This window comes from Streptomyces sp. NPDC050418 (genome assembly GCF_044458745.1).
In the GTDB taxonomy this organism is placed as follows: Bacteria; Actinomycetota; Actinomycetes; order Streptomycetales; family Streptomycetaceae; genus Streptomyces.
This window is the reverse complement of the sequence record NZ_JBITIG010000018.1, coordinates 1-56,400: the sequence shown is the minus strand read 5'-3', so window position 1 is coordinate 56,400 and position 56,400 is coordinate 1. Positions and strand designations below refer to the sequence as shown.

Genomic DNA, 56,400 nt, shown 5'->3' with positions numbered 1-56,400 from the left:
GCCTCGTCCTCACCCTCACCGCAGCCCTCACCGCCACCGCCTTCTGGCTCCTGAGGCGCCGTACGCCCTAGGAGGGGGAGCGCGTACGGCACCGGCGGCCCCGGGGGAAAGCGAACCCCCGGGGTCGCCCCACGATGTCCTGCACGTCATGTCGCCGTAACCAACGATTCAGACTGCCTTGCGACGCTCGGGAAATGCAGGCCCCGTCCGAGAGCCCGACCACCTCCCCCAGACCGCGTGGCGCGGCGTCCGTAATCGCCGTGCCCTCGGCGACGCGGAACAATGAGTCCATGAACACGCCCCAGGTGCCCGTGCACGCACAGCCCTCCGTCGGTTCCATAGCCGCGCACCGGCCGCACACCGTGGCGGCCGCGGTCTCCGACCTGGAACCGGACCTCGACGCCGACCTCGACGCGTACGAGGAGGACGGCGAGGGTGCCGAGCTGCCGCAGGGGCGGTTCCTGGACCGTGAGCGCAGCTGGCTGGCGTTCAACGAGCGGGTCCTCGAGCTCGCCGAGGACCCGAACACCCCGCTCCTGGAGCGCGCCAATTTCCTCGCCATCTTCGCGAGCAATCTGGACGAGTTCTTCATGGTCCGCGTGGCCGGCCTGAAGCGCCGTATCGCCACCGGTGTCGCCACCCGTTCCGCGAGCGGTCTGCAGCCCCGCGAGGTCCTGGACCTGATCTGGAACCGGACGCGCGAGCTGATGGCCCGGCACGCCGCCTGCTTCCAGGAGGACGTCGGCCCGGCGCTCGCCGACGAGGGCATCGGGATCGTCCGCTGGGGCGATCTCACCGAGAAGGAGCAGGCCCGGCTCTTCACTCTCTTCCGGCAGCGGATCTTCCCGGTCCTGACGCCCCTGGCCGTCGACCCGGCCCACCCCTTCCCGTACATCTCGGGGCTCTCGCTGAATCTCGCGGTCGTCGTCCGCAACCCCGTCAGCGGCCACAACCACTTCGCGCGGGTCAAGGTGCCGCCGCTGCTCAACCGCTTCCTGGAGGCCTCGCCCGGACGGTACGTCCCCATCGAGGACGTGATCTCGGCGCCCGCGCACCTCAAGGAGCTGTTCCCCGGCATGGAGGTGCGCGCGCACCACATGTTCAGGGTCACGCGCAACGAAGACCTCGAAGTGGAAGAGGACGACGCCGAGAACCTGCTGCAGGCCCTGGAGAAGGAGCTCATGCGGCGCCGCTTCGGGCCGCCGGTGCGGCTTGAGGTCGAGGAGTCCATCGACCGGTACGTCCTCGATCTGCTGATCCGTGAACTGAAGATCAGCGAGGCGGAGGTCTATCCGCTGCCGGGGCCGCTCGACCTCACCGGACTCTTCAACGTCTCCTCGCTCGACCGCCCCGAGCTCAAGTACCAGAAGTTCGTGGCCGGTACGCACCGCGACCTCGCGGAGGTCGAGTCGGCGTCCGCGCCCGACATCTTCGCCGCGCTGCGCGAGCGGGACGTCCTCCTGCACCACCCGTACGACAGCTTCTCCACGTCCGTGCAGGCCTTCCTGGAGCAGGCGGCCGCCGACCCGGACGTACTCGCCATCAAGCAGACGCTGTACCGGACTTCGGGCGACTCGCCGATAGTGGACGCCCTCATCGACGCCGCCGAGTCCGGCAAGCAGGTCCTCGTCCTCGTCGAGATCAAGGCGCGCTTCGACGAGCAGGCCAACATCAAGTGGGCCCGCAAGCTGGAGGAGGCCGGCTGCCATGTCGTATACGGCCTGGTGGGGTTGAAGACCCACTGCAAGCTGTCGCTCGTCGTACGGCAGGAGGGCGACACCCTGCGCCGCTACTCGCACGTGGGCACGGGCAACTACCACCCCAAGACGGCCCGCCTGTACGAGGACCTGGGGCTGCTCACCGCCGACTCACAGGTCGGCGCGGACCTGTCGGACCTCTTCAACCGGCTGTCCGGGTACTCGCGCCGCGAGACCTACCGCCGTCTCCTCGTCGCACCCAAGTCCCTGCGGGACGGCCTGATCTCGCGGATCAACGACGAGGTCAGGCACCACAGGGCCGGACGGCCCGCGTACGTCCGGATCAAGGTCAACTCGATCGTCGACGAGGCCCTCATCGACGCGCTGTACCGCGCCTCGCAGGCCGGTGTGCCCATCGACGTGTGGGTCCGCGGGATCTGCGCGATCCGGCCGGGCGTCGAGGGCCTTTCCGAGAACATCCGCGTACGGTCCGTCCTCGGCCGCTTCCTGGAGCACTCCCGGATCTTCGCCTTCGGCAACGGCGGCGAGCCCGAGGTGTGGATCGGCAGCGCCGACATGATGCACCGCAACCTCGACCGCCGTATCGAGGCACTCGTCCGGGTCGTCGACCCGGCCCACCGGGCAGCACTCAACCGGCTCCTGGAGACCGGCATGTCCGACACCACCTCGTCCTGGCACCTGGGCCCCGACGGCGACTGGACCCGGCACGCCCTGGATTCCGAAGGACAGCCCCTGCGCAATGTGCAGGAGATGCTCATCGACGCGCGGAGGCGCCGGCGTGGCTCAGCGAAACCCTGACCGCAGCGAGTCCCTGGCGGGGGGCGGGTCCGTGGCGGGCGGTCGGTCCGTGGCGGGCGGCAGGTCCGCGGCCGGGGGGCGGGGTGCGTCCCTTCGCGGGGGTGCGGCCGCGTCCGCCGGGGTGCCCGCGGGCTCGTCGGCGGGTGGCGCACCGGCCGCGGGTGGCGCACCGGTCACCGGAGGCGGCAGCTCGGACGACCTCGCGCGCTATCTGCGCGAGCAGGCCACGGAATTCCTGCGCGCCCTGCGCCAGCACCGCGAGGGCGGCATCGAGGACGCCTCGTCCTCCGCGCTCGCGCTGCGCCGCGCCGCCCGCCGGATCAGCGGCACCCTGCACACGTTCCGGCCGCTGCTCGACGCGACCTGGTCGGACGAGCTGCGCACCGAACTCGCCTGGCTCTCCGGCACGTTGGCCCGCGAGCACGCGTACGCGGCCCGTCTCGAACGGCTCCTGACCGCGCTCCAGCGCCTGGCCGGCACCACCGCGCCCATCCCGGCGCAGAGCCCGCCGCCCGCGGGCCAGCTCACGGTGGGCGCCGCGAAGGCGGGCGCGCTGCTCGACCGCCAGCTGACGCTGGCCCGCACCCGCGCCCACTCCACCGCGCTGCAGGCGCTCGGCTCGTCCCGCTTCCACGCGGTCGCGGACGGCGTCGCGGTCCTCGCCAGCGACGTACCGCTGCGCCGGGACGCGGCCGCGCACCGCCTCGCGCCGTTCGCGGCGGACGTCGAGGCCCGCCTCACCGACGCGGTCAAAGCCCTCCCCCTCGTACGGGCCGGACATCCGTACAACGCCGAGGCACTGGTGCACGGCCTCTCCTCGGAGTCCGCACCCGACACCCAGGACGCGCCGTGGCACCAGGTCCGCCTCCTCCTGCGACTGCACCGCTACGCCCAGGAGGCCCTGCGCGTACGTGACTTCGCCCCGCTCCTGCTCGCCGCGAGCCACACCCTGGACCGCCACCGCGACGCCGCCGAGGCGGCCGCCGCCGCGGCCTCGGCGGCCCGCACCCCCCGGATCGCCCCGGCGACCGCGTACGCCTTGGGCGTCCTGCACGCCGACCAGCGGCACGAGGTCGAGGCGGCACGTTTCTCCTTCAAGGGGGCGTGGCAGCGGGTCTCCTCGGGGGCGGCGGTGAGTGCGCCATGAGCGGCGGCCAGGACGGCTCACCCGCCGTGGAGCTGATCCGCGCGGCGGGCTGCGTCCTGTGGCGCACCTCTCCGGTGGACGGCTCCCTGGAGATCTGTCTCGTACACCGGCCGAAGTACGGCGACTGGTCCCATCCCAAGGGCAAGCTGAAGCGCGGCGAGGACGCACTCGCCGGTGCGCTGCGCGAGGTGGCGGAGGAGACCGGCCACACCTGCACGGTGGGCCCTCGCCTCACCTCGGTCAGCTACTTCACGGGCGGCCGCCCGAAGGTCGTCCACTACTGGGCGGCCGAGGCGACCGGCGGCCGGTTCGCGGCCAACCGCGAGGTCGACCGCATCCTGTGGCTCTCGCCCGCCGCGGCCCGCGCCCGCGTGACCCAGCCCCGCGACCGCACCCTGATCGACGAGCTCCTCACGTTCGGCGCGGTCCGCCCGTCGGCATGAGCCGCCCGTCGGCGTGAGCCACCCGTCGGCGTGAGCCGCCTCGCCTCAACGGACGCTCCGGTCGCTTTCAGCCCTTCCGCTGTGACCTGTCACACCCCTTGCCCCCATCCGGGCGTAATCCGGCCGTGACCTAACCACACGGACCGCGTAGGTTCACCTGTCGTTCACTCTCGGCCATGGGCCGCTTCACCTGTCCTGCCTAATTTCGGCATTACGCGGTGCGTGTCGCTGACAACGGCAGCCGACACCCCGCCCTGATGACCTCATCGCACGCCGCTCCGACGACGGCGGCTCCTGGAAGGAACTCCCGAAAGTGAAGCTTCAGCGCATGAACCGGCGGGCCCTCACCCTCGGTGCTCTCGCCGTCTCCGGCGCCCTGGCCCTCACGGCGTGCGGCTCCGACGACACCAGCGGCGGCGGCAGCGGCGGTACGAACACGCAGGGTGCCGACACCTCGAAGATCAAGTGCGACGACGCCAAGGGCCAGCTCCTGGCCAACGGCTCGTCCGCGCAGGCCAACGCGATCCAGACCTGGATCAAGGCGTACACCGCGGCCTGCAAGGACGTGCAGATCAACTACAAGCCCGAGGGTTCGGGCGCGGGTGTCACCGCGTTCCTGCAGGGCCAGACCGCGTTCGCCGGTTCCGACTCGGCGCTCAAGCCCGAGGAGCTCACCGAGTCCGCGAAGGTCTGCAAGGACAGCTCGGCCATCGACCTGCCGATGGTCGGCGGCCCGATCGCGGTCGGTTACAACGTCCCGGGTGTCGACAAGCTGGTCCTGGACGCCAAGACCCTCGCCGACATCTTCAACAACAAGATCAAGAACTGGGACGACGAGGCGATCAAGAAGCTCAACCCCGACGCCAAGCTCCCCGACACCAAGATCCAGGCCTTCCACCGCTCGGACGAGTCCGGCACCACGGACAACCTGACCAAGTACCTGAAGGCCGCCGCGCCCGACGCCTGGCCGTACGAGCCGGGCAAGGCCTGGGAGCCCAAGGGCGGCCAGTCCGCTCAGGGTTCCTCCGGTGTCGCCCAGCAGGTGAAGCAGACCGCCGGCTCGATCTCCTACATGGAGCTCAGCTACGCGAAGGACGGCATCAAGACCGTCGCGATCGACACCGGCGCCTCCGCCCCGGTCGAGGCCAACGTCGACAACGCCACCAAGGCGATCGCCGACGCCAAGGTCGTCGGCAAGGGCAAGGACCTCGCGCTTGAGCTGAACTACGCCACGAAGGCCGACGGCGCGTACCCGATCACCCTGGTCACGTACGAGATCGTCTGCGAGAAGGGCAACAAGGCCGAGACGCTGGCCGCCACGAAGTCCTTCCTCGGCTACGCCGCCTCCGAAGAGGGCCAGGCCACGCTGAAGGACCAGGGCTACGCCCCGATCCCGGCCGAGATCAACGCCAAGGTGCGCGAGACCGTCGCCGCCCTGAGCTAATGGAACCGAGTGCGGCCCGGCGGTCGCGGCGCGATCCGCGCCCATGACCGCCGGCCGCACCGTCCGGTGCACCGCCGCCTGGAGCAGCCACCGCAGCGCGCTCCGCAGACCGGAGAATCCCCATGGACATATCACCTTCCACCACCGCACCTCCCCCACCGCAGGACGCGCGCCCGGCGCCCGTCTCCCACAAGGCAGCCGCGCGCGGCTCCGCCGGCCGCGCCGGTGACCGGATCTTCCTCGGTCTCTCCCGCGGCTCCGGCATCCTGCTGCTGCTGATCATGGCCGCCATCGCGGCCTTCCTGACCTACCGCGCGTCGATCGTCCTCGCGGAGAACGAGGGCAACTTCCTCACCACCTTCGAGTGGGACGCGAACGCCACCCCGCCGGTCTTCGGCATCGCGGTCCTGGCCTTCGGCACGGTGATCTCGTCGGTCATCGCGATGGTCATCGCCGTCCCCGTCGCCGTCGGCATCGCGCTCTTCATCACGCACTACGCGCCGCGCAAGCTGAGCGGTCCCATCGCCTACGTGGTGGACCTGCTCGCCGCGGTGCCCTCCATCGTGTACGGCCTGTGGGGCGCCCTCTTCCTGGTGCCGCACCTGACGGGCACGTTCAGCTGGCTCGACCAGTACTTCGGCTGGACCGGGATCTTCGAGTGGCAGGGCGGCGCCCCGCGCTCGCTGCTCACCGTGGGCATCCTGCTCGCGATCATGATCCTGCCGATCATCACCAACGTCAGCCGTGAGGTCTTCCGGCAGGCGCCCCAGATGCACCAGGAGGCGGCGCTCGCGCTCGGCGCGACCCGCTGGGAGGTCATCCGGATGTCGGTGCTGCCCTTCGGCCGCTCCGGCATCATCTCCGCCTCGATGCTGGGCCTCGGCCGCGCGCTCGGCGAGACGATGGCCGTCGCCACGGTGCTCTCCCCGAGCTTCCTGATCGAGACGAGCATCCTCGACCCGGGCGGCGGCACCTTCGCCCAGAACATCGCCAGCAAGTTCTCCGAGGCGTCCGAGCAGGGCCGGGACGCGCTGATCGCGTCCGGTCTGGTGCTCTTCGTCATCACGCTGCTGGTCAACGGCGCGGCCCGCGCGATCATCGCCCGCCGCAAGGAGTACTCGGGGGCCAACGCATGAGCCACGCAGTCGACACCAAGCCCATCGCCTCGACGCTGCGCGGAGCGCGTCTGCCGAAGTGGGCCCCGTATGTCATCGCGGCCGGCTCGATCGCCGCGGGCGTGGGCATCGGTCTCGTGGGCAGCCTCGACAGCCGGATCCAGTGGGGTCTGATCGCCGCGCTGCTGTTCGTCCTCGTGACGTACGTCCTGGCCGCGAAGGTCGAGGGCGGCCGCCAGGCCAAGGACCGGATCGCCACCAGCGTCGTCTGGGTCGCGTTCCTTCTCGCCGTCATCCCGCTGGTCTCCCTGATCTGGGAGACGGTGGCCCGCGGCATCAAGGTCCTCGACGGCTACTTCCTGACCACCTCCATGGGCGTCCTCGCGGACACCGACGTCGGCGGCGGTATCTACCACGCGCTGATCGGCACCCTGGAGCAGGTCGGCATCGCCACCCTGATCGCCGTGCCGATCGGCATCCTGACCGCGATCTACCTGGTCGAGTACGGCCGCGGGAAGCTCGCCGCCGCGGTGACCTTCTTCGTCGACGTCATGACGGGCATCCCGTCGATCGTCGCGGGCCTGTTCATCCTCAGCTTCTGGATCCTGATCCTGGACATGGGCTACTCCGGCTTCGCCGGCGCCATGGCCCTCGCGATCCTGATGATGCCGGTGGTCGTCCGCTCCACGGAGGAGATGCTCAAGCTCGTCCCGAACGAGCTGCGCGAGGCCTCCCTCGCCCTGGGCGTCCCGAAGTGGCGCACGATCCTGAAGGTCGTGCTCCCCACGTCCCTCGGCGGCATCACGACCGGTGTGATGCTGGCGGTCGCGCGTATCGCCGGTGAGACGGCCCCCGTGCTGCTCCTGGTCTGGGGCAACCCGCTGATCAACACCAACCCGTTCGACGGCCCGCAGGCCTCGCTGCCGCTGTACATCTACCAGCAGTACGCGAACAGCGCCGGCTCCCCCGCGGCGTACGACCGGGCGTGGGCGGCGGCTCTCACCCTGATCCTCCTGATCATGATCCTCAACCTGGTGGCCCGCGGCATCGCCCGCTGGAAGGCCCCCAAGACGGGCCGCTGACGCGGCCATCTCAGCGACCCTCCCCGCACTTCCCCGAAAGCAGTGATTGTTATGGCCAAGCGAATCGACGTCGGCGGACTGACCGCCTACTACGGATCCCACAAGGCGATCGAAGACATCTCGATGACGGTCGAGCCCCGCTCGGTGACGGCCTTCATCGGCCCCTCCGGCTGCGGCAAGTCGACCTTCCTGCGGACCCTGAACCGTATGCACGAGGTCACCCCCGGCGGCCGCGTCGAGGGCAAGGTGCTCCTGGACGGCGAGGACCTGTACGCCTCCGCCGTGGACCCGGTGAACGTGCGCCGCACGATCGGCATGGTCTTCCAGCGCCCGAACCCCTTCCCCACGATGTCGATCTTCGACAACGTGGCGGCGGGCCTGAAGCTCAACGGCAAGTTCAAGAAGTCGGAACTCGCCGACGTGGTGGAGAAGTCCCTGCGCGGCGCGAACCTCTGGAACGAGGTCAAGGACCGCCTCAACAAGCCCGGCTCGGGCCTCTCCGGCGGTCAGCAGCAGCGTCTGTGCATCGCGCGCGCCATCGCGGTGGAGCCGCAGGTCCTGCTCATGGACGAGCCCTGCTCGGCCCTTGACCCCATCTCCACCCTCGCGATCGAGGACCTGATCGGTGAGCTCAAGGAGCGCTTCACGATCGTCATCGTGACGCACAACATGCAGCAGGCCGCCCGTGTCTCCGACCGCACGGCCTTCTTCAACCTGGCCGCCGTCGGCCAGCCCGGCCGCCTCATCGAGATCGACGAGACGGAGCGGATCTTCTCCAACCCGTCGGTCCAGGCCACGGAGGACTACATCTCCGGCCGCTTCGGCTAGGCCTCCCGCGATCTGCCGCACGGTGCTGCATGGCGGTGCCACCGTTGCGGCCTCGGGCCCGCCCCCGTTCTCGGGGGCGGGCCCTTTTGCCTATTCAGCAGGCGTTACAGGAACGCCAGGTTCACCAGCCAGAAGCTCAGCGCAGCGACCAGCGCCGCCGCCGGCATCGTGATGAACCACCCCAGGATGATGTTCTTCGCGACACCCCAGCGCACCGCGTTGACCCGCTTCGTCGCGCCGACACCCATGATCGCCGACGTGATGACATGCGTCGTCGAGATCGGCGCGTGGAAGATGAACGCGGTCGTGAACATGATGCCCGCGCCCGTGGTCTCGGCCGCGAAGCCCTGCGGCGGGTCCAGCTCGATGATCTTCCGGCCGAGCGTGCGCATGATGCGCCAGCCGCCCGCGTACGTACCGAGGGACAGCATGACCGCGCAGGCGATCTTCACCCAGACGGGGATCGGGTCACCGGGCTTCTCGACATCGGCGATGACCAGGGCCATCACGACGATGCCCATGGTCTTCTGCGCGTCCTGCAGACCGTGGCCGAGGGCCATACCGGCCGCCGAGACCGTCTGCGCGATACGGAAGCCGCGCTTGGCCTTGTGCGGGTTGGCCCGGCGGAACATCCACATGATCGCGACCATCACGAGATAGCCCGCGATCAGGCCGACGACCGGCGAGATGAACATCGGGATGACGATCTTCTCGATCACCCCGGACCAGATGACCCCGATCCCACCGGCGATCGCCGCTCCCACGAGCCCGCCGAACAGGGCGTGCGAGGACGACGAGGGCAGGCCGAAGTACCAGGTGATGAGGTTCCAGACGATCGCACCGACCAGGCCGGCGAACAGGATCCACATGCCCCTGTTGCCGTGCGGCGTCTCGATGATGCCCTCGGAGACGGTCTTCGCGATCCCGCTGCCCAGGAAGGCACCGGCCAGGTTCATCACCGCGGCCATCGCGAGCGCCGCACGAGGCGTCAGGGCACGCGTGGAGACCGACGTGGCGATGGCGTTCGCGGAGTCGTGGAAGCCGTTCGTATACGTGAAGAAGAGGGCGACACCGATGGTGACGACCAGAGCGAAGGTGTCCACGAAGCCTCAGGACTCCTTGACCGCGATGGTCTCCACGGTGTTGGCGACGTGCTCGAACGCGTCGGCCGCCTCCTCGAGCACATCGACGATCTGCTTCAGCTTCAGCACCTCGATGGCGTCGTACTTGCCGTTGAAGAGCTGCGCCAGGAGCTTGCGGTGGATCTGGTCGGCCTGGTTCTCCAGACGGTTGACCTCGATCCAGTACTCCGTGAGGTTGTCCATGGTCCGCAGGTGCGGCATGGCCTCGGCGGTCAGCTCCGCGGCACGCGAGAGCACCTCGATCTGCTGCTCGACGCCCTTCGGCAGTTCCTCGACGTTGTAGAGGACGACCAGGTCGACGGCCTCTTCCATGAAGTCCATGATGTCGTCGAGGCTCGACGCGAGGTTGTAGATGTCCTCGCGGTCGAAGGGCGTGATGAAGGAGGAGTTCAGCTGATGGAAGATCGCATGCGTGGCGTCGTCTCCCGCGTGCTCCGCGGCCCGCATACGCTCTGCGATCTCGGCCCGGGCGGAGGAATCCGCCCCGAGCAGTTCCATGAGGAGCTTCGAGCCTGTGACGATGTTGTCCGCGGACGCGGCGAACATGTCGTAGAAGCTCGTCTCCCTGGGGGTCAGACGAAAACGCACGTGGGGTCCTCGGGGTGCTTCGGATTCGGTGAGGCTGATGCTAGGCGCATCAACCGGCCACGGCTAACCGGCCGCCACCCAGTGTCGCCCATCGGGGACCGTGATCAGCACGGGCCCTCCCCCGAGGAGGCCAGAGCGCTGCTCAAATTGGGCGTGTCGGGTACCATATACCCACCAGGGGTATCCGGGCGGGGTCCGGATACGCGATGAGGAGGACGGGATGACCACCACCGAGGCCGGTGCGACCACGCCGGAGACCGCACCTGTGGTGACGGACCACGACCGCGGGATCCACGGCTACCACAAGCAGAAGGACGAGCACCTCAAGCGGCTGCGCCGGATCGAGGGCCAGATCCGCGGCCTGCAGCGCCTCGTCGACGAGGACGTCTACTGCATCGACATACTCACCCAGGTCTCGGCCTCCACCAAGGCCCTCCAGTCCTTCGCGCTCCAGCTCCTGGAGGAGCACCTGCGCCACTGCGTCGCCGATGCGGCGGTCAAGGGCGGCGGGGAGATCGACGCGAAGGTCGAAGAGGCGACGAAGGCCATCGCGCGGCTGCTGCGGACCTGAGGTACGCGGGGACGGACCCGCCCTCCGGGGCCGGTCCGGAGGGCGGACCCTCAGCCCTCGTCCCCCGCCTCTCTCATTGCGCCGATCCGCCCGAAGAGCACCTCGTCGATACGGTCCGGGCTGAGCCGCTCCTCGTCCGCGGCGGAGGCCGCGATCATCAGGTCGCCGCACAGCTCGATCTCGGCGAGGGCGACGTGGTCCTGTACCGCTCCCCTGCTCTGGGCCGCCACGTGCATCACCTCTCCTCCCGAGTCCCGACTTCCTAGAGTAGGGAGCGGCCTACGGAACGCGCATGGCACGTAAGGACCATTTCGGGTCCTGAAATCGGCCCGGGTGGAGGCGAGTTCCCCGCGCTCAGCTCTCCGCGATCTTCCCGGCGAAGATGTCCCCGGCCTCGGGCAGCTCCGCCGCCGCCTTCGTCCCGAACGCGTCGAGCCAGGTCGTGGAGAGCACCGCGACGCCCTTCGCCCCGCGAGGCGCCTTCCCGCCGCCCGCCTGCCCGTTGGCGAAGCTGAACTCCTGGCGCAGCTTGCGCAGCCGGCCCTGATCGTCGAGGTACGCGTCGAAGGGCACGGAGTCCTTGCTGAACCCTTTCGCCGCCGCCTTCAGCACCGCCCGGTTCTCCTTGGACGCCAGCTTCGCCGCCCGCGACAGATCGGCCACGCCCCGGAAGTGCCGCACCACCGTGCCGTCCACCTCGGCCGGCCCCACGTACTCCACCGACTGCGCTCCCCGCAGCAGTTCGGCCGCGGTGAGCGGGTCGGTGGCACCGCCCGTGACGAGGTTGCCGTCGGAGAGGGTCGTGATGTCGATCCGGACCCACTTGTCGGCGGGCACCCCCGCGCCCCGGTTCTTCATGTAGAGCGCGCCGGGCGCCAGCATCTCGGTGATCGGGCCCTGCTGCTCGGCGCCCGAGGGGTCCTGCGGCAGCTGCACCTTCAGCTCGCCGACGCGGCGTACGAAGTCGTAGGTGCCGGCGCCGCGGATCGTCACGCGGGTGCCGCCCGAGGCCATCTCCATCGAGGTGCGGGCCCGCGCGGTACCGGCCTCGACCAGCGCGGCGGCCGCGCTCCGCAGCACCTCGCGCGGATCGCCGCCCGCATCGTCGGCGGCGGCGCCACCGGGCGAACAGCCCGTCGTGGCCAGGACCAGCGAGGCGAGGCCCGCCCCCACCACCGGAGCGGCGACGAGACGCCGGCTCCTGCCGCCCCGGCGCTCCTCGTGTTCCTGCACCACCATCGCCTGCCTACCCCCAACACTGGCGTCCGTACGCGGGCCCCCTCTGTGTTCCGCTTAACGACCGGTGGCTGTAGCCGTCACGGGCCTTGAGCACGGCCCCTGGACGGTTACGGTTGAAACGTGCAACAAAACCCCCCACCCCCTGGCGAAACGGCCTCCGCCGCGGCGCACCACACCAGCACCGTCGAGCAGGGCAAGTTCTGTATCGCGCACTGCACCTGCGGGTGGCGCGGCCCGGCACGCAGGGCGCGGTCGAAGGCGAGATCGGACGCGTCGGAGCACGCGACGCTCGCCTGAGCCGTCCAACTACCCATTTCCTACGAGCCGTTGGCCGCGCGGAACCCTTCGCCTCCCGCGCTCGTCCGTACCTGCGACGGGCACGTCCGCGGGCGGAGGGACGGGGACATGGGGCACATGGACCGGCGGACGGCGCTCCTCGGCGGGGCGTCCCTCGCCGGCGGGGCGGCGCTCGCGTTCGCGGCGACGGGGTGCGGCGGGCCGGGCGACGACGGTCCCGGCGGTGGCTCCGGTACCTCCCGTACGCCGCGCGAACCGTCCGGTGACGACAAGCCCGCCCCTTCCCGTACGAAAGGCGGCGGTGACTGGCCGGCGCTCGCACGGGACCTCGACGGTGAGCTGGTCCGGCCCGGTGACGGCACGTGGGACACGGCGCGGCAGCTCTTCAACACCCGCTTCGACGGGCTGCGGCCCGCGGCCGTCGCGTACGTCGCGGGCGCCGACGACCTCCGTACGGCGCTCGCCTTCGCCCGCCGCACCGGCACCCCGGTCGCCGTGCGCGGCGGCGGTCACTCGTACGCGGGCTGGTCCTCGGGGAACGGGCGGCTGATCCTCGACACCTCGCGGCTCTCCGCGGTCCGCGCGGGCGCCACCGCGACGGTCGGGGCGGGCGCGCGGCTCATCGACGTGTACCGCGGGCTCGCCGCGAAGGGCGTGACCGTGCCCGCGGGCTCCTGCCCGAGCGTCGGGATCGCCGGGCTCGCGCTCGGCGGCGGGCACGGCGTGACCTCCCGCGCGTACGGCCTGACCTGCGACAGCCTGAGCTCCGTCACGCTGGTCACGGCGGACGGCCGCGAGCTGCGCTGCTCGTCCTCCGAACACCCCGATCTCTTCTGGGCGTTGCGGGGCGCGGGCGGCGGACAGTTCGGCGTCGTCACCGAACTCGGCTTCCGTACGCATCCGGCGCCGCAGGCCGTGGCCTGCATGATGCGCTGGCCCTGGGGGAAGGCCGCCGCGGTGGTCGAGGCCTGGCAGCGCTGGGGGCCGGACCAGCCGGACGAGATCTGGTCGTCGTGCGCCCTCGCCGTCGAGAACGGCGGACCGCCGCTGGTGCGCGTCTCGGCCTTCTCGCTCGGCACGTACGGCGCCCTGCAGAACGCCGTCGACCGCCTCGCCGACGCGGTCGGCGGTTCCGCCTCGTCCGTCTACCTGGAGCGCAAGTCGTACGAGGAGGCGATGGAGATCTACGCGGGGTGCGCGGCGTACTCCTCCGACGAGCAGTGCCATCTGCCGGGCGACGTCCCGGGGCGCGTGGCGGCGGGGGCGCTCGCGCGGATCGGGTACGTGGCGCGCTCCGACTTCTTCGCGCGCGAGCTGTCGGCCGCCGGGATCGCGGCGGCGGTCGGCGCGGTGCGCCGCAGTGCCGACGCACGGTACGCGTCGCTCTCGCTCGTCGCGCTCGGCGGCGCGGTCAACCGGGTCGCCCCGGGCGCGACGGCCTTCGTCCACCGCGGGCAGCGGATGCTCGCGCAGTACGAGGCGGGCGTACGGAGCGGGGCCTCGGATGCGGGGGCGGCGCGGTGGGTGGATGCCACGCATGCGGCGATGCGGCCGTACGCGTCCGGGTCGGCGTATCAGAACTACGTGGACCCGAAGCTGAAGAACTGGCGCGAGGCGTATTACGGGTCCGCGGCAGGGCGGTTGGTGCGGGTGAAGCGGCGCTACGACCCGGACGGGATGTTCACGTTCCCGCAGGCGCTCACCTAGCGCGGGGCTTCGCGGGCCACCCCATACGGCCGTATCCGCCCCTCGTACGGCGCACTCCGCACGCCCTCGACTGGCCCACTCCCCGCGCCGGGGTTGCCCTGGATGCACTGCGAGACACTGCAACCCGAGGGCAGGTCACCATGAAGAGCACCCGAAGGACCCGTACCCGAATAGCGCCCCTCGGCTCCATGGCCGCCGCGGCCATGCTGCTGGCGGCCGGCGCGAGCCCCGCTGCCGCCGCCTCCGGCACCGGCGAGTTCGCCGCCGCGCACCCCGAGGCCGGACCGCTCGCCCTCGCCTCGGCCGCGGTGGCCGCGGCCGCGGGGGGCTACGGGCTGAAGCTGATGCGCCGACGGCAGGCGGAACAGGTCGCGGCTGAGCAGGGGGCGGCAGAGTCCGTGGCCGAGGATGCAGCCGAGGCCGCTGCGGCCGCCGAACAGTCCGCTCCCGAACGTCACTTGACCGCCGAACCGGCCAACTCCGCGAGCTGAACCAGCCCGTTCACCGGCCGCTCCGCAAGGAGCCGGCCCGGCCCTCAGGCCGCCAGATCGTTCCGCCCCGACCCCGACCCGGCGGCATCGTCCGCCACCCGCGGCTCCGGCAGGTCCACGGTGTCGTGGGGGCGCGGTGCCCGCCGGGCCCGGACGAGGAACGAGACGCGGGAGCGGCCGATCGCCGTGACGACCGGGGTCAGCAGGGCCATCGCCAGCGGCGCGAGCAGCAGGGTCGTGGCCGTGCCGAGCGCGAAGCCGCCGACGACGTCGGTCGGGTAGTGCACGCCCATGAAGACCCGGCAGAAGCCCTCGGCCAGCGCGAGCCCGATGCCGATGAGGCCGAACTTGCGGTTGGCCACGAAGAGCCCGACGCCGAGCGCCATCGCGAGCGTGGCGTGGTCGCTGACGAACGAGTAGTCCGTCTTGCCGGTCACGAGCAGCTCCAGGCCGCTGTGGTCGACGAAGGGTCGGGGGCGCTCGACGAAGCCGCGGATCGGGATGTTGATGACCACGGCGAGCGCCGCGGCGAGCGGGGCCCAGACGAGCCCGGCGACCGCTGTCTCCGGCTCGGGCCTGCGGCGCACGGAGGTCCAGCACCACAGCACGAGGACGATGAGGGCGACGAGCAGCCCGTACTCGCCGACGAAGCCGATCGCGCTGTCGAGCCATGCGGGGGTGGACTTGGTGAGCCCGTTGATGTCGTAGAGCAGGTCGACATCGGGGTTCGACGCGCCGTCGACGGCGATCTCCGGTCCGGCCATGGTGCTCTGGCCCCTTGTCTCGTCGTGGGCGCACCTTGCGCACGCCCGTTTCTCAACCCCCGTGCTTCAGCCTGGTCAGTGCGTCTGCTCGTGTCGGAACCAGTGTCGCGGTCCCTCGCCGGAAGAACGTTCACTTCTCCTGGTTACGTTCCACTCTCCACCGAAAGATCACTCGGACGTTATCGAAGAGTGACTCGTCTCCGCAGCTCAGAGCCCGTTCCGGACATCGGCTTTCAGCCAGATCACGCTTCGGACGCGGCCTCCGCAATTCCCTCGCGCGCCTTTTCCAGAGCCTGTGCGCCGTCCTGCGTGACGCGGGTCGCACCGAAGTAGTCCGGGGTGTCGACCGGGGCGAACCGGATCACGGCCCCCGGCCGCGGAGCGTCGATCATGTAGCCGCCGCCGACGTAGATGCCGACGTGCCGGATCGCCCGCGAATTGGTCAGGTCGTCCGAGAAGAACACCAGGTCACCGGGGAGAAGTTCACTCCGCTTGGGATGCGGCCCCGCGTTGTACTGGTCGTTGGCCACGCGCGGCAGCGTGACACCCACGGTCTCGTACGCGGCCTTCGTCAGCCCCGAGCAGTCGAACCGCCCGTCGTCCTCCGCGGTCCCGTCACCGCCCCACAGATACTCGGTCCCGAGCTGTTCCTGCGCGAAGGAGATCGCTCCCGCGGCCTGCCGCGACGGACTGACTCGGCCAACCGGGCGCGCGAAACTCTTCTCCAGGGTCGTGATGGTCTTCACATAGTTCTGGGTCTCGCGATACGGAGGTACACCGCCGTACTTGATGACGGCATACGCCCCCGCGTTGTACGCCGCGAGCATGTTGTGCGTCGCATTCCCGGGCGCGTCCTTCACATACCCGGCGAGTTTGCAGTCGTACGAGGCCGCGGACGGAATCGCGTCCGCGGGATCCCACACATCCCGGTCCCCGTCCTTGTCCCCGTCGATTCCGTGGGTGGCCCAGGTGCCGGGGATGAATTGCGCTATCCCCTGGGCGGCGGCGTGGCTCTGCGCCTTCGGGTTCCAGCCGCTCTCCTGGTACAACTGCGCGGCGAGCAGCGCCGGATTGATGGCCGGGCAGAGATTGCCCCACTTCTGCACGAGCGGCTGGTAGGCCGCCGGCACGGCGCCCTTCGCGAGGCCCACCGCGCCCTTGCCCACCCCGTTCGACAGATTGCCCGCGACCATGAAGGTGCCGACGACGAGCAGGAGCACGAAGCCGAGCCCGCCGCTCAGCGCAACGGCCGTGACCAGCCAGGCCTTACGCATCGTCCACCGCCCTTCACGCACAGGAAGTCCGCCGCGCCCAAGTCTATGGGCGGGCGGACTTCTGTATCGGACCCTGTGGACAACTCCTTCTCGTGCCCTGTGGACAACCGGGGGAATCAGCCAACTCTCGCTTCCGGACGGCTCTTTCAGGCCGTCACCGCCATCTCACGCCGCCGCGGCCACCGCGTCCACCGCCGGTGTCCGCAGTCCTCGCCACGCCGTCCCCACGCTCGTGCCGATCGTGACGGTGGCCGCGACGGCGGCGACCGCGAGCCAGATGCCGGGGCCCTGGCCGGGCAGGAGTGCGTCGGTGCGGACCGCGGTGAAGGCCGTGATGCCCGCGAAGCCCGTGAGGGTGCCGAGGGCGATGCCCGTCAGCGTCAGGACCGTGCTCTCGGCGGCGACCATGCCGAGGACCTGCCCCGGGGTGGCGCCGGCGAGGCGCTGCTGGCCGAACTCGCGGACGCGGTACGAGGTCGCCGCGTACAGGCTGTTGATCAGCATGATGCAGCAGAAGGCGACGATGATGCCGACGACCGCGAAGTTCACCGTGGCGAGCGTCTCGGCGTCGGCGGTACTGACCAGACCCGACTCCTTCGCCGCGTCGTTCTCGACGGCCTGCATATAGAGGACGGCGACCGCCACGCCGGTGAAGAGGATCAACGGCATGAGGACGTTGGACAGTTCGGCGGCGCGCTGCCGCATGTTGCGTACCGTCAGATAACCGCTCGCGCCGGTCAGCGCGGTCAGCGGGCCTTCCAGGACGCCGAGCACGCCCGGCAGGATGCGCGGCGCGAGCAGGGCGCAGCCGACCGACAGCAGGATCGCGCCGTACGCGGGGGCACCCATCAGGGCCTCGAAGTCCGCGTCGAAGGAGAACGTCGCGGCGATCGCGACGGCTCCGGCCACCAGGGCCGCGTATCCGAAGAAGGTCTTCTTTCCGCCGGTGCGCTTCGCACCGGACCGGCCCGCCCGCCGTACCGCGAGGAACGCGGCGCCGACCGAGGCGAGCAGCGTGATGTCGAAGCCGGTGCTGAGGGCGATCGCCCCGAAGGAGTGCTCCACGGAGTCCGCCACCGAGCCGCTGTCCTGGAACAGGCCGAGGAGCAGCTGCCCGCCGAACATCGCGGGGACGACCGCCAGCGCGGCGCCGATCAGTGCGACGACGAAGGCCTCACCGACGACCATCCGCTTGATCTGCGCGGGGGTCGCGCCGGTGGTGCGCAGGAGCTCGATCTCCTCGCTGCGCTGCCGTACGGCGACGGTCAGCGTCGAGGCGACGGCGAAGAAGACGAGCAGGGTGCCGTAGCCGCCGACGACGCTCGCCGCGATCGTCAGCGTCTCCGCGCTCGCGTCGTCGACCCCGGCGCCCGCGGCCGTGTCGTGCATCGAGTTGAAGGTCATGATGATCAGCGCGCCGAGGAAGGAACTGAACAGCGTGGCGGCGAAGCGTCCCGGCCGCTGCCTGATCGACCGCATGGCGAGAGCGAACATGGCTCTCACACCCCCAGCTGTGCCGCGTAGTCGGAACCGTTGATGTCGTCACCGAGGTGCGCGAGCCGCTCCGCGACAGCGTCCACGGTCGGCCGCTCCATGTGCCCGGCGAGCCTCCCGTCGGCGAGGAAGACCACGGAGTCGGCGTACGAGGCCGCCACCGGGTCGTGCGTCACCATCACGACCGTGCGGCCATGGAGCCGTACCGCCTCCTGCAGGAGCCTCAGCACATCGCGTGCGCTGCGGATGTCCAGCGCGCCGGTCGGCTCGTCCGCGAACACCACGGCCGGCTCGGTGACAAGGGCCCGCGCGATGGCGACGCGCTGGCGCTGCCCGCCGGACAGTTCGTCGGGCCGGTGGCCCAGACGCTCGCCGAGGCCGACCTGCTCCAGGACGGAACGGGCCTTCGCCCGGTCGACCCGGCGCCGTGCGAGCTTCAGCGGCAGGACGGTGTTCTGCGCGACGGTGAGGGTCGGCAGCAGGTTGTACTGCTGGAACACGAACCCGATCCGCCGCCGCCGGAACTTCGTCAGCTCCGCCTCGCTGCCCTTGCTCATCTCCTCGCCGGCCACCATCACGATCCCGCTCTCGGGCCGCTCCAGACCCGCCGCGCACTGCAGCAGCGTGGTCTTGCCGGAGCCGGACGGCCCCATCACGGCGGTGAACGTGCCGCGTGCCAGCGACAGGCTCACCCCGTCGAGCGCCTTCACGGCGCTCTCGCCTTCCCCGTAGCTCTTGCTGACCTTGACGAGCCGCAGCGCCTCGTCGGTCTGCCGCGCGGCGGTCCTCTCCGGCTTGCTTCCGCGTCCAAACATCTCAGCCCCTTCGCCGTGGGTTTCCCCTGTTCGACGGCCCGTCTTCCTGCCGTACTCCGAAGGTAGGGACGGGGGCGGGGCGGCACATTGGGCGTGGAACCCGGATCGGGGTGTTGACAGATACACCCCTTCCTGTGCGGATACGGGAACCAGGGCGCCCTAATCGGTGACGGGAACCAGCGCCCCCCGCTCCACCAGTCGCGCCACCTCCGGCAGCGCGGCAAGGACGAGGCGGCTGCGGTCGGTGCCCTCCGCTTCCGCGAGGCGGCCGAGGTGGTCGCCGAGGGTCTCGTCGTCGCGGCCGCTCGCGCCGATCAGGGCGACCGCGAGCGGCGTGGTGCGGTCGCTCCAGTGCAGCCCGTCGGCCGGCGTCTTGAGCAGCTGCTGCTTGAGCTGCCAGCCGCGCGCGGACGCCTCCGGGTTGAGCGACGCCTCCTGCCACAGCCGCACCCCGGCGCCCGGCCGGAAGCGGGCGGTCAGCGGGTCGTGGTCGCGCAGCCAGTCCTGGCGCGTGAACCAGTCGGCGACCTGCGCCCCGGTCAGCTCCGCCGCCTCCGCAGACAGCTCCTCGATCCGTACCACCGGGTCGTGCCGGTCCGTGCGCCGCAGCACGACCGTGCCGGTCCCCACGCCCGTGATCTTCCGTTCCTCGAACCACCGCAGCCAGGTCTCACGCTGCCCCAAATGCTCCTCGCCACCGCTCTGTTCGAGCCAGTGGTCCACGTAGGCGCGGGCGTCGCTCACGCCGCGCTGGACGATCCATGCGTCGAGCCCGGACCCTTCGGGGATCCACTGCGCGACGCGTTCGCGCCAGTCCTCGCCGGCGACCTGGGCCCAGTTCGCACGGAACTGGAGGTGCCCGCCCTCGGTCAGCAAGTCCGGCGCCGCCGCGACGAGTTCCGCGCACAGCGTGTCCCCCGGCCGCCCCGAGTCCCGGTACACACAGTGCACGGTGCCGGGCCCCACCGCGTACGGCGGGTTGGAGACGACGAGATCGAACCGGCGCCCCGCGACGGGCTGCACCAGATCGCCCTCGAGGACCTCCCAGTCGAGGCCGTTGAGCGCGGCCGTCGTCGCGGCGAAACGCGCGGCGCGGTGCGAGAGGTCGGTGGCGACGACGGAGTCGGCCTGGTCGGACAGATGCAGCGCCTGCACGCCGCACCCCGTCCCCAGGTCGAGTGCCGTGCCGACGCGGTGGCTCAGCGTGGCCCGGCGCAGAAGGGTCGCGGTCGGGCCGATCGGCAGGACGCGGTCGGCCCTGCGCTCGTGCGGCTCGGGCCGCAGGAACAGCGGGAAGTCCGAGACCGCCCACCACTTCTCGTACGGATGCAGATAGACGGCGGACCGCACCTGCCCGCCCTCACCGGCCTGTTCGAGCAGCGGTACGAGAGCTTCGTCGACCCGGACGATCGGGACGCTGCGGCCGCACATGAACAGCCGGATGAGCACGCCCAACGGGTCGTCCTCGCCGAGCAGTTGCAGCGCGGGTTCCGGGTCGTAGCGATTGAGGGCGTGCGCCGCCTCGAGGCCGATCCGCGTGACGATCCCGTCCCGCGTGTAGCCGTACCGCAGTAGTGCTTCGCGCAGGGCCGCGGTGGCCTGCGGCGTGAGCAGTGGCTCTGTGCTGGTCGTCATATGAGGGTATTCGGCGGCCTGTCCGCGCGGCTTGACTCCTGCTCCATGCGGTTAACGCCTTCGAGCGAACGGCTGAACTGACCTTGCCCACCGGCGAGTTGAGATCAACAGCCCGATTCGCCCTGCTATGGAGACCCCATGGAATCCAGCACCATCCCGCACACCCGGCGCTTGCGCACCGGCCTCGCAGGCGGCCTGATCTGCGTCGGCTCCCTCCTCGCCATCCCGTACGCGGCAGCGGACCCCTCCGCCCACGAGATCATCGCCCCGGCTCAAGGGCCGGAGCCGGGGGCGGCAACGATGCGCCCGGCGGATTCGGAGCCGGATGCGGGGTTCGGGCCGCTCGGCGCCACGCTCTGACTCCGCCGCGAGGCAGCCCGGATCCTACGGCCGCGCCGTCACCGTGATCAGCACGGGCGCCCCGGCCCCCTGCCGCCGTACGACGAAGGTGCGCCGGACGCCGTCGAACTCGTCCGCGTACGTCACCTCGTCCGGACCGGTCTTCCGGGGCGGGCCCTCGATGTCGTACGTGGCGACGAAGTCCTCCACCGACGAGTCGCCGACGCCCTCGATCTCGTAGCGGAGGACGACGTCACCGTCGTCCTCGGTCTCGGCGCCGACGGGCAGGTAGTAGCGCCCGCCCCCGTGCTGCGAGTGGTGCATGGCGGCCCGGCGCTCCTCGTCCTCCTCGGGCCGGTCGGCGGTCCAGTCCCGGAAGAGCGCCACGAGCAGGGCGCCGAGCACCAGTACGGCCCCGGCGCTCAGCCCGGCCCACAGCACCGCTGCCCGTCGCATGGATCCTCCCCCGCCGCCGGTCCGGTCTCCAGCGTGCACCATCGGGGCCGGGGATCAGTCCTCCAGCGCCTGGTACACCGTCGTCCAGAAGTCGTGCATCAGGTGCATCGAGTTGGCCGCGGACGAACCGACCTGGGTGAGGACCAGGCCCACCAGGCCGTTCACCGGGTCCGCGTAGGACGACGTGCCGCTGCCGCCGTCCCAGCCGAACTGGCCCACCGGCGCGTAGTCGCCGACGTACGTGCGGACCGCCATGCCGAAGCCCCAGCCGCCGTGCTGGCCTTGGCCGAAGGAGATGTGGACGTTGTCCGTGGCCAGCTTGGTGCGGGCCGCCAGCTGGGTGGGGTTGAGGCGGTTGGTCGTCATCAGGTGGACGGCCTGGCGGGACAGGATGCGTTCGCCGTCGTGCACGCCGCCGTTCAGGAGCATGCGGAAGTACGCGTGGTAGTCGTCGGCGGTGGACACCAGGCCGCCGCCTCCGCCCTGGAACGGGGGCGGTGAGCTCCAGCGGCCGCCCGCGGCTTCGTCCCAGACGTGGAACTCGCCGGTCTGCGGATCCGGCGCGTACAGGTCGGGCAGCCGGTGGATGCGGTCGGCGGGGACGTGGAAGGCCGTGTCCTTCATGCCGAGGGGCGCGAAGATGCGCTCCCGCAGGAAGTCCTCGTACGACTGTCCGGAGACGCGCGAGACGAGCACGCCCACCACGTCGTGGCTGATCTGGTACTGCCACTGCTCGCCCGGCTGGTACATCAGCGGAAGCGCGCCGAGGCGGCGCATGAACTCGTCCGGTTCCGGCATCGGAGTCGGCAGGTTGGGGGTCAGGCCCTGGGCGAAGACCTCGTTCATGACCGGGGTGCCGATCGAGGTCATATCCATGCCGAGACCGAAGGTCGAGGTCAGGAGGTCCCGAACGGTGATCGGGCGGCGGGCCGGCTCGGTCTCGTCCAGCGGGCCGTCGAACCGCTTGAGCACCTCACGGTCGGCGAGTTCGGGCAGCCACTCGTCGACGGCGTCGTCGAGACGGATCCGGCACTCGTCGAGGAGGACCATCGCGCCCGCCATGGCGACCGGCTTCGTCGTGGACGCCATCCGGAAGACGGTGTCGCGGCTCATCGGCGCACCACCGTCGTGCTTCGTCGTGCCGAGCACCTCGACGTGGGTCTCGTCGCCGCGGCTCACGAGGGCGACGAGTCCGGGGATCTTCTTGGACTCGACATGCCCTTCCAGCACGTCGTGCAGCCTGCTCAGACCTTGGGAGGTGAAGCCGCCGGTGCCCGTCTGACCCATGACGAATCTCCTTGTGTACGGCGCGAGTTGCGGCCGTGCCCGCGACGGCCCGCCTCCTTGATCCTCTCCGCGGCCGCGCACCATGCGCCAGACTCCCGCGGGCCCCGCGGGACCGCCCGCATCAAGAACGCGTCAAGGAAGGGCACATTCCGCCCATACGCCGACAGCGTCCGCGGGCGGTCGCGGGCGGTCGCGGAGGGGGACCGCCCGAAGGGCCGGGCCGCGTGTCGGTCACGCTACCGCCGTCGCTGTTATGAAACCTGGGCTCTCCACACCGCGATACGTCTCGGCGACACGGGCCGCACCACAGCGGACCGCCTCACCGCCCTGGCCCGGCAACTCGACAGCCCAGCGTCCCGAGACGCCGCCGACCACGCCTCGGCTTTGCGTTCCGACGACGGCGAAGCCCTGCGCAAAGTTGCCGCACTTCACCTTCGCAACGGCTCACCGGCCGCCGCGGCCGACGCCCACGGCGCCACCACCTGCCAGGGCTTGCGCACCCCGGCCCTGACCGCCTTCGCCCGCCCCCTCCCCCTCACCCGCCGCGAACGCGAAATAGCCCACCTGGCCGCCGCGGGCCTCACCAACCAACAGATCGCCACGCGCCTCACGCTCTCGATCCGCACGGTGGAGGGCCACTTGTACCGCCTCTGCGCCAAACTGGGCATCACCAGCCGCACGGAACTGAACGCCGCACTGTCGCCACAGCGCGCTCGTCCGGAGCCTGACCTGCCCTGACATCGGTCTCACCCTGCATGGTTCCAGCTCGCCCCCCAATCGCCGCTGCAACTGAGCAGCCGACTATGATCGTCTACTCACGTTGCGTGAGTGACTCATGCGCAGCGTGCGAGCGGCGAGACCGTTGAGGCTCGTCGGACGTGAACGAGATCCACGGGGGTGGGTGCACGTATGAAGTTCGATATGGGCGCGTCGGTGCTGTCGGGTCTGCGGTCGCAGTCGCAGACGTCGAGTGATGATCTGGGGTCGTTGATCCGTCAGTTGATCGCTGCCGCGCAGCCGCTTGAGGGCAAGTTCAACGGGTCGGGTAAGGCGGCTTTTGACTCGTTCAAGCGGAATTCGGATGAGATCACGGCGGCGTTGAACGGGTCGCTGTCGGCGATCCTGGGCGGCCAGACCGGGATGGATTCGGCGTTCGGGACGGGTGATCAGGAGTCCGCGGACAACGCGCGCTCGACGATGGCTGCCGCGAATTTTGATGCTGCTCGCTTCGGCGGACGCTGAGACACGGGGGTTTTGGATCATGGCTTCGAATGGTGACCGTCGCTCGTATGACCTGTCCGCTTCGTCGGATGCGCAGGGCAACATCCAGGGTGTGATCGCGCGTCTGGAGCAGGTGATCACGGACCGGGATCGTCAGGTGAAGGCGGCGATGGCCGACTTCCAGGCCGACGGTGTCTCGGACACGTATCACGACAAGGAGCAGCGCTGGAACCGTGCGTCGGGTGAAGTCCGCACGATCATCCAGTTGCTGAAGTCGACGCTGGAGAAGAACGACGGCACCGCGCAGCAGACCCTGTCGCGCGCGAAGGCCGCTGTCGATTCCATCGGCTGACGGCGTACGGGGGTAGCTGGTGTCGAAGTGGGATATCAAGCCGCAGGGTGTGCAGGGTCAGCTGACCATGACGGGCGAGGCCGCGAAGGAGTTGGCGAGCGCGGCGAAGTCGATGGTCGAGGATCTGATGAGTGCGGCGTCCTCGGCAGGGACGGCGGTGCCGGGCAGTCAGTACAGCGGGCCCATGATCGGACCCGTGCCGGCAGGTACGCCGCGTAACCCGGTGGGCAAGGTGGCCGAGGCACTCAGCACCTACATGGAGGAGCGGCAGAACAAACTCAAGTCCATGGCCGAACGGACCGGGAACTCGATGACCGGGGCGGCTGAGGCCACCAACGCGTATGTCGAGGGGGACTTGGACATGGCGGCGGAGGCACAGGGCAAGGCGCTGAAGACGCCGAAGGTCGATCTTCCGGGGGCGGGCAAGTGAGCGAGACGGCGCTGAACCCGGAGGAGATACCGGAGTTCACCGGCAATCTGGAGCAGTTGGATAAGGACGCGACTGCGGTCTCGCTCGACGGGACGTCGATCGCGGAAGCCGCCTCGAAGGTCGATTCGACGTTTCAGGGGCTGTCTGCGTACTACGAGGCGCCGGAGGCCGAGAAGCTGTTCGCCTCGACGAAGCCGGTCGCCACGGGTGGTGGGGTCTTCGAGGACGATCTGACCACGATCGGCAGCGCGCTGGCCGCGTATGCCACCGAGATCCGACCGATCGTCGACCGCTTCAAGCAGCTGCGCGCCGAGGCCGAGGCGTTCCGTACGTCGATCGCGGATGACGACACGTGGCGCGAGGACGGCGATCTGGTCGAGGAGAACAACAACCGGCGCAGCGCGGTCAACAAAGCCTTCGCCGATTTTCAGGCGGCTGAGCGCACCTGTCACAACAAGATCGTGGCGCTGGTCGGTGGCACGCCGCTGAAGGTCACCGACGGCTCGAAGTCGAAGAACCAGTACGGCTTCCGTGCCGAGGATCTCGATGGTGCGAAGGATCTGCCGTGGGGTGATCCGGTCGAGGAGTCCACGCGCTGGTACCAGATCCACGAGCATGCCTGGGACTTCGGCAAGGGTCTTGTCGTCGACGGTGTCTGGGGCACGCTCAAGGGTCTGTGGACACTGGTCAACGTCACCGACTGGGATTCGTTCTCGCAGGCCTGGACGGGCCTGGCCAAGCTCGCCACCGGCATCGTCATCACCGCCACCCCCTTCGGCACGGCGTACTGGATGGCGCCCGAGGACAAGCTGCCGTCGTGGCTGCGTGATTCACGTACGGCGGTGAAGGAGACCGGGAAGGCGCTGGTGGCCTGGGACCAGTGGGGGTCGAATCCGGCGCGGGCCGCCGGGGCGACCACCTTCAACGTGGTGACGACCGTGTTCACCGCCGGAGCGGGCGCGGGCGTCTCCGGCGCCGGCAAGGCGGGCGCGATCTCGAAGGCCATCTCCGCGGCGGGCAAGGCGGGTCGCGTCATCGACCCGATGACGTACGTTTTCAAGGCCGGTGCCGCGACGGGGCTCAAGGTCAAGGACGTGTTCGCGAGCCTGCGGATGGTCTCCGACGGCACGTACGTCCGTCTCGCGGATTCGACCTTCGAAATCGTCGACCGGCCTGCCAAGTTCGACGAGATCCCTGCGAGCAGCGGGATCACGCGGGAGAACTCGCAGATCCTGCGCGACCCGGAGACCGGGGAACTCGTCGTCTTCAACGCCGAGACCCTGAAGATCCATCACCTCGACGGCTCGGTCAAGGTCGACGATGTCGTACCGCGCGAGGCCTCAGCGGCCGAGCGGGCGGCTGAGGCCGGGGCTCGGCAGCCGGGGCTCGTATCGGTGGGAGCACGTGGTGGGGACCTCACGGCCCAGGCCGGGGACGGACTCGTGCGGACGGGGGACGGCGTCTTCGGTAGTGGCGCTCGCATGGACCTTGAAGGCAACGGAGCCTCAAGGGGCACAGACACCGGATCCACCGGCGGAGCTGTCGACAACGCAGCCGGTGGCGGCGCCCGCGCGGTCGACGGCCTGCCCGGCGGCAGCGTGCCGGACGACCTGGCGCGCGCAGCCGACAACGCGGCCGCCCAGGGATCCGACGGGCTCCCGCCTGGTGGTGACGGCACCCCCGGACCGCACGGTGGGGTCCCGGGAGACCGCTCGCCGCTGGAGCGGCCCGAGCACATGCGTGACGGAAGTAATCCATACGGTCCGGGTGGATCACTCACGCAGCAACAGATCGAGGATATTCAGGTCTATCGCGCGAATACCGAGCCGGGCTATTTCGAGGACTTCTACCGAAGTAACGGAACCCGTAAGGATCTGGGCCTTTACGACGAAAGTGGGCTGACCCCGCCACAGCTCGTCCAATTGACCGACGGCGGGCCATGGGTCCGCGCTCATGATGTACCGGCACCTCCCAAGCCCCGATATCTGGATGCCGGATATCTCCGCTCGGGAGCTGACAATGTGGTAAGCCGCGCCAAGGCAAAGATTCTGCAGCTGGCGGCCGAGGCCCGCCATCACGCCGTCAAGTGGGACAACCTCATGGCGGATATGAAGGCCGAGACGGGCGCTGCGCACGACCTGGCCCGTACGCACGAGTCGGCCGGACTCTGGGCCGAGGCACGGGGCGGTTACAAGGAGTCTCACGCCCAAATGGCCAGCAAGTCGGAAGAGTTCGGCGAGACCGCGGCCGAACACGGCTACATGGCCGAGCATCGCCCGGGCTTCACCCGGGAGCCGCTCCTCGGTCCGAAGAACGGCAACGACCAGTTCGATCAGGTCTGGCGGCACGAGGACGGCCGCGTGGTCGTCATCGAGGCGAAGGGGAGTCCTGATGCGGATTTGGGGAGTCGGCGGCTGCCGGATGGCCCACGCGTTTCCCAGGGAAGCCGAGAGTACTTCCTGGACATTGTGAGGGTCATGGAACGGCGAGGCGAGACCAAGCTTGCATCCGCTCTTCGTAGCGCCATGGATCATGGGAAGTTGGAATACACGGTGGTTCGCGGCGAGCGAAATGCCGGAACGTACACTGGTTACCAATACCGTCGGTTCGATATCAGCAAGGGGACCCTTCCGTGACCGTACACATCGAGCGGCATGATCTGTCCGGTGACATGCCTGAACCTGGTGAGCTCGCCGTGCGGCTGGATGAGTCAGTCGCCGAAGGGCTCGAACTCTCGGCCGAGATGCTTCCTTCCACGTTCGGCACGAGCACACTCGCGTATGAGGCGCGCTGCGTCGTGGATCCTGTGGCAGCGAAGGCCGAGACGTGGGATGCCGTCGTCACGTCGATGCAGATCGGTTCCGCGATGTTCGCGGTCACGCAGCAAGGCGAGGGCACCGTCGAGTGTCGGATCGCCGGGAAGATGCGGACGCTTGAAGCCCTCGGACCGCGTACCTTCGCGCACTCGGGCAGCTGGCTCAGTGCGTTCTACCTCGCCGCGATCTGCCGCGAGCAAGACCGCATGACCCAGCTCTGCCACGTCCCGATCGAGGGGATGCGGGCCCTTCCCAGCGAGACCGACGAGGTTACCTACCTCTGGATCGACACCCTCCAGACGTACTGGCTCCAGCGCCCCGGTCTGGTGGAAAAGCTCACGGCCACGTTCGAGGCATCCACCCCAACAGCCGCCCACACGCTCCCCCGCGACCTCCTCCAGGGCATCATCTATCCGCCGATCAACCTCTTCTACCGGCTGATCACCCGCGACCACGCCGCTTTCAACACCGGCCTCGAAGAGGCGCTGAGGCTCCACAAGACGTACTGGACCCTCACCGACGACCGCCGCCAGGACATCGACGGCGCCATCGCCCTCGCCCCACTCGCCATGGCCGGCTGGGCCTTCGACGGCGACTTCCCTCTCAAGGTCGAATCCGAGTACCTCCCCAAGCACCTCCTCCAGCACAGTTGGCTGGGCGAATATCCCACGTGAGCTCGCCCCAGGCAGCGGGATTGGCTGGGAGAGCTCCCTACCTGAGGCAGCACGGCACGAGTCGGAACTCACCCCCGGAGTGCGTGTGAGGATCGCAGGCTTCTACCAGGAATTCTGGTCTCCGGCCTTCGGTGTGCCGACGGGAGCGGTGACGGAATTCCTTGCCGCATCGCCCTACCAGGACGCAGACAGGATCACGGCATACCTCCGCTCCGGTTACGAGATGATCAGCGCGATGGGCATCACACGCGATCTGCTCGGCTCAGGTGAACAGTTCGCCGGTGGCGACTCCCTCTTCACCGACGGCGAGTGGCTGTGGCGTGGTGACACCTGGCACTACGTGTGTCTCCATCACATGCGGCTCCCGGAAGAGTTCCTTGCCCGCGTCCGGGACGACGACTACGTGATTCCGGCGGTGGAGTAGCCACGGCTTCTCGAGGTCTCCTCCTACCTTCAGAAGCGGTGGTAGCAAGACTCCATGAGCGACCTCTATGAGCTCCAACTTTCCCTGGACCTTCCCGCAGATCTGAGCGACGACGAACTCTCGTCATTGCGCCGGCACTTGGGCGTCGAGGGCCACGGCCCCTCCGTCGACATGGACGACCCGGACAACTGGCCCCTGTTCTCCGAGCGCGGTCCCGCGTCACGCATCGGCGGCATCCTCACCGGTGATCTGCAGCAAAGTCCGCGCGGATGGTCTCTCACCGTTCGGCAGGAAATCCATCCCGACGGGTTCTCGCCGCTGGACTCCCTGCTGACGTGGCTAGGTTCTCGGACCACCACCATCGGGACCGTGGGGTCCCTCCGCTTCCTGGAGGAGGACGTCCCCGATCTCTTCGTCGCCGAGGCCGGTTCCCTCACGCGGGTCACGCTGAAGCAGCAGCACGCCGAATCCACTTTGCTGCCCTACGAGTAGGTGTACGTCACGGGGCGCACTCCGCCCACAGGTACTTGCCGGGGTGGCGGAGGGTGTACGCGCCGTACCGGTCGGCGCAGGCCTCCACGAGGAGGAGGCCCCGGCCCGATTCGGCACCCCCGGCCGGCGGGTTCGGGTCCGCACCCGTGAACGGGGGCGGGACCTGCGGGTTCGCGTCCCATACGCCGACGCGGAGGCGGCCGTCGGGGCGGGCGCCGATACGGAGGCCGTACGGGCCGTCCGCCCCGTGCAGGTGCGCGTTCGTGACGAGTTCGCTCGTCAGGAGTTCCGCGGTGGGGGTCAGGTCGTCGAGCCCGTACGTGCGGAGGATGGCGCGGAGGGTGGCTCGGGCGATACCTGGGGCTCGGGGGTCGTGGGGTAGTTGGAGGGTGTACGCCCACCCCTGTGCCGTTACGGTTGACATCAACATCTCCGATCTCGTGGGGAGTTGGCATCCGGTGGCACTGCCGCGGCGTCCCGCGGTGCACTTCCGGGTGGTAGGCCTGGCAGTAAGCTAGCGGCTGGTCTATAGATTTAGACCGCAGCGCCGCGGTGACCACTCATGTGGGTGACGAGGAGTACCAGCGTGGGCATGAGGAGCAACCCGACGGGCCGCCAACTCCGCCTGGGGCGAGAACTACGGAAGCTTCGTGAGCGATCTGGCCTTACGGCCACCGATGCCGCCGAGCTGATCGGCATCAAGGCGAATCAGGTCAGCAACATTGAGGCCGGCCGTCACGGCGTGAGCGCCGATCGCGTACGGGCGATGGCCTGCCATTACGCCTGCCCCGACAAGGACTTGATCGAGGCCCTGGCCGCAATGACGACCGAGCGCAGGCGGCAGTGGTGGGAGGAGTACCGCGAATCGCTGTCCGCAGGTCTGCTCGACCTCGCAGAGATGGAGGTCTACGGGTACGGCTTCCGCACCGCGCACACCTCAGGGATCCCGGGCCTGCTGCAGACAGCCGAACACGCACGGGAAGTGTTCCTCCAGGTAGTGCCGGAACTGTCTCCCAAGGAGATCGAGCAGCGCGCGTCGTTCCGGCTCAAGCGCCAGGCCGTGCTCTTCCACGGCAACTCGCCCCACTATCAGGCGATCATCCACGAAGCCGCCCTGCACATGCGCTTCGGCGGACGTGACGTCGCCCGCCAGCAGCTCAAGCACCTGCTGAAGATGGGCGAGCACCCCAACATCTCCATCCAGGTGCTCCCGTTCGACGCGGGCGGCTACCCAGGGGCGGGCCAGCCCGTGTACTACGTGCAGGGCCCCGTTCCCCAACTGGACACGGTCCAGCTGGACCAGTCCCACGGGGTCACGCTCCTTGACGCCGAGGCCCAACTGATCAAGTACCGCACGGTGCTTGACCGTCTGGCCGCCCTGAGCCTCATCGAGCTGGAATCACGCGCGCTCATCCAGCGCATCATCCGCGAACTCTGAGGGGATACGCATGAACTGGCAGAAGTCCTCGTATTGCGGCGAAGGCGAGTCCTGCGTGCACGTAGCACGCGAGGGCGCAGTCGTCCTGCTCACCGAGAGCGCCGACCCGAGCGGGGCCGTGCACCGCATACCGCCCCATGAGTTCGCGAGACTCGTCGCCGACATAAAGTCCGGGGCGAACCAACCGCTCCCCACCCGCGAGGGAACGGTTCACCTCGGCCCAGTCACCACTACTGCCCCCAAATGGCACGCCTTCCAACAGGGCGTCCTGAACAGCGAGTTCGACCACCTCACACACCCCGCGTAGAGGTCAGATTTGTCCAAGCAGCGTTGGCCGTACACCGGTTAAAGTCCCCTCTTCCCGTCCCAAGCGGGACGCGTACTGGGGAGGGCAGCGCATGTCACAGAACATTCCGGCCGCCACCGTCGCCGCCGCGGAGCAGCGGAATCTCGGCGCGCACAAAGCCACCCACCTGCCCGAGAGGCCGGCGGGCGACGCGCGACGGCTCGATGAGTTCGAGCGGGGCATCGTCGCCGAGTTGAACAACGGCGATCTGTTCGCCGCCTCGTGGGGCAAGCTGCACGTGTATCAGCTGACAGACGGCCGTAACCTGCCCCGCTCCCATGTCTTCTGGCTCCACGAGGCCGGCGGCGGCAGGGTCCACCTCGGCGACTGGCCGGGCGACGTCCGCAGCCTCATCCTGCAGGGCGTATGGCAAGTGTGGGTGCCCTGGATCGTCAACCAGGCTCTGGAGGGCAAGCCGTACGAATTCATCGTGGATGCACGCAAACCCAAGAACAATCTCGGCGTACGGGCCGAAGGTCTGCACATCAAGGGACGGGTCTGGCCCTGGACAACGATCCGCAGCATCGAGTTCACCGCCGGGATGTTCTACGTGAAGGTGAACGGCAAGCTGAGCCCGCTCGCCTACAACATCGGCGGCGTCCCCAATGCCCACGTACTGCTCGCCGCCTCACAGGCACTGCACGCACAGGCCTCCTGACCTCCGCAGGGCCCCACCCCTGCCCCGGAGTTGACGGGACGCCCTCGTAGGACACAATCTCCCCGTCCGCATGCCGCACCCGGGGGGAAGCCATGGCCATGAAGCAGATCCCGCTCACCGTCACCGCCGAGCAGGCCGCCACCGGCACCGACCTGCACGTGCCGTTCGCCGGGCAGACCCACACGTTCCGGATTCCGCCCTGCAGCGAGGGTGATCTGATTCCGGCCTACGTGGCCGGGCAGGAGGTGCGGCTGCGGGTGATCATCGTCAAGGACCGGTCGCTCTCGCCGCGCGCCCAGCGCTTCGGGCGGGTCCTGGGGATCACCGCGGGAGTCATCGGCGTCGTGCTCGTCGTCGTCACGCTCGTGACGATGAACTGAAGGACGGGCCGCGAGCGACGGATGCGCCCCCCTTCCGTCGTCGAAAGGAAGCATTTCGTAGGGTGCAGGTAAAGGATCACCGTCGACGGGGGAGCGCGCCGTGACCGATACACCCTTGGCCCCAGCCGATCTCGCTTCCACTCCCGCGCAAAAGAAGAAGGCCGCCAACGCGATCGAGCAGCACCTCGAACCCGACACGGCGCGGGACGGCAAAGCCGCCGAGGAGAGTACGGACGCGGCCGTGAAGGAGTTCGGCGCCAACGACGGAAAGGGCTGGGATACGTCCCGTGCCCTGAAGAAGGCGCACGAGACGTGGGAGAAGCAGGTCAAGGCACTCGGCGGGCGCCTCGGCTCGGAGAAGGCCGCCCTGCGTCAGACGACCACGCTCTTCACCCACCAGGACATCGGCATCGCCAACGCGGTACGCGCCTCCTCGGCCTTCGACTCGTACTGAGCGGTCCACGCCGAGGCCCGAGCCGGCCAACGCCGAACCGACGCCGCCACACCGCAGAGTTCCACGGGGGAACGAACCATGCCGACGTACCACGAGATCATGACCACCGACCTGTCCAAACTCACCTCCGCCGCGGAGAAGTGGGACGCCATGGCGGGGAAGTTCAAGGACCTCGAGGACATGTACCGGCGGGACGTGCACGGCATCTCGCTGGGGCAGAGCTGGCAGGGCCTCAGCGCGACCGCGGCCAACGACCGCTTCGACGTCACTCTGAACGAGTACATGGCCGCGCAGAAGGAAGCCAAGGCGATCGCGGCGCTGCTGCGCGACGCGCACACCCAGTTCACCGACCTTCGGCCGGGTCAAGTCGGCCCGGGCGGACGCGGTCAAGGCGGGCATGGCGGTGTCCGACCAGGGTGTGGCGCGCTTCGACTTCGCGAACGCCGATCCGGCGACGGCGAACGCCGCGCGGCACGACCCCGGTCTGAGGGACACCGAGTCGTACTGGTCGAGCCATATCCAGCGTGCCGTCAAGGCCGTCGACGACGCCGATGACGGGGTCAAGATCGCCCTCGAGGCCGTCGTCATCGATACCGACATGAAGGACGGCACCTTCAACGGCTTCAACTCCGGTGCCAAGTCGGATGTCGAGGAGTACGAGGCAGAGCACGCGAAGGAGATCGCCACCCGCATCAACGGCGGCGAGAAGGTGTCCGCCGCGGACATGGCCGAACTCAAGCGCACGTTCCGGGACAACGCTGACAACAAGGAGTTCAGCCGCACCTTCCTGAACAGCCTCGGCGCGGACAACACCCTCAAGTTCACCAACAGGCTGAGCGGTCTCGCGTACTCCGAGGACAAGGACCACAAGAAGGACTACCTAGGCCTGCAGAAGGGCCTTGCCACCACCCTCGCCACGGCGACGAAGGACACGGACTCGAAGTTCTACCGCGACTTCCGCGCTGATCTGCAGAAGGCCGGCGTCCAGAAGTTCACGGTGGACGGCCTCAGCCCGATCCCCGACGAGAAGGTCCGCGGCTACCAGAGCCTCGTCACGCTGATGCAGCAGGGAGACGGCTATTCCGGGCAGTTCCTCAAGGACGTCGCGGGCGACATCCGCAAGGCCGAGGAATCGTACGCGGCGAAGGGCAACACGGAGTCGATCTGGGCTCTGCGGGACGACTTCAGCGGCAAGGACCGCGGCTGGTTCGCCAACGATCCGCTCGACGGCGTTCTCGACGTCATGTCCGAGGATCCGAAGACGAGCACCGCGTACCTGGATCCCGCGAAGAACGACAACTTGCAGTACCTGATGCACGAACGGGACTGGAGCACCGTCATCGACGGCTACGCGACCCCGCCCGGCGGCACCACGGCCGGCATGCCGATCATGGCCGACGATGCGGATGCCCGATCCGGTCTGGGGCTCGCCCTGGAAGCCGGCACGACAGGCCGTGAACCGAATACGACCAGCCCCGGATTCGGCCACCACTCCGAGGCGCAGGCCCGCATCATGCACGACGCCATCAATTACCTGGACTACGGCCACGCCGACGGGACGTTCGGCGAGGACAAGGATGACCCGCGCGTCGCCAATGCCGACAATCTGCTGGCCGAGGATGGCTACGCGGCGATGAGGGAACCGCTCGCACGGGCCCTTGCCGACTACGCGCCGGACACTGTGGGCATCATCGACGGCAGCGCTCCGGGAGGCCGCTCCGGCGAGGGCGACTCCTATGCCAAGGGGGATGAGTCCCAGATCCAGAACAGCAGAGGCAGCCTGCTGCGGGTCATGCGAGGAGTGTCCGAAGCGGACGACGTCTCCAACTTCGAGGTCATGTACCAGGCACAGCAGGGCTACATGTCGCAGGAGATGCTGACCCGCGACTTCCCCAACGATCACAGCGTGACCAACGCGGCCCGGAAGTTCGGCGAGGTCACCGGCGCTCTCAACGCCGTCGGCGGCGATGTGAAGATGGACGTCCACGACGACCGCATCAGCGAGGCCTCCGACACCAGGTTCTACGGGTACCACCTGGGCGGCGGCCTGGTCACCAACATCCCGCTGGTCGGCGACGCCACCCAGCGCATGGTGGACGTATCCCTCAATGAGTGGCTCTCGACCGTCCAGGCCGAAGAAGGCGCCCTGACCAGGGACGAATTGAGCAGGAACAACGACCTGGCTCAGGACAACCTGGATCAGTACTTCACCGAGTGGGGCAAGGAGAGAGACATCGATTCCGACCTCGCCGGAGCCGCGGCGGGCGAGGCCGGTCAGAGCTACACGTCCGGGCGGGAAATGGCATACGAAGCACTGCGGTCCCGCTCCTGACCCCCATCGAACCGAAAGTCCCCCGCACATGAGCATCCGTATCCGTAAGAGGACGGCCGTCGTCCTCGCGTCGGCAGCCCTCCTCGTCGCCGCCTCGGCGACGTCCCTCCACCTGTGGTGGAACACCGACACCTTCGGTGCGGAGCGTTTCTGCGACGACGCGCTGACGTCGTCCGGCATCGGGGACGCGCTGGACGGCTCCGGCCGCCTCTCCGAGGTCAGCTCACAGAACGCACCCAGCGGACCGGAGTTCACATGCTCCGTGGAGCGCACGAGCCGCTTCATCGGCGCGGACGAGCTGCGGCTGACAGTCAAGACATCAACCGGCAAGGGCGCCTTCCCCTTCACCACCGCCGTATGGAAGGAGCCCGCTGCGCGCTCGTACTTCACGAACGGAGCCGTCTCCGATACCCGCGGCTACGCGATTTTGCCGAAGGCCTGCTGGAACAAGGTGGGCGCCATTCAGGGCAGCCGCGTGATTCCCCCCGGCACCAGCGACGGCCAGGAAACGGTGGCCTTCATCGAGGCCGTCGTGGACCAGGGCGAGGCCGACCGCGCGGGTCTGGCCCGCCTGCTTTCCCGTACGGCGGAGAAGGTCGCGCGGGAAGCCGGCTGCTCCGGTCCGGAGGTGGCCGGACCCGGTGAGCTGAGCGCTCCCGGGGCCACGCGTGCGACGGACGCCCGGAGCGTCTGTGGTGTGGATGGCTTCGCGCTGCCGCCCGGCGCGCTGGTCAAGGGCAAGGCCGAACCCGGCAAGGAGCAGCTGACCGGCTCCCCTGCCGTATGGGCATGCGACCTGCGACTGTCCGGCGACAGTCAGGCCGCGCTGTCCTTCTCCGCCACGTCCAACCCCGCCATCATCGAGGCGGTCGCCGCGAAGGACGACTTGCGGAAGCTTCCTGACGGCAGAGGCGTGGCCGGACCGGACGAGGCCGTGCTGCGCTGCGAGCAGGGCGACGTGTACTTCGCCGCGAACCGGAACTTCGAGTACCGCAGCATCCTTCATGATGCGACGGAGAGCCCGTCCGCCCGCGGGAAGGTCCGCAGAGACACCTTCCAGGCCTTCCTCGACGCCGCAGGCAAGAAGTTCGGCTGCAAGTAACGAGCGAGTTGTCGAAAGGGCACGACCGGCCCCGCCACGGAGCTCATTGCCCCACGTCACCACCCGTGATACACAGAGTGACCATGCGGAACGTCGTATACCGCCCGGTTCTCCCCGATGGGGAGCGCCGGGCGGTATTCGTCGGTCCGGCACGTCTCCGGGACAACACTGGCAACTGATGGCCGTAAGTCGACATGCGTCGGGCAAATCTCGGAGACAATGATGCCTGGCCTCTGCGCACCGGCAGGGGGTGCCGAACTACCCATAAGGGGCGGTGAGTTACAGACATGCTTCTGGCAGCCGAGAAAGGCGACATCACCACCATCATCGGCGGGATCGCCCCGGACTGGGGGCCCTTCGGGAGCCTGGGCAACGAAGCGCGCGTGATGATCGAAGTGGTCATGGCCATCGCCATCCTGATCTGTCTCGGGATCGCGATCTGGGGCGCCGCGAAACAGCGCATCGGAGCCACGGCCCTGCGGGACACGTTCAGCGCCGAGCAGGGCAAGGGGTTGATCGTCGCGGGACTGACGGGCGTCTTCATCATCGGATCGCTCGGCACCGTCTTCACCATCGTGTACGGGATGGCCGTCTAGCCGCCCCTGCCGTACCCGGGTTCGCGGTCGCCGGCCGGGGCACCACCGACTGTTCCCGGCCACTTTCCCCTTTCATCCGTCGTGCTACCGGCTGAGGTTGCGTCTCCCTGATGTCCAGTCACCATCCCGCGCCCGCGGGGCAAGCGGCACGGCTACCGTCGTACTGCGCGGTTCTGCAATCGGTTGAGGGGGCTTACGCGTCATGAGTCTGGGCGGCGACGACGGTTCGTACGACGACGGCGGTACGTATGACGTCGGCGGTACGGGAACGACGCGGACGCATCTGCCGGACGCCGGCGACGCCTACGCCTCCCCGCGCCGCCCCGCCCGGTCCTCGCGGTCCCTGGTGACGGTGGTGGGGGTGGTGGTGCTGCTGATTGCCGCCATCGCCTTTGCCAATCAGGGGGGTGGGGAGGGGAGCGGTGACGGCTCGGGGTCGGACGGGTCCAAGCCTGGGGGGAATCCGACGGCTGCGTCCGGGGAGAAGCCGGTGTCCGGAGATCGGGCCGGCATCCCCTCAGGTTTCGCGCACAACGCACAGGGTGCGCAGAGTGCTGCCGCGAACTACGCGGTGGTGCTGGGCGGCGACGGCATGTTCAACACGGCCACTCGCCACGAGATCGTCGACACGCTCTACACAAAGCAGGCCGTGGGCGAACTCAAGGGCCCGATGGACAAGGCCTACTCGCCGGAGTTCCTGGCCAAGATGGGGTTGGACGAGAACGGCAAGGCCCCGGAGGGCAGCACATTCGTATCCCGGACGATGCCGGTCGGCACGAAAACCGTGAAGAGCACGGCCGACAGCGCCACTGTGGAGGTCTGGTACACGGGCCTGATCGGTATGTCGGGCACCAACTCGACTGACCCCGTCCGCACTACGTGGAAGACCTGGACGTTCGAACTGACATGGTCCGACGACGACTGGCGCATCGTGAAGGACAACCAGACGGACGGCCCAACTCCGGTTCCTGGCGATGAATCCGCGTCCACGTCCAAGGAGATCAGCGAGGCCGTCGAGGAGTACGGAGGGTTTACGTATGCCCGGTAAGAGCCCTCGAATCCGCTCGCTGGTGGCAGCAGTCGTGACCATTCAGACGGCCACACTTCTGCTCGCCACCCGGGCGGTGGCGGCCCCCGAACCCGACGACAACCCGTGCGACCTCCTCATCGGACCCGCGAAGAAGTACTGCGAAGAGGGCGAGTCCGGCTCCGGAGACGCCCCCAAATCCCCCGCCGACGACGCCCTCAACACCCTCGACCCCCTGAGCTCCCTCGCCAAGGGCTGTGCCGACGCCGCGTCCTGGACGATCGACAAGCTCAGCGGTGCCGTGTCGAAGACCGCGGAAGTGGACTTCACGAACGACAAGTTCCTGCAGCAGTACGCCGTCGTCTTCGCCGCCTCCACCGTCCTCACCCTCCTCCTGTGGCTGCTCGCCGTCGCCAAGCGCGCCGTGCGCGGGGTGCCGTTGAACACGGCGATCGGGGAGGCCATCGGGTTTCTGTGGCTGACCGTGCTGGCCTCCGCGTTCACGCCGCTCATCCTGTACACCGTGGTCTCCGCGACCGACGGGATCACCGATGTCATCGCGAAGTCGACGGGCAACCAGACCGACGCGTTCTTCGGAACGTTCTCGGAGGCCCTGAAGAAGGGCGAGGACATCGGCGGCGGGCCGATCATGCTGATCGTCGTCTCGCTCGTGTCGATCCTCGCCGCGGGCGTGCTCTGGCTGGAGCTCGTCATCCGGGCCGCCCTGCTGTACGTGGGCGCGCTGCTCGGGACCGTCGTGTACGCCGGGCTCGTGGACAAGAACCTCTGGAGCCATGTGCGGCGCTGGGCCGGGATCATGATCGCGGTGATCCTGGTGAAGCCCGTGATCGTGATCGTGCTGGGTCTGGCGGGTGCGCTGAGCGACGAGGACGGGCCCAACGCGTTCTCGGCCGTCGTGTCCGGGCTGAGCATCATCCTGCTCGCCATCTTCGCCAGCGCGATGATCTACCGGTTCGTGCCCGGCTTCGGCGACGAGATCGCCGCGGGCCGCAACAACCGGATCATGAGCGGCGCCGAGAGCAAGGCCGCCGCCGTGATCTCCTCGCCCGCCGCACTCGTCTCGCAGGGCATCAAGACCCACAGCACCCGCGGCCGCGGCGGCGACAACAGCCAGGCACGGCCCGCCAACCCGGCCTCCGGCGGTGTCGCCGCGCACAGCTCGCGCGGCGGTTCGAACGGCGGCGGATCTGTCCCCTCCGCCGCTCCCCCGCCCCGTACGACCCCGAGCACGGGCACCCACAGCTCGCGCCGGGCCGCAGCACCCGCCCGCACCACCGCAAGCCGCTCCAGCAACCGCCCAGGAGGTGAAGGGCGTTGACGACCCAGTCCCATACGGTCACGCCCCGCCGCACCTATCTCATCGGCCGCGCCCGGCCGAACGCGATCGTCGGCAAGAACCGTGAGACCGGCGAGATCGCACTGATCATCGCCGGTGCGGGCCTCGGCATGATGTGCGGGCTGCTCGTGCCCGTGCTCAGTGCGCGGATCGTGCTGCTCATGGGCTTCCCGCTGCTCGCTATCGCGGCCGTGTACGTGCCGTACAAGGGGCGGACGCTCTTCAAGTGGTTCGAGATCAACCGCAGTTACAAGCGGACGCTGCGCCAGGGCACCGCGTACCGGTCGGGTGTGCCGGAGGCCGGGGTGCGGATGGACGGGCGGGAGATCGAGGTCGGGCCGCCGCCCGGGATCGGGCGGATCACCTGGCTCGCGGCGCCGTTCGGGCCCGATGAGATCGCCGTGCTGCTGCACGCGGACCGCAGGACCGTCACCGCCGCGATCGAGATCGAGGGCCCGGGTGTCGGGCTGCGCGACTCCGAGGACCAGGAGGCCCTGGTCGACCGCTTCGGCACACTGCTCAAGCACGTGGCGAACGGCGACGGTTTCGTCACCCGGCTGCAGATGCTGGCCCGTACGCTCCCAGCCGACCCCGACGCGCACGCCAAGGACGTCACCGTACGCGGGGACGAGAAGTCGGCCGTGTGGCTGCGGGACTCGTACGAGCAGCTGCAGTCGATGGTGTCCACGAGCAGTGAGCAGCACCGCGCCTATCTGGTGGCGTGCATGCACTACAACCGGGAGCTGGCCGCCGAGGGCGCCGCGATGGCGCGCGCCACGCGGCCGCTCGCCGGCCGGAAGATCGACAAGGACGCCGGGCTCGCGGTCGTCATGGCGCGTGAGCTCACCGACATCTGCTCGCGGCTCCAGGAGGCCGACATCCGGGTGCGCCAGCCGCTCGGCCAGGGGCGGCTCTCCTCGCTCGTGCACTCGATGTACGACCCGGACCACCCGATCGACCACATCCAGGCCATGACGAAGCGCAACGCGTGGCCGGCCGAACTCGACGCCCGCGAGGCCACGTACCTCCAGGCGAAGACCCGGGAGTCCTCCACGCGTGCGCCCTGGTGCCATGCGACGGCCTGGGTGAAGGAGTGGCCGATGACGCCGGTGGGCGTCAACTTCCTCGCGCCGCTGCTCGTGCACACCCCGGACGTGATCCGCACGGTCGCCGTCACGATGGACCTCGAACCCACCGAGATCGCCATCGAGCGGATGCTGACGGAGAAGACCAACGACGAGGCGGAGGCCTCGCGCCAGCTCAAGATGAACCGGACGGTCGACCCGCGCGACATCGCCGCGCACTCCCGCCTCGACCAGCGCGGCGAGGACCTCGCCAGCGGCGCGGCCGGGGTGAACCTCGTCGGCTACATCACCGTCTCGTCCCGCAACCCCGAGGCGCTCGCCCGCGACAAGCGGACGATCCGGGCCTCGGCCGGAAAGTCGTATCTCAAGCTGGAGTGGTGCGACCGCGAGCACCACCGGGCCTTCGTCAACACGTTGCCGTTCGCGACCGGCATCCGCCGATAGGGGCCCGCCGATGCGAGATCCGCTGACCGCGCTCACGGACGCGTTCACCGCCTTCCTCTTCGGGAAGGTGGAGACCACGCGACTTCCCGTGCGCACCTCCACGGGCCAGGCCCAGGCCGTCTACCTGCCGACGGCCGCGCCCGGCCTCGGCGACTCCGGCGTGATCATCGGCCGTGAGGTCTACAGCGGCAAGGGCTACATCTACGACCCCTTCCAGCTGTACGGGCAGCAGCTGCCGGCGCCGCACTGGCTGGTGCTCGGCGAGTCGGGCAACGGCAAGTCGGCGCTGGAGAAGACGTACGTCCTGCGGCAGTTGAGGTTCCGCGACCGGCAGGTCGTCGTGCTCGACGCGCAGGGCGAGGACGGAGTGGGCGAGTGGAACCTCATCGCCCAGGAGCTGGGGATAACGCCGATCCGGCTCGACCCGACCGCCGCGCTCGACATGGGTATCCGCCTCAACCCCCTCGACCCCTCGATCACGACCACCGGTCAGCTCGCCCTGCTCCGGACGATCATCGAGGTCGCGATGGGACACGGGCTCGACGAGCGCTCGGGCTTCGCGCTGAAGGTCGCGCACGCCTACGTCAACGAGACGATCGTGGAGCGCCAGCCCGTCCTGTCCGACATCGTCGAGCAACTGCGCCACCCCGAGCCGGAGTCGGCCGAGGCGATGAACGTGGCGCTCGAGGACGTACGGGCGTGGGGGCTCGACGTCGCGCTGGTGCTCGACCGGCTGGTCGACGGTGACCTGCGGGGCATGTTCGACGGCCCGACGACGGTCGGGATCGACCTCGACGCCCCGCTGATCGTCTTCGACCTCTCGCACATCGACCGGAACTCGATCGCGATGCCGATCCTGATGGCGATCGTGGGTGTGTGGCTGGAGCACACGTGGATCCGTCCTGACCGCAAGAAGCGCATCTTCCTGGTGGAGGAGGCGTGGCACATCATCAACTCGCCTTTCGTGGCCCAGCTGTTCCAGCGGCTCCTGAAGTTCGGCCGGCGCCTCGGCCTCTCGTTCGTGGCGGTGGTCCACCACCTGTCGGACGTGGTGGACGGTGCGGCGGCGAAGGAGGCCGCGGCGATCCTGAAGATGGCGTCCACGCGCACGATCTACGCCCAGAAGGCGGACGAGGCGAGGGCCACGGGACGGGTGCTCGGTCTGCCCCGCTGGGCCGTGGAGATCATTCCCACGCTGACGCCCGGCATCGCGGTGTGGGACGTCAACGGCAACGTCCAGGTCGTGAAACATCTGGTGACGGAGACCGAGCGTCCGCTGGTCTTCACCGACCGGGCGATGACGGAGTCGTCCCCCGACGCGGAGAGCACGGCCTCGGAGGAACTGCTCGCCGCCGAACGGGAGGCGGAGGAGCGGGCGTTGTACATGGAGCAGCAGATGGGGTCGTCGTCCGAGTCGACCGTGGCGTGAGAGCGGTGACCTGATGCGGTACGAGCATGGCCGGGGGTATCACGGTGACCCCCGGGACTCCGGCGGCTCCGGGGGCTCCGGCAGCTCCGGAGGGATTCCGGACGGGCTGCTTGTCGGGCTGCTCGGCTTCGTGCTCGGGCTCTCGGTCCTGGTGTGGACGGCGACGGGCCTCGCGGGCCTCTTCGCCCACGGCGCCTGGCCCTCGGGAGTCAGCTTCGGCCGCACTCCCATGGCCATACGGCACTTGGTGGCTGCGCCCCACGATCTGGCGGGCGCCTGGCCCACCACGCCCGCCGCGGAGCTGTCCGGATACGGGCTGTTCTGGGGGCTGGTGATCGGCCAGGCGATGATTCTCGTCGTCCTCACGATCTTCGTGATGGGGACGTGGGTGCGGTGGCGGGGGGTGCGGGCTCGGATGCGGGAGGAAGCGCGGGCTGCGCGTGAGGTGGGCGTGGAGAGGGAGTCATCCGTCTCCCCGCGTGACGTGGGCGTGGAGAGGGAGTCATCCCCCTCCCTACGCGCCGGAGGCGCGGAGCAGCTTGCGCCGGAGGCGTCAGAGGGCTTGACGCCGGAGGCGTCGGTGGAGCGGGCGCCGGAGGCGCCCATGGCCCCCGCACCGGAGGTGCGGCAACCCGTCCCGAGGCAACGGCAACGGCTGGTCCTGGGCGCCCCCCAGACCCGTAAACCCCTCGCGGTACAGGCGATCCAGGACGCCGAGGGCGCAGCCATCATCCTCACCAGCGACCCCACCCTCTGGGAGGACACCAAGGACGCACGGGCCAAGCTCGGCCCCGTCCTCCTCTACGACCCGGGCCACCTCTGCGACACCCCGGCCCGCATGCACTGGAACCCCGCCGCCGGCTGCGAGGACAAGGACACCGCCCGCCGCCGCGCCGCGGCCCTGCTCGCCCCGGTCCGCCCCACCGCGAAGCTGGACGCCGCGACGGCCGCCACTGCAGAAACGCTGCTGCGCAGCTATCTGCACGCCGCAGCCCTGGACGGACGCGCCTTCAAGCACGTCCACCGCTGGGCCCAGGGCGCCCAGGTCCAGGACGCCGTACGCATTCTCCGTACGCATACGAAGGCCGCCGCCGGTGCCGCGGGCGAGCTGGAGGCCGAGCTGACCGCGCATCCAGAACGCCGGGACATGGCACAGGAGTTGACGGCCCGCGCCCTGTCGTCCCTCTTCTCGGTGCACATCCGCGAGGCCTGCACGGCGAATCGAACCGATGCACTCACCTTGGATTCCTTCGTGGATGAAGGGGGCACCCTTTACGTGGTGGGGGAAGCGATCGAGGATCCCCGGAGTCAGCCGGGTGCGATGCCTCTGCTCACCGCTCTCACCGCGAGCGTGGTCGAGCGTGGCCGGCACATGGCCGAACGGTCATCCGCCGGTCGCCTCGACCCACCACTGACCCTGGTCCTCGACGACGTCGCCGCCGTCGCCCCGCTCCCGCAGCTCCCGGAGCTGCTCGACAGCGCGGCGGAGCACCAGGGCCTGGTGACCCTGGCCCTCCTCCGCTCCCGCGAGCAGGGCCGCTCCCGCTGGCCGGAGGCCGAACTGCCGGTCTAGTCCGCCGGCTTGCCGTACAGCTGCAGGAAGAGCTCGACCCCTTCCCGTGCGAGCCGTTCGAACTCCTCGGGCTCCAGCGGCAGCGCACCCTGAGCCGACTCGGCCGACACGGCACCCGCCGTGAACAGCGCCAGATGGCGGGTCGCCCGGCCCACGTTCTCCTCGTCGACCGCGAGCAGACCTGCCCGCCCCGCCGCGAGAAGGTGCTCGCTCAGCGCCTCTTGAGTCGCCTTCGGCCCGATCCGCCGCCACTCCTGCAGCACATCGAGCGGCAGCCGGTTCGCCTCGGCGATGATCTGGCGTACGAGAGCGAAGTGCTCGGGATGCGTCTCCGCACCCCCGACCCAGTCGATCACCATGTCGTACAGGTCCACGGCCGGGTCCCGGAACTTGTGGAAGTGCCGGGCGAGCAGCTCCTGCTGGGCCGTCGTCACCGCCACCGAGCTGTCCATCAGAACCGCGCGGAACAGCCCCTCTTTGTCACCGAAGTGGTTGTAGAGGGTCCGGCTGGAGACCCCGGCCTCCGCGGCGATCGCGTCGATGCTCGCCCGCGTATAACCGTCGCGGCCGAAGACGGCACGGGCACCCTCCAGGATGGCCTGCCTCTTCTCCAACATCCCCTTACGCAAAGGCTTTTGCTCGGTTTCATCCCGCTTCGCCATGCCAAACCTCAACCTAGCCTGACCCGAAAATTACAATGACCGTTGTAATAACTACAACGTGCGTTGTAGTTTATCGCCATGCCCACCACAGTGCACACCCCGGCACACAGGGGAAAGACGACACTGGCCGTAGTCCTCCTCGGCCTCTTCACCCTCCCGATGGCCATGTCCGGCACCACCGTGGCCCTGCCCGGCATCGGCGCCGACCTCGACGCGAGCGGCGCGGCCCTCACCTGGGTGGTCACCGGCTACTTCCTGGCCGCCTCGTCCTTCATGCTCGTGGCCGGTTCGCTCGGCGATCTCTACGGCCGCCGCCGGCTCTTCTCGCTCGGCGCGCTCGTCTACACCGTGAGCACCGTCGCCTCGGCCGCCGCCCAGCACATCGTGCTGCTCGACCTCGCCCGCGTCATGGTCGGCATCGGCGCGGCCGGAGTGATGGCCACCGGCACCGCGGTGCTCGCCACGCTCTTCGAAGGTCCCGCCCGCACCAAGGCATTCGCCCTCGCCGGCACCACCGGCTCGCTCGGCCTCTCGCTCGGCCCGACGGTCTCCGGCTCGATCGTCGACGCACTCGGCTGGCGCGCCACCTTCCTGCTCTACGCGGCCGTCGGCGTGGTCATCCTCCTAGGCTCCGCCGCACTGCCCGACGCCCGCGCCGCGGTCCGCCCGCAGGTCGACAAGGCCGGCGCCGCCACGTTCATCGCGGGTCTCGCCCTCACCCTGTTCGCCATCACCCAGGCCTCCGCCGCAGGCTGGCTCGCCCTGCCCACGCTGCTGCCGCTCGCCCTCGGCCTGGCGCTGCTCGTGGCCTTCGTACGGATCGAACGTCGGGTCACGGCCGCGGGCCGCCGGCCCATCCTCGACCTCTCCCTGACCGGCAACCGCCGCTTCCTCGCCTGGCCCCTCGGCTCCTTCGCCATAGGCGCGGGCACCGGAGCGGTCCTCGTCTTCCTGCCGACCTTCCTCCAGGGCACCAGCGGGTTCAGCGCACGGGAAGCGGGGCTCGTCCTGCTCTTCCAGAGCATTCCGATGGCCGTGATGCCCCAGGCCGGCGCCCGCCTCGTCAACCGCGGCGTCCCCGCGCGCACCCTGCTCCTGACGTCCCTGGCGCTGCTCGCCGTCGGCAACGTCTGGCTCGGTATTGTCCTGCACGCCGGCATGGTCACCGCCGAACTCGCCGCACCCGTCCTGCTCCTCGGCCTCGCCACCGGCCTCTCCCTGGGCATCATCGACGCCCAGGCGCTGACCATGGTCGAGCCCTCCCGTACGGGTATGGCCTCCGGCTTCCTCAACACGGTCCGCGGCGGGACCGGCGCCGTGATGCTCACCGTCTTCGGCACGCTGCTGCTCGCCCTGCTCTCGGCAAGCGCCGGATCACCGCAGGCGGCGGGCCGGATCTCGTCCGGAGTGCCCCAAGACCCGCACCAGGCGGCTCAGTTCGCCGAGGCGATGCGGCTCGGGCTCTGGGCCGTGGCGGGACTGCTCGCCGTCCTCACGGTGGCCGTGGCAATCCTGTCCCGGACGGCCGGGCACACCCGCACGGACCGTACGACCACCGCCCCGGTCCGTTCGGCGGAACGCACAACACTGCAGACTCGCTGACCGCCCCTCGAACACAACTGTCCACCAGATGAACACGCCTGAGCTCCCGGCCCCGTCGGCTCCGGAGCCCGTGCACCACAGAGGAGACACCCACATGTCCACCACGCCCTACCGCCTCGCCGTCATCATCGGCTCCACCCGTGACGGCCGCTTCGGGCCCACTGTCGGCCAGTGGTTCACCGCCCTCGCCGAGGAGCACTCCGGCGCGGAGATCGACGTGATCGACGTGGCGGACGCGGAACTGCCCGCCTGCCACCCCAACTGGGGCACCGAGCGCACCCCCGCCCTCGCGACGCTGGCCGAACGCGTCGACGCGGCCGACGCCTTCGTGGTGGTCACGCCCGAGTACAACCACAGCTACCCGGCCCAGCTGAAGCACTTCATCGACCTGCACAAGACCGAGTGGGCCGCGAAGCCCGTCGGGTTCGTCTCGTACGGCGGTGTCTCGGGTGGTCTGCGCGCGGTCGAGCACCTGCGTCAGGTGTTCGCCGAGCTGCACTGCGCCACCGTCCGCGAGACCGTCAGCTTCCACGGCGCCTGGGACCACTTCGGCGAGGACGGCAAGGCCCACGACCCGCAGGGCGCTGCGGGCGCCGCCAAGACCCTGCTCGACCAGCTGGACTGGTGGGCCCGCACCCTGCGCGCGGGCCGCGCGGAGCGCCCGTACAACTAAGTGCCGCCGCCCCTACACGGGCTTGGCGAGCACCATTTCGTACTCCAGCTTCGAGGGGTCGGCCTGCAACGGGACGACCCCTCCGCTGCGTTCGAAACCGATCTTCTTGTACGCGGCCTGCGCACGGTGGTTGTCCTGGTGGACGAAGAGCCGGGCCCGCTCCACGCCCTCCACCGACCAGGACCAGTCCGCGGCGGCGGCGAACAGCCGCTGGACCAGGCCCGCGCCCCGGTGGTCGGCGTGCACGAAGACGCCGACGAAGTGCGTGCCGGTCACCGGCAGCTCGACCCCGAAGAAGTCCTCGGTCCCCGCCCGCTCGACGATCGCGACCGTCGCACCGACCCACGTACCGTCCTCGGCGACAGCGACGAACTGCCGCCCGTCCGTCCCGTGCGAGGCACCCGCGGCCCGGTCCTGCCAGAACGAGTCGGGGCGCCGCACCGCGTCCTCGTAGGTCTCCAGGTAGGCGATGGGAGCGGCCGGGTCCTGGAGGGCGAGCAGCCGCAGGTCCTTGACCTGCTGCCATTCCTGCGCGCGTACGGGGCGTATCTCGTAGTTCATACGGTGATCGTCGCCGCCGCTCCCGATCCGGCGCAAGGCCATATCGACCACACCCCGCGCCCCGCGCCCCACGCCCCGCCCCGCCCCCGGTACCGCCCACCGGTCGTACCCCGGTACTACGCACTCCCGCAGGTACCGTCCGCGGTCCGACGGAACGGCCCTGCACGCTCCGTAGCTTCATATCCATGATTCGAGCCAACGGACTCACCAAGAAGTACGGCGACAAGCCCGGCAAGTACGCAGTCGACGACCTGAGCTTCGAGGTCCACCCCGGCACCGTCACCGGCTTCCTCGGCCCCAACGGCGCCGGCAAGTCGACCACCATGCGGATGCTGCTCGGCCTCGACGCCCCGACCCGCGGCGGCGCCACCATCGGCGGCCGCGCCTACTCCACGCACCCCGCGCCGCTCACCGAGGTCGGCGCGCTCCTGGAGGCCCGCTCGGTGCACCCCGGCCGCAGCGCCCGCAACCACCTGCTCTCCCTGGCCCTCACCCACGGCATCCCGAGCTCCCGCGTCGACCACGTCCTCGATCTCGCGGGCATCACCGAAGTCGCCCGCAAGCGCGTCAAGGGCTTCTCGCTCGGCATGGGCCAGCGCCTGGGCATCGCGGCCGCGCTCCTCGGCGACCCGGCCACCGTCATCCTCGACGAGCCGGTCAACGGCCTCGACCCCGAGGGCGTCCTGTGGATCCGCAACCTCCTCAAGTCCCTTGCCGCGGAAGGCCGTACGGTCCTCGTCTCCTCACACCTGATGAGCGAGATGGCCCTGACGGCCGACCACCTGGTCATCATCGGCCGCGGCAAGCTCCTCGCGGACACCACCGTCGACGCGTTCGTACGGGAAGCGGGCGCCGGAGCCGTCATGGTCGTCACTCCGTCCGCAGCCGAACTCGCGGCGCTCCTGTCCGCACCGGAGGTGACGGTCACGACCGACTCCCCCGGCACGCTCATGGTGCGCGGCGCCGACGCCGAACACATCGCCCGTACGGCAGCGGCGCACGCCCTGCCCGTCTTCGAACTCACCCCGCAGGCCGCCTCGTTGGAACAGGCCTTCATGGACCTGACCCGCGATTCCGTCGAGTACTCCGCATCCGTCGCGTCCGCCGCTTCCGTGAAGGGATCCGCAGCATGAGCACGCTCACCCTCGCCCGCCCGTCCGACACCACCACCTCGTACGCCGTGACACCCGCCCGGATCCTGCGGTCGGAGTGGCACAAGTTCTGGACGGTCCGCTCGACCTGGATCACGCTGCTGTCCTCGGCGGCCCTGATCATCGGACTCGGGCTCCTGGTCGCCGCCAACTACGACACGGGCAGCCGCGAGTTCGTCGACCCGGTGCAGCTCGGTCTGTCGGGCTCGCAGATCGCCCAGATCTCCCTGCCCGTCCTCGGCATCCTGATGATCGCCGGCGAGTACACGACCGGCATGATCCGCGCCTCGCTCACCGCCGTGCCCAGGCGGGTGCCGGTCCTGTGGTCGAAGGCCGCCGTCCTGACCGCGATCGTCTTCCCGCTGACGTTCGTCAGCTGCCTCGTCACCTACCCGCTGACCCAGCTCTTCCTGGCCGGCACCGACCAGGAGACCGCGCTCACCGACCCGGGCGTCCTCGCGGCGATCGCCGGCACCTCGGCCGGCATCACGGCCCTGTCGGTCTTCGCGCTCGGACTCGGCGCGGTGCTCCGCTCGGTCGCGGGCGGTATCGCGGCCTTCGTCGGCGGCATCATGATCCTGCCGGAGGTCATCTCCATGATCCCCGTCGACGCCGTGGACACCGCGATCGAGTACTTCCCGGTCCAGGCCGCGGGCAATGTGGGCGCCCTGGACACCCTCGCGGGCGCTCCCTCCCCTGCCGCCTCCCTCGTCGCCCTCATCCTGTGGGCGATCGGCTCGGTCGCCGTCGCCGCCTTCTTCCTCAAGCGGCGGGACGTGTGACCTGCCGTGACGGAGGATGTCCCCGTGACTGATCAGCACAGAGAGGGCGCCCGTGCCGCGGGCGCCCTCTCGTCCACCGGCCCGCTGCAGACGGCCCTGCAGTGGGTCCGCTCCTTCGACCGCCGCCGCCCCTGGGTGTGGGACCTCGCCGTCACCCTGTTCTGGGTGGGCGCGGCGCTCACCGACTACGGGAGCAGCGGCTGGCGCGCCATCGCACAGAACCTCGACGTGCCGGGCTGGCTGCTGCTCGTCCTGAGCTTCGGCTTCACGGTGCCGCTGTACTGGCGCCGCAAGCACCCGATGGCCGTCCTCGTCGTCACGGCACCGTTCGCGCTCACCAACGGACTGACGGGCGCCATCCTGCAGGCCCACTTCGCCCTGCTGCTCGCGGTCTTCAACCTGACCGTGCACCGGCCGCTAAAACAGCTGGTCCCCGCGGCCGCCCTGGTGTTCCTGCCGCTGATCCCGGGCGCCGTCAGATATCCGCTCGCCTCCTGGGACGGATCCTTCGGACCGGCGTTCTGGGGCTTCGTCCTCACCGCCCTGCTCGGCATCGCGGTCCGCTCCCGCCGCGACCGGCTCGCCGCCCTGGAGGAGCGCGCCGAGCGCCTGGAGATCGAACGCGACCAGCAGGCCCGCCTCGCGGCCGCCGCCGAACGCGCCCGGATCGCCCGCGAGATGCACGACATCATCGGCCACAACCTGTCGGTCATCACGGGTCTGGCGGACGGCGGCGCGTACGCGGCGAAGAAGAACCCGGAACGCGCGGTCCAGGCCCTGGAGGCCATCGGCACCACGAGCCGCGGCGCCCTGGGAGAGCTGCGCCGCCTCCTCGACGTCCTGCGCGAGGAATCCCCCGCCGCCGAACTGGCCCCCGCACCGGCGCTCGGCGACCTCGACTCCCTGGTGGAGGGCGTCCGTTCGGCGGGACTCCCGGTCCGTACGACGATCCAAGGCGACCCGGCCGGGCTCCCCGCAGGACTGGAACTGTCGGTGTACCGCGTCGTCCAGGAGGCACTCACCAACACCCTGAAGCACGGCGGCCCTTCGGCCACCTCGGAAGTGGTCATCTCGTACGGAAGCGACGAGCTCACCGCGACGATCACGGACACGGGCCGCGGCAAGGAGGGCGAAGAGAGTCCCGGGGGCCGCGGGCTGGCCGGAATGCGCGAGCGAACCACCCTCTACCGGGGCACACTTGAGGCCGGACCCCACCCGGCCGGCGGCTGGCGGGTCCGACTGCGCATCCCCCTCCCGCTCTCGGAAGGCACCGCTTCGTGACGACCGTGCTCATCGTCGACGACCAGCCCATGCAGCGCTTCGGCTTCCGCATGCTCCTGGAGAGCCAGGACGACATGACCGTCGCCGGCGAGGCCGCCAACGGCACGGAAGCCATCCGCATGGTCTCCGAACTCCGGCCGGACGTCGCCCTGATGGACATCCGCATGCCAGGACTCGACGGCATCGAGGCCACCCGCCGCATCGTCGCGGCCGGCGACCGCACCCGCGTCCTGATCCTCACCACCTTCGACCTGGACGAATACGCGTACGCGGGGCTGCGGGCGGGCGCCTCCGGCTTCCTGGTGAAGGACGCCGAACCCGAGGAACTCCTCGCCGGCATCCGCGCCGTGGCCTCCGGGGACGCCGTCGTCGCGCCCAGCCTCACGCGCCGGCTCCTGGACGCGTACGCGGACAAGCTCCCGAAGCCGGGCGAGCCGGAATCGGCCGCCCAGGACTCCCGCCTGGGCCAGCTCACCGACCGGGAACGCGAGATCCTCACGGTCATCGGCCAGGGCTGGACCAACACGGAGATCGCCGCACGCTTCCACCTCGCGGAGTCGACGGTGAAGACGCATGTGGGCCGCATCCTGGCGAAGACGGGGGCACGGGACCGGGTCCAGGCGGTGATCCTGGCGTACGACACGCGCCTGGTCCGGCCCTCGTAACACCCACGCCTCACGTGCGACGCGTCACCTCCGCACCACGAACCGGAACCCGCGCTCACCGTCGGCCCGCAGCACGGCCACGGACTGCGCACCGCCCCGCCCGAGGTCCAGACTGCGCCCGGTGGACACGTTCACCAGCCGCCCGCCGTCCTCCCGGCGCCACTCCTGCGCCCGGGCCGCCGTACCGCCGTCCTGACACCGGGCCATCCGTACCTGACCTTGCGAACTCCGGCCCGCGGTCAGGCAGTTCCTGCCGCCGGGAGTCTGCAGCCGGTACGCAGCCGAAGTCCCGCCGCTCCCCACCTCGGCCCGCCGCCACCGCTGCGACCGCGCACCTTGCCGGCAGGGCACGGCAACGGGCACGACGCCCTGGCGTCCGCGGCCGGGGAGGGCGAGACAGCGGTCGCCGGAGGTGGCGATACGGACCGGGGTGCCGGAATCGCGTGACGCTCCCGGCCGACCCGAATCGCCTGACGACCCTGCTGATCCTGACGACCCTGCTGATCCTGCTGATCCTGCTGATCCAGGCGCATCGGACGCCGCGGCCTGCGCGAACAGCATCTTGAACCCGGCCTCCTCGCCACCGCCGTTCACACGCATCTCCGTCGCACGGTTCACCAGCTCGTAGTGGTCCTTCGCGGGCCCGTGCGCGTCCGCCATCCACCACTGCTGCCGCGCCTCGCCCTTGGCGCAGTCCTCCAGAACGGGCTCCTCGCGCTTCTCGTCGTCCGGGGCGAGCCGACTGCTCAGGCACTGGCGAGCGGACAGCAGCTCCAGCGTGAAGTACCCGTCATCGTCGATGGTCCGCCGCCACAACTGGCCGTCAGCACACCTCCGTTGGGCGACCGGCTCACCCGCCCCGCCCCCGACCAGGCACTGGCCGCTCTTCAGGTTGGCCAGCTGTGCCTCCACCGGTGGCGCCGGCTGGTCCTTGATGAGGTAGCCGCTGTTGGCGAGGTTCGACTCGGGCTTCTCCGCGAGCGGGCTGCCGGGCGCGGGCCTCGGATCGAAGTAGGCGAACTCGTCCTTGCGGCAGTCGAGATGCGTCCCCGCCATCACATCGTCGCAACGCGGTGTCTCGTCGTAGCCACGGCAGATCGGGTCGCCGCCCTGCGTCTTGTCGTTGTCGCAGTGGTTCACGCCGAAGCCATGGATCAGCTCATGGGTCATGGCGCCCTCACCCCAGCACCCGTATCCGGCCGAAGCCCAGCCGCCGCCCAGCAGGCCGCGTCCGCCGCCGCCGAGGCCGCACCCGTCCATCTCGACGGTGTCGAAGAAGAGCATGCGCTTGTGCCGGCTTCCCCACTCGCCGACGGCCTTCTTCGCCTCCTCGCTGCCCGGGGTCAGCCCCGCCTTCTCGGCGACGGCCTCGTCCGCCGTACGGTTCGCGGCCTGCACCGCGTCCCCGAGCTTGGGCTTCGCGGCCAGACCGGCCACACTCAGCACCTTGACCTCGACCTGGCACTTCTCGTCCTGGACGAACCGCACGCGGCGGCTGTCGCCCTGCCCGAAGCGCCGTGCGCTCGCTTCGAAGACCTGGTCGATGTCCCAGACGATGCGCCGGATCGTATTGCGGGCCTCGTCGATACGGTTCTCGCCCTCGCGGTGGACGTAGAAGACCTCGACCCAGCCCTTGTCCGGGGAGTCCTCGTCGTCGCACGCCACCGGAGGTGTCGCACCCTCCGAGCGGACGGGCACGTTCTCGGGCGGCGCTTCATCGGCCCAGCCCGGCAGACCCACCAGGGTCCACACCAGAGCCAGCACCAACCCGAGCACGACGGGGACACCAATTCCCCAGCTCAGCCGGTGTCTTGCAGTGTGCTGTGCACTCACGGGCACGTCCTCCTGCTCACCGAGGAGACGGCGCGAGCAGAACGGCGACCGCCCGGAGCAGGAGGTCGGCCGGGACCGTAACACCGCTTGCGACGCCTCGTCCAGCAGATGACCACCGGCGACATCGCAAGGTAAAGCGTCGGCAAAGCAGCGGGATGGACCGCCCCTCCCCGACTCCTCCCTCCACGACAGGCCGCAACGACGGCCCCGACGAGGAGAGGAGACCCGCGAGGACGAACGCGACAAGCCCTGTGGAGCAGGAGGTCAGCGGGCGGCGGTGCACACCCCCACCCCCACGGTGCACCGCCGCCCGCCCTGCGAACCCGAACCCCGCATCCCGCATCCCGCATCCGTTCAGGAAGGAGCCCGCACATGACCCACACGCCGGACAAGCCCCGCCGCAAAGGGCCCACCGGCCTCCACGCCCGCTTCGTGGAGCCGTACCAACGCGCCCTGGAACACCACCGCTTCCGCCCGCCCGCCGACAGCGACGCCCTGATCGCGGCCCGTGTGCACCGCGGCGACGCGGCCGCCTTCCAGGCCATCGTCGTACGGCACCGGCCCGCCGTCGCCGCCTATCTGCGCACCTGCACCGCCGACCCGCACACCGCCGAGGACCTCACCGACCGCACCTTCGCCCGCGCCTTCGCGGCGGCCGCCCGCGGCAGCGACCCCACCATGTCGTGGCGGCTGCATCTGCTCGCGACGGCCCGCGGCCTGGCGGTACGCGCCTGGGGCCACCGCCCCGACACCTTCGCCGCTCCCTTCCGCACCTGGGCGGACACCGGCGGAACCTGGTCCCTCGAATCCCGCTCCCGCCTCGCCGAGGCCTACCGCCTGCTGCCCGAACGGTGGCAGACCGTCTTGTGGCACACGGTCGTCGAGGGCGAGGGCCGCGCGGTCACCCTCGCCTGCCTGGGCCTGCGCCGCGAGGAGTACGGCCGCTTCACGTCCCGCGCCCGCACCGCCCTGCACGAGGCCTACCTCGAACTCCACCAGCGCACCGCCGAGTCCTCCGCGGAGTGCGTCCGCTACGGGGCCCTGCTCGCGACCGCCCTGACCGGCTCCTCGTACGGCACGGACCGTACGTACGACGGCTCGGTCGCCTACGAACGCAAGGCCGCCTACGAACGCATCGCCGACCACCTCGCCGGCTGCGCCCTCTGCCGCGAGGCCTACACCGACCTCTCCGACCTGGACGCCCAACTACGCGCCCAACTGCCGCCGTTGCTCCTCGGCTGGTGGCCTGGCCCGGAGTACCGCGAACTCCGCGCGGCCCAGCCCGTCCCGGCCCGCCCGCCCGCCTTCCTCGCGGAAGCGGTGCGCACGGCGGCCCGCGAACGGCGCCGCCGCCGCGCCCTGCGCCACCATGTCACCAGCCGCCGCGCCGCCGTCTGCCTCCTGACGCTCGCCCTCGGCACCTGGCTCTCCCTCTCCCTGTACGAGTCCCTGGTACGCCCCGCGCCCCCGCACGCCCTGGGCGAGCAACCCCCGTTGCCCCCACAGGACCCGGACACCACACATTCCGCACTCCCCGGATCCCCCGAACCGACCCGCACGACCCCGAGCACGGCCCCCGTGGTGCCGCCCCGGCCCGGGGCCACCCAGCGCCCGCGCCCCACGCCCACGCCTCCCCTCGAACCGGCCGGCTACGAGGAACCCCAACTCCTCGACGCCACAGGCCCGATCCCCGCCGAAGCCTTCACGCTGCACACGGGCACCACCGCGGGCCCGGACGGCACCCGCACCCTGCCCTCCGGCACCTGGCTCCGCTACGACAACGTGGACTTCGGCACCACGGCCAAGCACCGGGCCCACCTACGCCTCGCGGCCCCCGCGGCACCAGGCACCCAACTCACCCTCCGCCTGGACGACTCGGCCACCCCGGCCGCCCTGGCCACCCTCTCCGGGACCGCCTCACCGGACGTCTCCCTCACCGAGGGCACGACCGGCATCCACACGGTCCTGATCGAGGTCACGTGCGCGGGAACGGACCCCTGCCTCCGCCTGGCCTCGACGAGCTTCACTCCGTAACCCTGGCCCGGTCGAGGGACTTCTGGCGTTTCATCCAGGATCACCCGCCTTTCTCACGAAATCGCCAACCACCCCTTCCGTACAGCGATTTCAAGCCACACACTGTCCCCGCGGCGCACAGCCACCGACCACTGGGGGACACCGAATGACCTTGTCCGACGCAGACCTGACCCGCGCCGTACGGACCGACGAGGCCGAAGCTGCCGTCGAGGCCGAAGCGGCTGTCGAGGAGCTGTACCGGCGCCACCGCCCGGCCGTCCTCGCGTACGCCCGCACCTGCTGCCGCGACCCGCACACCGCGGAGGACCTGGCCTCGGAGGCCTTCACCCGCACCCTGCAGACCGTCCGCACGGGCGGCGGACCGGAGGCGGCCTGGCGCCCCTACCTCCTGTCGGTGGTCCGCCGCACGGCCGCCGACTGGGCGGGCACCGCCCGGCGCACCGAACTCGCCCCGGACTTCGAAGCGTGGCTGGAAACCGCGCCCACAGCGGAAAGCGGCGAGGAGCGCGTCCTGCGCCTGGAGGACCACTCCCTGGTCCTACGGAGCTTCCGTGCCCTGCCCGAACGCTGGCAGACAGTCCTGTGGCACACCCTCGTCGAGGGCGAACCGGCCCAGAAAGTCGCCCCTCTCCTCGGCATCGGCACCAGCGGCGTCGGCTCACTTGTCGCGCGCGCCCGCGAAGGGCTGCGCGAGGCCTACCTCACCGCCCACATAGAAAAGGCCGAGGGTGCGGAGTGCCGCCACTTCAGCGGGCTCCTCGCCGCGGCCGTCCGCCGCACGGGCCGCCGCCCCAGCAAGGACCTCAACCGCCACCTCGACCACTGCGCACCATGCCGTCGCGCCCAACTTGAACTCACCGACCTCAACGAACGCATGCAGGTGGTCCTCCCGGGCGCCCTGCTTCTCTGGTCGGCCCCGGCCTACCTGGCCACCCGCCTCGCGGAAGCGGGCACGGTCTCCACCGCCCCGACGATCCTGGCCCCCACCAAGGCCAAGCTGCTGGGGCCGGTGGGCACGAGTGCGCTTGCGGGAGGCGTCCTGATCGCGGCACTCGGCGGCTACCTGCTCCTGCCGGACGACAACCCGGCACCGAACGCCACACCGCCGGCCCCCACCGCTACGGTCTTCGCGGAACCCACCCCCTCCGACGGCTCGCCGTCACCGTCCCCGTCCGGCCCACCGAAGCCGAAGACGTCGAAATCCTCCGCGAGCCCGAAGCGCGCCGAGCCCACCACTGTACCTCCCACCCCCTCCGCACGCCTGGACGCGAACACCACTCATCTCCGCATCGCCTCGACGGGCCAGTGCATGGGCATCGGCTCCGGCGAGGACGACGAACCGCGCGAGGAGGCATGCAACGGCTCGGACCGTCAGATCTGGGAACTGATCCAGACAGGCGATGACGGACTAGGAGTGCTCCGCAACAAAGCCAGCGGTCTGTGCCTGTCCAACGAGGGCGACTTCGAGCAGAAGGACGGCGCGCGCGTCTATCAGTCCGCATGCAGCACCGACGACTACCGGCCCATCTACCAGATCTGGGAAGTCCACATCCTGGAGGAGCCCGGGCAGGTCGTGTTCGCGCCGTACGGCAGCACCGGCACCAAACAGCGCCTCGGCCTCAACGACTGGAAGGCTGCCGGCGACGGAGACGCGCACTCTCCGGAGATCGGCATCACGACGAATTACTACGGGACGGATTCCCTGATCTTCCGCTTCGACGGAAAGCTGGACGTCTAAAACACGTCCACAACGCAGAAAACCCCCGAGTCTGATGACTCGGGGGTTTTCTCTACAATTAGTTCGGCGGCGTCCTACTCTCCCACAGGGTCCCCCCTGCAGTACCATCGGCGC

At 69.7% G+C, this 56,400-nt stretch carries 56 protein-coding genes (1 of these 56 only partly in view); 41 read left to right on the top strand and 15 right to left on the bottom strand.

Annotated features, from left to right (window positions below; translation table 11 throughout):
* From ACIBI4_RS33670 to pstB, 8 genes are all read left to right on the top strand, one after another.
* On the top strand, nt 1–71 hold the final stretch of the coding sequence (locus ACIBI4_RS33670; protein ID WP_399208027.1) for a hypothetical protein. 763 nt of this gene lie to the left of the window's left edge; the window shows 71 of its 834 coding nt (coding positions 764–834); the start codon falls outside the window, past its left edge; it ends in the stop codon at nt 69–71.
* 219 nt (nt 72–290) lie between these two features.
* Nucleotides 291–2,516: an RNA degradosome polyphosphate kinase gene (locus ACIBI4_RS33665; RefSeq protein WP_399208026.1), complete on the top strand. Its 2,226-nt coding sequence runs from the start codon at nt 291–293 to the stop codon at nt 2,514–2,516.
* On the top strand, nt 2,497–3,663 hold the full coding sequence (locus ACIBI4_RS33660) for a CHAD domain-containing protein (protein ID WP_399208025.1): 1,167 nt from the start codon (nt 2,497–2,499) through the stop codon (nt 3,661–3,663). Before ACIBI4_RS33665 ends, ACIBI4_RS33660 begins: the two co-directional genes overlap by 20 nt.
* Nucleotides 3,660–4,106: an NUDIX hydrolase gene (locus ACIBI4_RS33655; protein ID WP_399208024.1), complete on the top strand. Its 447-nt coding sequence runs from the start codon at nt 3,660–3,662 to the stop codon at nt 4,104–4,106. The genes ACIBI4_RS33660 and ACIBI4_RS33655 overlap by 4 nt, the downstream gene beginning before the upstream one ends.
* A gap of 313 nt (nt 4,107–4,419) precedes the next feature.
* Nucleotides 4,420–5,550, top strand: coding sequence for a phosphate ABC transporter substrate-binding protein PstS (pstS, locus tag ACIBI4_RS33650; RefSeq protein WP_399208023.1), 1,131 nt, complete (start codon nt 4,420–4,422; stop codon nt 5,548–5,550).
* 122 nt (nt 5,551–5,672) lie between these two features.
* The gene (gene pstC, locus ACIBI4_RS33645) at nt 5,673–6,686 is read left to right on the top strand and encodes a phosphate ABC transporter permease subunit PstC (protein WP_399208022.1); all 1,014 of its coding nucleotides are present in this window, start codon (nt 5,673–5,675) and stop codon (nt 6,684–6,686) included.
* Complete coding sequence (gene pstA / locus ACIBI4_RS33640) at nt 6,683–7,747, top strand: phosphate ABC transporter permease PstA (protein WP_399208021.1); 1,065 nt, start codon at nt 6,683–6,685, stop codon at nt 7,745–7,747. Before pstC ends, pstA begins: the two co-directional genes overlap by 4 nt.
* Before the next feature lie 51 nt (nt 7,748–7,798).
* Complete coding sequence (pstB, locus tag ACIBI4_RS33635; protein WP_399208020.1) at nt 7,799–8,575, top strand: phosphate ABC transporter ATP-binding protein PstB; 777 nt, start codon at nt 7,799–7,801, stop codon at nt 8,573–8,575.
* Nucleotides 8,576–8,679: 104 nt separating this feature from the next.
* On the opposite strand, the gene ACIBI4_RS33630 is transcribed toward pstB, so the two are convergent.
* Together ACIBI4_RS33630 and ACIBI4_RS33625 are read right to left on the bottom strand one after the other, a co-directional pair.
* Entirely contained in the window at nt 8,680–9,678 is a 999-nt protein-coding gene (locus ACIBI4_RS33630; RefSeq protein ID WP_399208019.1) for an anion permease, read from the bottom strand.
* A 6-nt stretch (nt 9,679–9,684) separates the two neighbouring features.
* On the bottom strand, nt 9,685–10,305 hold the full coding sequence (locus ACIBI4_RS33625) for a DUF47 domain-containing protein (protein WP_093616401.1): 621 nt from the start codon (nt 10,303–10,305) through the stop codon (nt 9,685–9,687).
* A gap of 220 nt (nt 10,306–10,525) precedes the next feature.
* Between ACIBI4_RS33625 and ACIBI4_RS33620 the strand changes: the two genes are divergently transcribed.
* The gene (locus ACIBI4_RS33620; RefSeq protein ID WP_399208018.1) at nt 10,526–10,876 is read left to right on the top strand and encodes a metal-sensitive transcriptional regulator; all 351 of its coding nucleotides are present in this window, start codon (nt 10,526–10,528) and stop codon (nt 10,874–10,876) included.
* Nucleotides 10,877–10,926: 50 nt separating this feature from the next.
* Here the strand turns inward: ACIBI4_RS33620 and ACIBI4_RS33615 are convergent, their stop codons facing one another.
* Both ACIBI4_RS33615 and ACIBI4_RS33610 read right to left on the bottom strand, forming a co-directional pair.
* Nucleotides 10,927–11,112, bottom strand: coding sequence for a hypothetical protein (locus ACIBI4_RS33615; protein WP_399208017.1), 186 nt, complete (start codon nt 11,110–11,112; stop codon nt 10,927–10,929).
* 118 nt (nt 11,113–11,230) lie between these two features.
* Nucleotides 11,231–12,115 (bottom strand): hypothetical protein, encoded by an 885-nt coding sequence (locus ACIBI4_RS33610; protein WP_399208016.1) that lies wholly within the window; start codon nt 12,113–12,115, stop codon nt 11,231–11,233.
* Between the two features lie 414 nt (nt 12,116–12,529).
* On the opposite strand from ACIBI4_RS33610, the gene ACIBI4_RS33605 reads away from it, so the two are divergent.
* Both ACIBI4_RS33605 and ACIBI4_RS33600 read left to right on the top strand, forming a co-directional pair.
* Nucleotides 12,530–14,119: an FAD-binding oxidoreductase gene (locus tag ACIBI4_RS33605; RefSeq protein ID WP_399208131.1), complete on the top strand. Its 1,590-nt coding sequence runs from the start codon at nt 12,530–12,532 to the stop codon at nt 14,117–14,119.
* 140 nt (nt 14,120–14,259) lie between these two features.
* The gene (locus ACIBI4_RS33600; RefSeq protein WP_399208015.1) at nt 14,260–14,610 is read left to right on the top strand and encodes a hypothetical protein; all 351 of its coding nucleotides are present in this window, start codon (nt 14,260–14,262) and stop codon (nt 14,608–14,610) included.
* Between the two features lie 44 nt (nt 14,611–14,654).
* Here the strand turns inward: ACIBI4_RS33600 and ACIBI4_RS33595 are convergent, their stop codons facing one another.
* From ACIBI4_RS33595 to ACIBI4_RS33575, 5 genes are all read right to left on the bottom strand, one after another.
* Entirely contained in the window at nt 14,655–15,374 is a 720-nt protein-coding gene (locus ACIBI4_RS33595) for a phosphatase PAP2 family protein (protein ID WP_399208014.1), read from the bottom strand.
* A 242-nt stretch (nt 15,375–15,616) separates the two neighbouring features.
* A complete protein-coding gene (locus ACIBI4_RS33590; protein WP_399208013.1) occupies nt 15,617–16,648 on the bottom strand; it encodes an NlpC/P60 family protein in 1,032 nt (343 codons plus the stop codon).
* Between the two features lie 165 nt (nt 16,649–16,813).
* The gene (locus ACIBI4_RS33585) at nt 16,814–18,142 is read right to left on the bottom strand and encodes an FtsX-like permease family protein (protein WP_399208012.1); all 1,329 of its coding nucleotides are present in this window, start codon (nt 18,140–18,142) and stop codon (nt 16,814–16,816) included.
* A 5-nt stretch (nt 18,143–18,147) separates the two neighbouring features.
* Nucleotides 18,148–18,957, bottom strand: coding sequence for an ABC transporter ATP-binding protein (locus tag ACIBI4_RS33580; RefSeq protein WP_399208011.1), 810 nt, complete (start codon nt 18,955–18,957; stop codon nt 18,148–18,150).
* Nucleotides 18,958–19,116: 159 nt separating this feature from the next.
* Nucleotides 19,117–20,592, bottom strand: coding sequence for a methyltransferase (locus tag ACIBI4_RS33575; RefSeq protein WP_399208010.1), 1,476 nt, complete (start codon nt 20,590–20,592; stop codon nt 19,117–19,119).
* A 138-nt stretch (nt 20,593–20,730) separates the two neighbouring features.
* Between ACIBI4_RS33575 and ACIBI4_RS33570 the strand changes: the two genes are divergently transcribed.
* The gene (locus tag ACIBI4_RS33570; protein WP_399208008.1) at nt 20,731–20,952 is read left to right on the top strand and encodes a hypothetical protein; all 222 of its coding nucleotides are present in this window, start codon (nt 20,731–20,733) and stop codon (nt 20,950–20,952) included.
* Between the two features lie 24 nt (nt 20,953–20,976).
* Here the strand turns inward: ACIBI4_RS33570 and ACIBI4_RS33565 are convergent, their stop codons facing one another.
* Nucleotides 20,977–21,387: a hypothetical protein gene (locus tag ACIBI4_RS33565; protein WP_399208007.1), complete on the bottom strand. Its 411-nt coding sequence runs from the start codon at nt 21,385–21,387 to the stop codon at nt 20,977–20,979.
* A gap of 54 nt (nt 21,388–21,441) precedes the next feature.
* Complete coding sequence (locus ACIBI4_RS33560) at nt 21,442–22,674, bottom strand: serine hydrolase domain-containing protein (protein WP_399208006.1); 1,233 nt, start codon at nt 22,672–22,674, stop codon at nt 21,442–21,444.
* Nucleotides 22,675–23,058: 384 nt separating this feature from the next.
* Between ACIBI4_RS33560 and ACIBI4_RS33555 the strand changes: the two genes are divergently transcribed.
* The 8 genes from ACIBI4_RS33555 (at nt 23,059) to ACIBI4_RS33520 (ending at nt 29,083) form a co-directional block, all read left to right on the top strand.
* Complete coding sequence (locus ACIBI4_RS33555; RefSeq protein ID WP_399208005.1) at nt 23,059–23,412, top strand: helix-turn-helix transcriptional regulator; 354 nt, start codon at nt 23,059–23,061, stop codon at nt 23,410–23,412.
* A 171-nt stretch (nt 23,413–23,583) separates the two neighbouring features.
* Nucleotides 23,584–23,916, top strand: coding sequence for a hypothetical protein (locus ACIBI4_RS33550; protein WP_399208004.1), 333 nt, complete (start codon nt 23,584–23,586; stop codon nt 23,914–23,916).
* A 19-nt stretch (nt 23,917–23,935) separates the two neighbouring features.
* The gene (locus ACIBI4_RS33545; protein WP_399206659.1) at nt 23,936–24,247 is read left to right on the top strand and encodes a pore-forming ESAT-6 family protein; all 312 of its coding nucleotides are present in this window, start codon (nt 23,936–23,938) and stop codon (nt 24,245–24,247) included.
* Between the two features lie 19 nt (nt 24,248–24,266).
* A complete protein-coding gene (locus ACIBI4_RS33540) occupies nt 24,267–24,677 on the top strand; it encodes a DUF6507 family protein (RefSeq protein WP_399208003.1) in 411 nt (136 codons plus the stop codon).
* A complete protein-coding gene (locus ACIBI4_RS33535) occupies nt 24,674–27,313 on the top strand; it encodes a hypothetical protein (protein ID WP_399208002.1) in 2,640 nt (879 codons plus the stop codon). Before ACIBI4_RS33540 ends, ACIBI4_RS33535 begins: the two co-directional genes overlap by 4 nt.
* Nucleotides 27,310–28,167 carry an immunity 49 family protein gene (locus ACIBI4_RS33530; protein WP_399208001.1) on the top strand — a complete coding sequence of 286 codons (858 nt, stop codon included), beginning with the start codon at nt 27,310–27,312 and terminating at the stop codon, nt 28,165–28,167. Before ACIBI4_RS33535 ends, ACIBI4_RS33530 begins: the two co-directional genes overlap by 4 nt.
* An 85-nt stretch (nt 28,168–28,252) precedes the next feature.
* Nucleotides 28,253–28,591, top strand: coding sequence for a hypothetical protein (locus ACIBI4_RS33525; protein WP_399208000.1), 339 nt, complete (start codon nt 28,253–28,255; stop codon nt 28,589–28,591).
* Nucleotides 28,592–28,645: 54 nt separating this feature from the next.
* Nucleotides 28,646–29,083 carry a hypothetical protein gene (locus ACIBI4_RS33520; protein WP_399207999.1) on the top strand — a complete coding sequence of 146 codons (438 nt, stop codon included), beginning with the start codon at nt 28,646–28,648 and terminating at the stop codon, nt 29,081–29,083.
* Nucleotides 29,084–29,090: 7 nt separating this feature from the next.
* On the opposite strand, the gene ACIBI4_RS33515 is transcribed toward ACIBI4_RS33520, so the two are convergent.
* Nucleotides 29,091–29,507, bottom strand: coding sequence for an ATP-binding protein (locus tag ACIBI4_RS33515; protein ID WP_399207998.1), 417 nt, complete (start codon nt 29,505–29,507; stop codon nt 29,091–29,093).
* 138 nt (nt 29,508–29,645) lie between these two features.
* On the opposite strand from ACIBI4_RS33515, the gene ACIBI4_RS33510 reads away from it, so the two are divergent.
* The 13 genes from ACIBI4_RS33510 (at nt 29,646) to ACIBI4_RS33450 (ending at nt 43,304) form a co-directional block, all read left to right on the top strand.
* Entirely contained in the window at nt 29,646–30,521 is an 876-nt protein-coding gene (locus ACIBI4_RS33510; protein WP_399207996.1) for a helix-turn-helix domain-containing protein, read from the top strand.
* Nucleotides 30,522–30,531: 10 nt separating this feature from the next.
* Nucleotides 30,532–30,828, top strand: a complete 297-nt coding sequence (locus tag ACIBI4_RS33505; RefSeq protein WP_399207995.1) for a DUF397 domain-containing protein — start codon at nt 30,532–30,534, stop codon at nt 30,826–30,828.
* Nucleotides 30,829–30,919: 91 nt separating this feature from the next.
* Nucleotides 30,920–31,525: a hypothetical protein gene (locus tag ACIBI4_RS33500; protein ID WP_399207994.1), complete on the top strand. Its 606-nt coding sequence runs from the start codon at nt 30,920–30,922 to the stop codon at nt 31,523–31,525.
* A 92-nt stretch (nt 31,526–31,617) separates the two neighbouring features.
* On the top strand, nt 31,618–31,905 hold the full coding sequence (locus ACIBI4_RS33495) for a hypothetical protein (RefSeq protein WP_399207992.1): 288 nt from the start codon (nt 31,618–31,620) through the stop codon (nt 31,903–31,905).
* Nucleotides 31,906–32,005: 100 nt separating this feature from the next.
* Nucleotides 32,006–32,359 (top strand): hypothetical protein, encoded by a 354-nt coding sequence (locus tag ACIBI4_RS33490; protein WP_399207991.1) that lies wholly within the window; start codon nt 32,006–32,008, stop codon nt 32,357–32,359.
* Nucleotides 32,360–32,762: 403 nt separating this feature from the next.
* On the top strand, nt 32,763–34,691 hold the full coding sequence (locus ACIBI4_RS33485; RefSeq protein ID WP_399207990.1) for a hypothetical protein: 1,929 nt from the start codon (nt 32,763–32,765) through the stop codon (nt 34,689–34,691).
* Between the two features lie 28 nt (nt 34,692–34,719).
* Nucleotides 34,720–35,793, top strand: coding sequence for a hypothetical protein (locus ACIBI4_RS33480; RefSeq protein WP_399207989.1), 1,074 nt, complete (start codon nt 34,720–34,722; stop codon nt 35,791–35,793).
* A 287-nt stretch (nt 35,794–36,080) separates the two neighbouring features.
* On the top strand, nt 36,081–36,389 hold the full coding sequence (locus ACIBI4_RS33475; RefSeq protein WP_093616431.1) for a hypothetical protein: 309 nt from the start codon (nt 36,081–36,083) through the stop codon (nt 36,387–36,389).
* Between the two features lie 202 nt (nt 36,390–36,591).
* Nucleotides 36,592–37,437 carry a hypothetical protein gene (locus ACIBI4_RS33470; protein ID WP_399207987.1) on the top strand — a complete coding sequence of 282 codons (846 nt, stop codon included), beginning with the start codon at nt 36,592–36,594 and terminating at the stop codon, nt 37,435–37,437.
* The gene (locus ACIBI4_RS33465) at nt 37,427–38,755 is read left to right on the top strand and encodes a hypothetical protein (RefSeq protein ID WP_399207986.1); all 1,329 of its coding nucleotides are present in this window, start codon (nt 37,427–37,429) and stop codon (nt 38,753–38,755) included. The genes ACIBI4_RS33470 and ACIBI4_RS33465 overlap by 11 nt, the downstream gene beginning before the upstream one ends.
* A complete protein-coding gene (locus ACIBI4_RS33460) occupies nt 38,752–40,302 on the top strand; it encodes an SCO6880 family protein (RefSeq protein ID WP_399207985.1) in 1,551 nt (516 codons plus the stop codon). The genes ACIBI4_RS33465 and ACIBI4_RS33460 overlap by 4 nt, the downstream gene beginning before the upstream one ends.
* Before the next feature lie 10 nt (nt 40,303–40,312).
* A complete protein-coding gene (locus ACIBI4_RS33455) occupies nt 40,313–41,731 on the top strand; it encodes an ATP-binding protein (RefSeq protein WP_399207984.1) in 1,419 nt (472 codons plus the stop codon).
* Between the two features lie 13 nt (nt 41,732–41,744).
* Nucleotides 41,745–43,304, top strand: coding sequence for a type VI secretion protein (locus ACIBI4_RS33450; protein WP_399207983.1), 1,560 nt, complete (start codon nt 41,745–41,747; stop codon nt 43,302–43,304).
* Here the strand turns inward: ACIBI4_RS33450 and ACIBI4_RS33445 are convergent.
* Nucleotides 43,301–43,921, bottom strand: a complete 621-nt coding sequence (locus ACIBI4_RS33445; protein ID WP_399207982.1) for a TetR/AcrR family transcriptional regulator — start codon at nt 43,919–43,921, stop codon at nt 43,301–43,303. The two genes, ACIBI4_RS33450 and ACIBI4_RS33445, sit on opposite strands and share 4 nt — an antisense overlap.
* Before the next feature lie 123 nt (nt 43,922–44,044).
* On the opposite strand from ACIBI4_RS33445, the gene ACIBI4_RS33440 reads away from it, so the two are divergent.
* Entirely contained in the window at nt 44,045–45,568 is a 1,524-nt protein-coding gene (locus ACIBI4_RS33440) for an MFS transporter (protein ID WP_399207981.1), read from the top strand.
* Between the two features lie 94 nt (nt 45,569–45,662).
* The gene (locus ACIBI4_RS33435; protein ID WP_399207980.1) at nt 45,663–46,241 is read left to right on the top strand and encodes an NADPH-dependent FMN reductase; all 579 of its coding nucleotides are present in this window, start codon (nt 45,663–45,665) and stop codon (nt 46,239–46,241) included.
* Nucleotides 46,242–46,253: 12 nt separating this feature from the next.
* On the opposite strand, the gene ACIBI4_RS33430 is transcribed toward ACIBI4_RS33435, so the two are convergent.
* Nucleotides 46,254–46,802 (bottom strand): GNAT family N-acetyltransferase, encoded by a 549-nt coding sequence (locus tag ACIBI4_RS33430; RefSeq protein WP_399207979.1) that lies wholly within the window; start codon nt 46,800–46,802, stop codon nt 46,254–46,256.
* Between the two features lie 185 nt (nt 46,803–46,987).
* Between ACIBI4_RS33430 and ACIBI4_RS33425 the strand changes: the two genes are divergently transcribed.
* The 4 genes from ACIBI4_RS33425 to ACIBI4_RS33410 are packed head-to-tail and all read left to right on the top strand — an operon-like array spanning nt 46,988 to nt 50,681.
* Nucleotides 46,988–47,935: an ATP-binding cassette domain-containing protein gene (locus ACIBI4_RS33425; protein ID WP_399207978.1), complete on the top strand. Its 948-nt coding sequence runs from the start codon at nt 46,988–46,990 to the stop codon at nt 47,933–47,935.
* A complete protein-coding gene (locus ACIBI4_RS33420; protein WP_399207977.1) occupies nt 47,932–48,735 on the top strand; it encodes an ABC transporter permease in 804 nt (267 codons plus the stop codon). The genes ACIBI4_RS33425 and ACIBI4_RS33420 overlap by 4 nt, the downstream gene beginning before the upstream one ends.
* 24 nt (nt 48,736–48,759) lie before the next feature.
* Entirely contained in the window at nt 48,760–50,016 is a 1,257-nt protein-coding gene (locus ACIBI4_RS33415; RefSeq protein ID WP_399207976.1) for a sensor histidine kinase, read from the top strand.
* Nucleotides 50,013–50,681, top strand: coding sequence for a response regulator (locus ACIBI4_RS33410; RefSeq protein WP_399207975.1), 669 nt, complete (start codon nt 50,013–50,015; stop codon nt 50,679–50,681). The genes ACIBI4_RS33415 and ACIBI4_RS33410 overlap by 4 nt, the downstream gene beginning before the upstream one ends.
* A gap of 24 nt (nt 50,682–50,705) precedes the next feature.
* Here ACIBI4_RS33410 and ACIBI4_RS33405 read toward each other — a convergent pair whose 3' ends face one another.
* Entirely contained in the window at nt 50,706–52,514 is a 1,809-nt protein-coding gene (locus ACIBI4_RS33405; RefSeq protein WP_399207974.1) for an RICIN domain-containing protein, read from the bottom strand.
* A gap of 372 nt (nt 52,515–52,886) precedes the next feature.
* On the opposite strand from ACIBI4_RS33405, the gene ACIBI4_RS33400 reads away from it, so the two are divergent.
* Nucleotides 52,887–54,548 (top strand): sigma factor, encoded by a 1,662-nt coding sequence (locus tag ACIBI4_RS33400; protein ID WP_399207973.1) that lies wholly within the window; start codon nt 52,887–52,889, stop codon nt 54,546–54,548.
* 145 nt (nt 54,549–54,693) lie between these two features.
* Nucleotides 54,694–56,286, top strand: a complete 1,593-nt coding sequence (locus tag ACIBI4_RS33395; protein WP_399207971.1) for a sigma-70 family RNA polymerase sigma factor — start codon at nt 54,694–54,696, stop codon at nt 56,284–56,286.
* Nucleotides 56,287–56,400: the final 114 nt, after the last annotated feature.

Bases quoted from the DNA above. Each gene is read 5' to 3' on its own strand.
- ACIBI4_RS33665 (WP_399208026.1), top strand. From the start codon at position 291: ATGAACACGCCCCAGGTGCCCGTGCACGCACAGCCCTCCGTCGGTTCC.
- ACIBI4_RS33655 (WP_399208024.1), top strand. From the start codon at position 3,660: ATGAGCGGCGGCCAGGACGGCTCACCCGCCGTGGAGCTGATCCGCGCG.
- pstC (WP_399208022.1), top strand. From the start codon at position 5,673: ATGGACATATCACCTTCCACCACCGCACCTCCCCCACCGCAGGACGCG.
- pstA (WP_399208021.1), top strand. From the start codon at position 6,683: ATGAGCCACGCAGTCGACACCAAGCCCATCGCCTCGACGCTGCGCGGA.
- pstB (WP_399208020.1), top strand. From the start codon at position 7,799: ATGGCCAAGCGAATCGACGTCGGCGGACTGACCGCCTACTACGGATCC.
- ACIBI4_RS33620 (WP_399208018.1), top strand. From the start codon at position 10,526: ATGACCACCACCGAGGCCGGTGCGACCACGCCGGAGACCGCACCTGTG.
- ACIBI4_RS33615 (WP_399208017.1), bottom strand. From the start codon at position 11,112: ATGCACGTGGCGGCCCAGAGCAGGGGAGCGGTACAGGACCACGTCGCC.
- ACIBI4_RS33610 (WP_399208016.1), bottom strand. From the start codon at position 12,115: ATGGTGGTGCAGGAACACGAGGAGCGCCGGGGCGGCAGGAGCCGGCGT.
- ACIBI4_RS33605 (WP_399208131.1), top strand. From the start codon at position 12,530: ATGGACCGGCGGACGGCGCTCCTCGGCGGGGCGTCCCTCGCCGGCGGG.
- ACIBI4_RS33600 (WP_399208015.1), top strand. From the start codon at position 14,260: ATGAAGAGCACCCGAAGGACCCGTACCCGAATAGCGCCCCTCGGCTCC.
- ACIBI4_RS33595 (WP_399208014.1), bottom strand. From the start codon at position 15,374: ATGGCCGGACCGGAGATCGCCGTCGACGGCGCGTCGAACCCCGATGTC.
- ACIBI4_RS33590 (WP_399208013.1), bottom strand. From the start codon at position 16,648: ATGCGTAAGGCCTGGCTGGTCACGGCCGTTGCGCTGAGCGGCGGGCTC.
- ACIBI4_RS33585 (WP_399208012.1), bottom strand. From the start codon at position 18,142: ATGTTCGCTCTCGCCATGCGGTCGATCAGGCAGCGGCCGGGACGCTTC.
- ACIBI4_RS33580 (WP_399208011.1), bottom strand. From the start codon at position 18,957: ATGTTTGGACGCGGAAGCAAGCCGGAGAGGACCGCCGCGCGGCAGACC.
- ACIBI4_RS33575 (WP_399208010.1), bottom strand. From the start codon at position 20,592: ATGACGACCAGCACAGAGCCACTGCTCACGCCGCAGGCCACCGCGGCC.
- ACIBI4_RS33570 (WP_399208008.1), top strand. From the start codon at position 20,731: ATGGAATCCAGCACCATCCCGCACACCCGGCGCTTGCGCACCGGCCTC.
- ACIBI4_RS33565 (WP_399208007.1), bottom strand. From the start codon at position 21,387: ATGCGACGGGCAGCGGTGCTGTGGGCCGGGCTGAGCGCCGGGGCCGTA.
- ACIBI4_RS33560 (WP_399208006.1), bottom strand. From the start codon at position 22,674: ATGGGTCAGACGGGCACCGGCGGCTTCACCTCCCAAGGTCTGAGCAGG.
- ACIBI4_RS33550 (WP_399208004.1), top strand. From the start codon at position 23,584: ATGAAGTTCGATATGGGCGCGTCGGTGCTGTCGGGTCTGCGGTCGCAG.
- ACIBI4_RS33545 (WP_399206659.1), top strand. From the start codon at position 23,936: ATGGCTTCGAATGGTGACCGTCGCTCGTATGACCTGTCCGCTTCGTCG.
- ACIBI4_RS33520 (WP_399207999.1), top strand. From the start codon at position 28,646: ATGAGCGACCTCTATGAGCTCCAACTTTCCCTGGACCTTCCCGCAGAT.
- ACIBI4_RS33515 (WP_399207998.1), bottom strand. From the start codon at position 29,507: ATGTCAACCGTAACGGCACAGGGGTGGGCGTACACCCTCCAACTACCC.
- ACIBI4_RS33510 (WP_399207996.1), top strand. From the start codon at position 29,646: ATGTGGGTGACGAGGAGTACCAGCGTGGGCATGAGGAGCAACCCGACG.
- ACIBI4_RS33505 (WP_399207995.1), top strand. From the start codon at position 30,532: ATGAACTGGCAGAAGTCCTCGTATTGCGGCGAAGGCGAGTCCTGCGTG.
- ACIBI4_RS33500 (WP_399207994.1), top strand. From the start codon at position 30,920: ATGTCACAGAACATTCCGGCCGCCACCGTCGCCGCCGCGGAGCAGCGG.
- ACIBI4_RS33495 (WP_399207992.1), top strand. From the start codon at position 31,618: ATGGCCATGAAGCAGATCCCGCTCACCGTCACCGCCGAGCAGGCCGCC.
- ACIBI4_RS33480 (WP_399207989.1), top strand. From the start codon at position 34,720: ATGAGCATCCGTATCCGTAAGAGGACGGCCGTCGTCCTCGCGTCGGCA.
- ACIBI4_RS33475 (WP_093616431.1), top strand. From the start codon at position 36,081: ATGCTTCTGGCAGCCGAGAAAGGCGACATCACCACCATCATCGGCGGG.
- ACIBI4_RS33470 (WP_399207987.1), top strand. From the start codon at position 36,592: ATGAGTCTGGGCGGCGACGACGGTTCGTACGACGACGGCGGTACGTAT.
- ACIBI4_RS33465 (WP_399207986.1), top strand. From the start codon at position 37,427: ATGCCCGGTAAGAGCCCTCGAATCCGCTCGCTGGTGGCAGCAGTCGTG.
- ACIBI4_RS33455 (WP_399207984.1), top strand. From the start codon at position 40,313: ATGCGAGATCCGCTGACCGCGCTCACGGACGCGTTCACCGCCTTCCTC.
- ACIBI4_RS33450 (WP_399207983.1), top strand. From the start codon at position 41,745: ATGCGGTACGAGCATGGCCGGGGGTATCACGGTGACCCCCGGGACTCC.
- ACIBI4_RS33445 (WP_399207982.1), bottom strand. From the start codon at position 43,921: ATGTTGGAGAAGAGGCAGGCCATCCTGGAGGGTGCCCGTGCCGTCTTC.
- ACIBI4_RS33440 (WP_399207981.1), top strand. From the start codon at position 44,045: ATGCCCACCACAGTGCACACCCCGGCACACAGGGGAAAGACGACACTG.
- ACIBI4_RS33435 (WP_399207980.1), top strand. From the start codon at position 45,663: ATGTCCACCACGCCCTACCGCCTCGCCGTCATCATCGGCTCCACCCGT.
- ACIBI4_RS33430 (WP_399207979.1), bottom strand. From the start codon at position 46,802: ATGAACTACGAGATACGCCCCGTACGCGCGCAGGAATGGCAGCAGGTC.
- ACIBI4_RS33425 (WP_399207978.1), top strand. From the start codon at position 46,988: ATGATTCGAGCCAACGGACTCACCAAGAAGTACGGCGACAAGCCCGGC.
- ACIBI4_RS33420 (WP_399207977.1), top strand. From the start codon at position 47,932: ATGAGCACGCTCACCCTCGCCCGCCCGTCCGACACCACCACCTCGTAC.
- ACIBI4_RS33400 (WP_399207973.1), top strand. From the start codon at position 52,887: ATGACCCACACGCCGGACAAGCCCCGCCGCAAAGGGCCCACCGGCCTC.
- ACIBI4_RS33395 (WP_399207971.1), top strand. From the start codon at position 54,694: ATGACCTTGTCCGACGCAGACCTGACCCGCGCCGTACGGACCGACGAG.